At 58.8% G+C, this 56,457-nt stretch carries 51 protein-coding genes, 4 tRNA genes and 1 pseudogene (1 of these 56 only partly in view); 15 read left to right on the top strand and 41 right to left on the bottom strand.

The window, feature by feature from the left end:
- The 15 genes from atpB to AACS24_RS13495 form a co-directional block, all read right to left on the bottom strand.
- A protein-coding gene (gene atpB / locus AACS24_RS13565) for a F0F1 ATP synthase subunit A (protein WP_108571001.1) crosses the window boundary here: on the bottom strand, positions 1 to 513 show its 5' portion. 267 nt of this gene lie to the left of the window's left edge; the window shows 513 of its 780 coding nt (coding positions 1-513); the start codon lies at positions 511 to 513; its stop codon lies off the left edge, out of view.
- A gap of 8 nt (positions 514 to 521) precedes the next feature.
- A complete protein-coding gene (locus AACS24_RS13560; RefSeq protein ID WP_033115243.1) occupies positions 522 to 932 on the bottom strand; it encodes an ATP synthase subunit I in 411 nt (136 codons plus the stop codon).
- A gap of 190 nt (positions 933 to 1,122) precedes the next feature.
- Complete coding sequence (locus AACS24_RS13555; RefSeq protein WP_042031087.1) at positions 1,123 to 2,031, bottom strand: ParB/RepB/Spo0J family partition protein; 909 nt, start codon at positions 2,029 to 2,031, stop codon at positions 1,123 to 1,125.
- On the bottom strand, positions 2,028 to 2,831 hold the full coding sequence (locus AACS24_RS13550; RefSeq protein WP_033115245.1) for a ParA family protein: 804 nt from the start codon (positions 2,829 to 2,831) through the stop codon (positions 2,028 to 2,030). Before AACS24_RS13550 ends, AACS24_RS13555 begins: the two co-directional genes overlap by 4 nt.
- Before the next feature lie 26 nt (positions 2,832 to 2,857).
- Positions 2,858 to 3,484, bottom strand: a complete 627-nt coding sequence (gene rsmG, locus AACS24_RS13545) for a 16S rRNA (guanine(527)-N(7))-methyltransferase RsmG (RefSeq protein WP_108571025.1) — start codon at positions 3,482 to 3,484, stop codon at positions 2,858 to 2,860.
- Between the two features lie 21 nt (positions 3,485 to 3,505).
- A complete protein-coding gene (gene mnmG / locus AACS24_RS13540) occupies positions 3,506 to 5,395 on the bottom strand; it encodes a tRNA uridine-5-carboxymethylaminomethyl(34) synthesis enzyme MnmG (RefSeq protein ID WP_071914509.1) in 1,890 nt (629 codons plus the stop codon).
- 508 nt (positions 5,396 to 5,903) lie between these two features.
- Positions 5,904 to 6,353 (bottom strand): FMN-binding protein MioC, encoded by a 450-nt coding sequence (mioC, locus tag AACS24_RS13535; protein WP_108571000.1) that lies wholly within the window; start codon positions 6,351 to 6,353, stop codon positions 5,904 to 5,906.
- Between the two features lie 415 nt (positions 6,354 to 6,768).
- A complete protein-coding gene (gene mnmE, locus AACS24_RS13530) occupies positions 6,769 to 8,130 on the bottom strand; it encodes a tRNA uridine-5-carboxymethylaminomethyl(34) synthesis GTPase MnmE (RefSeq protein ID WP_071914522.1) in 1,362 nt (453 codons plus the stop codon).
- A gap of 110 nt (positions 8,131 to 8,240) precedes the next feature.
- Positions 8,241 to 9,887: a membrane protein insertase YidC gene (gene yidC, locus AACS24_RS13525; protein ID WP_108570999.1), complete on the bottom strand. Its 1,647-nt coding sequence runs from the start codon at positions 9,885 to 9,887 to the stop codon at positions 8,241 to 8,243.
- 5 nt (positions 9,888 to 9,892) lie between these two features.
- Entirely contained in the window at positions 9,893 to 10,141 is a 249-nt protein-coding gene (gene yidD, locus AACS24_RS13520; protein ID WP_010672280.1) for a membrane protein insertion efficiency factor YidD, read from the bottom strand.
- The gene (gene rnpA, locus AACS24_RS13515) at positions 10,108 to 10,467 is read right to left on the bottom strand and encodes a ribonuclease P protein component (RefSeq protein WP_005342318.1); all 360 of its coding nucleotides are present in this window, start codon (positions 10,465 to 10,467) and stop codon (positions 10,108 to 10,110) included. Before rnpA ends, yidD begins: the two co-directional genes overlap by 34 nt.
- The gene (gene rpmH, locus AACS24_RS13510; protein ID WP_005307156.1) at positions 10,467 to 10,601 is read right to left on the bottom strand and encodes a 50S ribosomal protein L34; all 135 of its coding nucleotides are present in this window, start codon (positions 10,599 to 10,601) and stop codon (positions 10,467 to 10,469) included. The genes rnpA and rpmH overlap by 1 nt, the downstream gene beginning before the upstream one ends.
- Before the next feature lie 270 nt (positions 10,602 to 10,871).
- Entirely contained in the window at positions 10,872 to 11,606 is a 735-nt protein-coding gene (locus AACS24_RS13505) for an amino acid ABC transporter ATP-binding protein (protein ID WP_042031090.1), read from the bottom strand.
- Positions 11,607 to 11,618: 12 nt separating this feature from the next.
- Positions 11,619 to 12,287 (bottom strand): amino acid ABC transporter permease, encoded by a 669-nt coding sequence (locus AACS24_RS13500; RefSeq protein WP_108570998.1) that lies wholly within the window; start codon positions 12,285 to 12,287, stop codon positions 11,619 to 11,621.
- Positions 12,288 to 13,046, bottom strand: a complete 759-nt coding sequence (locus AACS24_RS13495) for an amino acid ABC transporter substrate-binding protein (protein ID WP_033115252.1) — start codon at positions 13,044 to 13,046, stop codon at positions 12,288 to 12,290. It abuts the gene before it with no gap.
- Between the two features lie 311 nt (positions 13,047 to 13,357).
- Here AACS24_RS13495 and dnaA point away from each other — a divergent pair, with 311 nt between their 5' ends.
- Genes dnaA through gyrB form a run of 4 tightly spaced genes read left to right on the top strand, consistent with a single transcriptional unit; the run spans position 13,358 to position 19,367 of the window.
- The gene (gene dnaA, locus AACS24_RS13490) at positions 13,358 to 14,734 is read left to right on the top strand and encodes a chromosomal replication initiator protein DnaA (protein WP_040098215.1); all 1,377 of its coding nucleotides are present in this window, start codon (positions 13,358 to 13,360) and stop codon (positions 14,732 to 14,734) included.
- 15 nt (positions 14,735 to 14,749) lie between these two features.
- Positions 14,750 to 15,853, top strand: a complete 1,104-nt coding sequence (gene dnaN, locus AACS24_RS13485; RefSeq protein WP_108570997.1) for a DNA polymerase III subunit beta — start codon at positions 14,750 to 14,752, stop codon at positions 15,851 to 15,853.
- Positions 15,854 to 15,855: 2 nt separating this feature from the next.
- Positions 15,856 to 16,959 (top strand): DNA replication/repair protein RecF, encoded by a 1,104-nt coding sequence (recF, locus tag AACS24_RS13480; RefSeq protein WP_108570996.1) that lies wholly within the window; start codon positions 15,856 to 15,858, stop codon positions 16,957 to 16,959.
- Positions 16,956 to 19,367: a DNA topoisomerase (ATP-hydrolyzing) subunit B gene (gene gyrB, locus AACS24_RS13475; protein ID WP_108570995.1), complete on the top strand. Its 2,412-nt coding sequence runs from the start codon at positions 16,956 to 16,958 to the stop codon at positions 19,365 to 19,367. Before recF ends, gyrB begins: the two co-directional genes overlap by 4 nt.
- A 68-nt stretch (positions 19,368 to 19,435) precedes the next feature.
- Here the strand turns inward: gyrB and AACS24_RS13470 are convergent, their stop codons facing one another.
- From AACS24_RS13470 to AACS24_RS13450, 5 genes are all read right to left on the bottom strand, one after another.
- Positions 19,436 to 20,200 (bottom strand): GNAT family N-acetyltransferase, encoded by a 765-nt coding sequence (locus tag AACS24_RS13470; RefSeq protein ID WP_108570994.1) that lies wholly within the window; start codon positions 20,198 to 20,200, stop codon positions 19,436 to 19,438.
- A gap of 80 nt (positions 20,201 to 20,280) precedes the next feature.
- On the bottom strand, positions 20,281 to 20,658 hold the full coding sequence (locus AACS24_RS13465) for a VOC family protein (protein WP_108570993.1): 378 nt from the start codon (positions 20,656 to 20,658) through the stop codon (positions 20,281 to 20,283).
- A 66-nt stretch (positions 20,659 to 20,724) separates the two neighbouring features.
- A complete protein-coding gene (locus AACS24_RS13460) occupies positions 20,725 to 21,429 on the bottom strand; it encodes a helix-turn-helix transcriptional regulator (protein WP_108570992.1) in 705 nt (234 codons plus the stop codon).
- A 65-nt stretch (positions 21,430 to 21,494) separates the two neighbouring features.
- Complete coding sequence (locus AACS24_RS13455) at positions 21,495 to 22,454, bottom strand: helix-turn-helix domain-containing protein (RefSeq protein WP_108570991.1); 960 nt, start codon at positions 22,452 to 22,454, stop codon at positions 21,495 to 21,497.
- 95 nt (positions 22,455 to 22,549) lie between these two features.
- On the bottom strand, positions 22,550 to 23,320 hold the full coding sequence (locus AACS24_RS13450) for an MBL fold metallo-hydrolase (RefSeq protein ID WP_108570990.1): 771 nt from the start codon (positions 23,318 to 23,320) through the stop codon (positions 22,550 to 22,552).
- 269 nt (positions 23,321 to 23,589) lie between these two features.
- Between AACS24_RS13450 and AACS24_RS13445 the strand changes: the two genes are divergently transcribed.
- Together AACS24_RS13445 and AACS24_RS13440 are read left to right on the top strand one after the other, a co-directional pair.
- The gene (locus tag AACS24_RS13445) at positions 23,590 to 24,003 is read left to right on the top strand and encodes an Hsp20 family protein (protein WP_041210487.1); all 414 of its coding nucleotides are present in this window, start codon (positions 23,590 to 23,592) and stop codon (positions 24,001 to 24,003) included.
- Between the two features lie 92 nt (positions 24,004 to 24,095).
- Positions 24,096 to 24,536 (top strand): Hsp20 family protein, encoded by a 441-nt coding sequence (locus tag AACS24_RS13440; protein ID WP_108570989.1) that lies wholly within the window; start codon positions 24,096 to 24,098, stop codon positions 24,534 to 24,536.
- 72 nt (positions 24,537 to 24,608) lie between these two features.
- Here AACS24_RS13440 and AACS24_RS13435 read toward each other — a convergent pair whose 3' ends face one another.
- Together AACS24_RS13435 and AACS24_RS13430 are read right to left on the bottom strand one after the other, a co-directional pair.
- A complete protein-coding gene (locus AACS24_RS13435; protein ID WP_108570988.1) occupies positions 24,609 to 25,859 on the bottom strand; it encodes a valine--pyruvate transaminase in 1,251 nt (416 codons plus the stop codon).
- A gap of 206 nt (positions 25,860 to 26,065) precedes the next feature.
- Positions 26,066 to 26,848 (bottom strand): AraC family transcriptional regulator, encoded by a 783-nt coding sequence (locus AACS24_RS13430; protein ID WP_033115263.1) that lies wholly within the window; start codon positions 26,846 to 26,848, stop codon positions 26,066 to 26,068.
- A 92-nt stretch (positions 26,849 to 26,940) separates the two neighbouring features.
- Here AACS24_RS13430 and AACS24_RS13425 point away from each other — a divergent pair, with 92 nt between their 5' ends.
- Positions 26,941 to 28,068 (top strand): multidrug effflux MFS transporter, encoded by a 1,128-nt coding sequence (locus AACS24_RS13425; protein WP_108570987.1) that lies wholly within the window; start codon positions 26,941 to 26,943, stop codon positions 28,066 to 28,068.
- A gap of 4 nt (positions 28,069 to 28,072) precedes the next feature.
- On the opposite strand, the gene AACS24_RS13420 is transcribed toward AACS24_RS13425, so the two are convergent.
- The 10 genes from AACS24_RS13420 to AACS24_RS13375 all read right to left on the bottom strand — a co-directional run bounded on the left by AACS24_RS13420 (position 28,073) and on the right by AACS24_RS13375 (position 44,459).
- Positions 28,073 to 28,756 carry a response regulator gene (locus tag AACS24_RS13420; RefSeq protein WP_033115265.1) on the bottom strand — a complete coding sequence of 228 codons (684 nt, stop codon included), beginning with the start codon at positions 28,754 to 28,756 and terminating at the stop codon, positions 28,073 to 28,075.
- A complete protein-coding gene (locus AACS24_RS13415; RefSeq protein ID WP_033115266.1) occupies positions 28,756 to 31,344 on the bottom strand; it encodes a sensor histidine kinase in 2,589 nt (862 codons plus the stop codon). The genes AACS24_RS13420 and AACS24_RS13415 overlap by 1 nt, the downstream gene beginning before the upstream one ends.
- 69 nt (positions 31,345 to 31,413) lie before the next feature.
- Positions 31,414 to 31,941, bottom strand: a complete 528-nt coding sequence (locus AACS24_RS13410) for a potassium-transporting ATPase subunit C (protein ID WP_108570986.1) — start codon at positions 31,939 to 31,941, stop codon at positions 31,414 to 31,416.
- A 60-nt stretch (positions 31,942 to 32,001) separates the two neighbouring features.
- Complete coding sequence (kdpB, locus tag AACS24_RS13405) at positions 32,002 to 34,059, bottom strand: potassium-transporting ATPase subunit KdpB (RefSeq protein ID WP_108570985.1); 2,058 nt, start codon at positions 34,057 to 34,059, stop codon at positions 32,002 to 32,004.
- A complete protein-coding gene (gene kdpA, locus AACS24_RS13400; RefSeq protein WP_108570984.1) occupies positions 34,060 to 35,736 on the bottom strand; it encodes a potassium-transporting ATPase subunit KdpA in 1,677 nt (558 codons plus the stop codon).
- Positions 35,737 to 36,123: 387 nt separating this feature from the next.
- Entirely contained in the window at positions 36,124 to 37,473 is a 1,350-nt protein-coding gene (gorA, locus tag AACS24_RS13395) for a glutathione-disulfide reductase (RefSeq protein WP_108570983.1), read from the bottom strand.
- Between the two features lie 76 nt (positions 37,474 to 37,549).
- The gene (locus tag AACS24_RS13390) at positions 37,550 to 39,517 is read right to left on the bottom strand and encodes an ATP-binding protein (RefSeq protein WP_108570982.1); all 1,968 of its coding nucleotides are present in this window, start codon (positions 39,515 to 39,517) and stop codon (positions 37,550 to 37,552) included.
- 119 nt (positions 39,518 to 39,636) lie between these two features.
- Positions 39,637 to 42,717, bottom strand: a complete 3,081-nt coding sequence (locus AACS24_RS13385; RefSeq protein WP_108570981.1) for a multidrug efflux RND transporter permease subunit — start codon at positions 42,715 to 42,717, stop codon at positions 39,637 to 39,639.
- Between the two features lie 15 nt (positions 42,718 to 42,732).
- On the bottom strand, positions 42,733 to 43,866 hold the full coding sequence (locus tag AACS24_RS13380) for an efflux RND transporter periplasmic adaptor subunit (RefSeq protein WP_108570980.1): 1,134 nt from the start codon (positions 43,864 to 43,866) through the stop codon (positions 42,733 to 42,735).
- Positions 43,863 to 44,459 (bottom strand): TetR/AcrR family transcriptional regulator, encoded by a 597-nt coding sequence (locus AACS24_RS13375; RefSeq protein ID WP_033115274.1) that lies wholly within the window; start codon positions 44,457 to 44,459, stop codon positions 43,863 to 43,865. Before AACS24_RS13375 ends, AACS24_RS13380 begins: the two co-directional genes overlap by 4 nt.
- 252 nt (positions 44,460 to 44,711) lie before the next feature.
- On the opposite strand from AACS24_RS13375, the gene AACS24_RS13370 reads away from it, so the two are divergent.
- The 6 genes from AACS24_RS13370 to AACS24_RS13345 all read left to right on the top strand — a co-directional run bounded on the left by AACS24_RS13370 (position 44,712) and on the right by AACS24_RS13345 (position 46,364).
- A tRNA-Arg gene (locus tag AACS24_RS13370) sits at positions 44,712 to 44,788 on the top strand.
- Positions 44,789 to 44,839: 51 nt separating this feature from the next.
- A tRNA-His gene (locus AACS24_RS13365) sits at positions 44,840 to 44,915 on the top strand.
- A gap of 20 nt (positions 44,916 to 44,935) precedes the next feature.
- Positions 44,936 to 45,021, top strand: a tRNA-Leu gene (locus tag AACS24_RS13360).
- Between the two features lie 63 nt (positions 45,022 to 45,084).
- A tRNA-Pro gene (locus AACS24_RS13355) sits at positions 45,085 to 45,161 on the top strand.
- A 181-nt stretch (positions 45,162 to 45,342) separates the two neighbouring features.
- A complete protein-coding gene (locus AACS24_RS13350; protein WP_181364177.1) occupies positions 45,343 to 45,825 on the top strand; it encodes a ricin-type beta-trefoil lectin domain protein in 483 nt (160 codons plus the stop codon).
- A complete protein-coding gene (locus tag AACS24_RS13345; RefSeq protein WP_258222933.1) occupies positions 45,822 to 46,364 on the top strand; it encodes an RICIN domain-containing protein in 543 nt (180 codons plus the stop codon). Before AACS24_RS13350 ends, AACS24_RS13345 begins: the two co-directional genes overlap by 4 nt.
- A 33-nt stretch (positions 46,365 to 46,397) precedes the next feature.
- Here the strand turns inward: AACS24_RS13345 and AACS24_RS13340 are convergent, their stop codons facing one another.
- From AACS24_RS13340 to AACS24_RS13305, 8 genes are all read right to left on the bottom strand, one after another.
- Positions 46,398 to 47,210, bottom strand: coding sequence for a Cof-type HAD-IIB family hydrolase (locus tag AACS24_RS13340; protein ID WP_108570979.1), 813 nt, complete (start codon positions 47,208 to 47,210; stop codon positions 46,398 to 46,400).
- Positions 47,211 to 47,299: 89 nt separating this feature from the next.
- A complete protein-coding gene (locus AACS24_RS13335) occupies positions 47,300 to 48,340 on the bottom strand; it encodes an alpha/beta fold hydrolase (RefSeq protein WP_108570978.1) in 1,041 nt (346 codons plus the stop codon).
- A complete protein-coding gene (locus AACS24_RS13330; RefSeq protein WP_108570977.1) occupies positions 48,340 to 48,999 on the bottom strand; it encodes a CatB-related O-acetyltransferase in 660 nt (219 codons plus the stop codon). Before AACS24_RS13330 ends, AACS24_RS13335 begins: the two co-directional genes overlap by 1 nt.
- A complete protein-coding gene (gene trmH / locus AACS24_RS13325; RefSeq protein WP_108570976.1) occupies positions 48,999 to 49,730 on the bottom strand; it encodes a tRNA (guanosine(18)-2'-O)-methyltransferase TrmH in 732 nt (243 codons plus the stop codon). Before trmH ends, AACS24_RS13330 begins: the two co-directional genes overlap by 1 nt.
- Before the next feature lie 45 nt (positions 49,731 to 49,775).
- Positions 49,776 to 51,893 (bottom strand): bifunctional GTP diphosphokinase/guanosine-3',5'-bis pyrophosphate 3'-pyrophosphohydrolase, encoded by a 2,118-nt coding sequence (gene spoT / locus AACS24_RS13320; RefSeq protein ID WP_108570975.1) that lies wholly within the window; start codon positions 51,891 to 51,893, stop codon positions 49,776 to 49,778.
- A 136-nt stretch (positions 51,894 to 52,029) separates the two neighbouring features.
- On the bottom strand, positions 52,030 to 52,305 hold the full coding sequence (gene rpoZ, locus AACS24_RS13315; protein ID WP_026456240.1) for a DNA-directed RNA polymerase subunit omega: 276 nt from the start codon (positions 52,303 to 52,305) through the stop codon (positions 52,030 to 52,032).
- An 80-nt stretch (positions 52,306 to 52,385) separates the two neighbouring features.
- Positions 52,386 to 53,012 carry a guanylate kinase gene (gene gmk / locus AACS24_RS13310; RefSeq protein ID WP_104016763.1) on the bottom strand — a complete coding sequence of 209 codons (627 nt, stop codon included), beginning with the start codon at positions 53,010 to 53,012 and terminating at the stop codon, positions 52,386 to 52,388.
- A gap of 299 nt (positions 53,013 to 53,311) precedes the next feature.
- A complete protein-coding gene (locus AACS24_RS13305; protein ID WP_108571022.1) occupies positions 53,312 to 54,367 on the bottom strand; it encodes a glycosyltransferase family 9 protein in 1,056 nt (351 codons plus the stop codon).
- Positions 54,368 to 54,567: 200 nt separating this feature from the next.
- Between AACS24_RS13305 and AACS24_RS13300 the strand changes: the two genes are divergently transcribed.
- Together AACS24_RS13300 and AACS24_RS13295 are read left to right on the top strand one after the other, a co-directional pair.
- On the top strand, positions 54,568 to 55,281 hold the full coding sequence (locus tag AACS24_RS13300) for a 3-deoxy-D-manno-octulosonic acid kinase (protein ID WP_033115306.1): 714 nt from the start codon (positions 54,568 to 54,570) through the stop codon (positions 55,279 to 55,281).
- Between the two features lie 70 nt (positions 55,282 to 55,351).
- On the top strand, positions 55,352 to 56,215 hold the full coding sequence (locus AACS24_RS13295) for a GGDEF domain-containing protein (RefSeq protein WP_181364175.1): 864 nt from the start codon (positions 55,352 to 55,354) through the stop codon (positions 56,213 to 56,215).
- A gap of 7 nt (positions 56,216 to 56,222) precedes the next feature.
- Here AACS24_RS13295 and AACS24_RS13290 read toward each other — a convergent pair.
- A pseudogene (locus AACS24_RS13290) lies at positions 56,223 to 56,457 on the bottom strand (EamA family transporter); the annotation flags it as partial.

Genomic DNA, 56,457 nt, shown 5'->3' with positions numbered 1-56,457 from the left:
GAAAGGCTGAAGAGTCAGCTCCTTCACAAACCCGCCGATACCCTTGACCTTGATGCTGTAGTACAGGATCAAGAAGAACACGCCCAAAGCCATGGACATGGTGATGTTAACGTCAGCGGAGGGAACCACACGCAGATAGGGAATACCCATCAATTGTGCAGCGTGAGGGATAAAGTCAACGGGGATCAGATCCATGAAGTTCATCAGGAAGATCCACACAAACACCGTCAGCCCCAAAGGTGCGATGACCTTGTTGCGACCGTGAAAGATGTCTTTGACGTTACCATTCACAAACTCGACCAGCATCTCCACAAAGCACTGCAGCTTACCCGGCACCCCGCTGGTAGCGTTGACGGCTACTTTGCGGAACAACAGGATAAACAGGGCGCCTAGCACGACGGAAAATACCATTGAGTCGATATTGACCGTCCAGAACCCGGACCCGACTTGCAGGTGGGTCAGGTGGTGGGAGATATATCCCTGAGGAGTCAGGACTTCTCCGGTTGCAGACATGAGTTTTCCTAATAGTGGTTGTTAAGCGTGAATGAGACTATCCACTGTACAACGAGGGCGAGGATATAAGTGGCGAAAAACGAGACGGTAACGACCTCGACTCCCGCACCAAACATCAGGGCGAATAGACCTGTTGTAGTAATGAGCTTAATCCCTGCCCCACCATAAAAGTCCCGCAGAACCAGACCCACACTCTCGGCCGTTACCTTGCGGCGCAGTACCCAGAGAGTGAACAAGGCTTGAGGAACCCAGTACATCCCCCCTCCGTAAAGGGCGGAATAACCGGCGCTGGCACCAGTCAGGTAATACCAGACGGCACTCATCGCCAGGATCAGGACCAGCTGACAAACGAGCATAACCAAGGCCAGTGTCAAACCTTCCAAGGCTATTTTCTGCTTCACCAACCTACCCCTGAACATTACAGAACTGTAAAAAATCGGGATCCGAAGACCCCATGTTAACAGCTCTAAAAGCCGGTCAAATTATACCCTTGAGGGCCACTATTGCAATATGACAAAAATCCTTAATTTTTGCGGCTTTCAGCGCAAAATCAGGGTTATGCCCATATCAAAAGGAATGGATGTTTTATTACTACAAAAAGCGTAAAAATCACGATTCCGACACGCCAAAATAGCCCAATATGCGGTCCAAATCGGACAAGTTCTCGTAACTAATTACTAACTTTCCGCTATCCCGCTTGCCAGGCTGAAGTTGTACCTGATTGCCAATTTTTTCAGCCAGCTGGCGCTCCAGGTAACCGAACTGGGGATCGCGAACCGGCTCGACCCTGGCTTTTGCCGGCTCCAGCGCCTTTTGCACCAGTTTTTCGGTATCACGCACAGTCAGCCCTTTCTGGGCAACCAACTTGGCCAGTTCGGACTGGGCCTGGCCACTCAGGGCCAGCAGGGCACGGGCGTGGCCCATGTCGAGATCGCCATGCTCGACGAAACGCTTCACGTCATCGTTGAGCTGGTTGAGACGCAACAGGTTGGTCACCGTGGTGCGGGACTTGCCCACCGCCTCGGCCACCTGCTGGTGGGTGAGTTCAAATTCGGTCAGCAGTCGCTGCAGGGCGACCGCCTCTTCGATGGCATTGAGATCTTCACGCTGGATGTTCTCAATCAGCGCGATGGCCACCGCCGCTTCGTCAGGTACATCCTTGACGATGCAGGGTACCACCTCGAGCCGGGCCAGCTGGGACGCGCGCCAGCGCCGCTCACCAGCGATGATTTCAAAAGAGTGTTCGGCGACCGGGCGCACCACGATGGGCTGGATCACCCCCTGGGCGCGGATGGAGTTGGCCAGTTCTTCCAGCGCATCCTGCGACATGTCCTTGCGCGGCTGGTATTTGCCCGAGTGCAGCCACTCAACCGGCAGCTTGCGCAGCTCACCCTGATTGGTCGGGGCCATAGCCTGCTCGGTACGTTGATCGCTCATCACCTGTTTCTGGCGGGCAGCCGTGCTGGTACTGAGCAGAGCATCCAGCCCCTTGCCCAGTCCACGTTTTTTCGGAGTCATACGCTCTCTCGGTCTGCGATGGTCGCCTGACGTTCCTGCTCCTGGCGACGCAGGATCTCGCCAGCCAGAGCCAGGTAGGCCTTGGCGCCCACCGATGATTTGTCATAGTGCATGGCCGGCGCACCGAAACTCGGCGCCTCCGCCAGTCTGACGTTGCGGGGAATGATGGTGCGGTAGACCTTGTCGCCGAAGTGCTGTTTTAGCTGATCGGACACATCATTGGCCAGCCGGTTGCGATGATCGTACATGGTACGCAGCACCCCTTCGATCTTGAGATCGGGATTGACCACAGCGGCCAGCTTGCTGATGGTGTCGACCAGGGCGGTGAGCCCCTCCAGCGCATAGTATTCACACTGCATGGGCACCAGCACGGAGTCGGCGGCGGCCATGGCATTCACGGTCAGCATGTTGAGGGAAGGGGGACAGTCGATGAAGACGTAGTCGTACTTGTCCCGCACCGAGGCCAGCGCATTGCGCAGGCGGATCTCGCGGGCGAAAAACTCCATCAGGCGGATTTCGGCCGCGGTCACGTCGGCGTTGGCGGCGATCAGGTGATAGCCACCGGAAGTTTCGGGGATGATCACCTCGCTGATGGGGGCATCTTCGATCAGCAGCTCATAGGCGGTGCGCTCGACTTCGTACTTGTCGACGCCGCTGCCCATGGTGGCATTGCCCTGCGGATCCAGATCGATCACCAGCACCTTGCGCCGGGTGGCGGCCATGGAGGCGGCCAGGTTCACACAGGTGGTGGTTTTACCCACTCCACCCTTCTGGTTGGCTATGGCAATGACTTTTCCCACACTATCCCCTAAATGAAACTGCGACCCTATTCGGGCTGGATATGTTTGAATTCCAGCAGATGACGTTCGCCTTCCAGCTCTGGCACCCGCAACTCATGACAGGCTACCAGACGGATATTGGCAGGCAACTGGGCCAGCTCCTCTGCGGGATATTGTCCCTTGAGTGCGAGGAAGCTGCCCTGTTCTGACGGCAGGTGGTGACACCAGCTCAGCATGTCCTCCAGCGAAGCGAACGCTCTGCTGAGTACACCATCAAACCCGACTTCGGGTTGATACTCTTCCACCCGGGATTTGACCGGCGTCACATTGGTCAACCCCAGCTCCAGAATGACCTGGCGGATGAAGTTGATCCGTTTGCCCAGACTGTCCAGCAGAACGAACTGCTTGTCCGGGTTGATGATGGCCAGCGGCAGTCCAGGCAAGCCGGGACCGGTCCCCACATCGATGAAACGCTCCCCGTGCAAGTGGGGGCTTACCACCAGACTGTCGAGGATATGCTTGACCAGCATGGCGTCCGGATCACGAACCGAGGTGAGATTGTAAGCCTTGTTCCACTTGTGCAGCAACTCGACCAGCTGCACCAGTTGGCTCTTTTGGGTATCGGTGATAACAATTCCGGCCTGCATGAGCAGGCCGTTCAATCTTTCCAGCATATTTTCCAACGGTAAGAATCCTCAGGCGGTTTTACGCAGCAGGCCGTGTTTTTTCAGGTGCACCAACAGAATGGAGATGGCCGCCGGGGTGATGCCGGAGATGCGGGAAGCCTGGCCAATGGTCTGCGGCTTGGCATCGTTGAGCTTGGCTTTCACCTCGTTGGAGAGGCCATTCACATCGCGATAGTCGAGATCCAGCGGCAACAGGGTGTTCTCGTTGCGCAGCTGCTTCTCCACTTCGTCCTGCTGACGATCGATGTAACCGGCGTACTTGATCTGGATTTCCACCTGCTCGGCAGCGGCAGGATCCGCCACGGCGGGGCCGATCCCTTCGATGGTCATCAGGGCATCGTAGGTCACTTCCGGACGACGCAGCAGCTCTTCCAGGCTCTGTTCGCGCGTCAGCGGGGTGTTGACCAGGGCGTTGACCGCCTCCAGCGACGGATGCTGCGGGTGGATCCAGGTCGAGCGCATACGCTGACGCTCCAGCTCTACCTGCTCCATCTTGGCGTTGAACTTGCTCCAGCGCTCGTCATCCACCAGACCCAGCTCGCGACCGATGGTGGTCAGGCGGATATCGGCGTTGTCTTCACGCAGCAGCAGACGATATTCGGCACGGCTGGTGAACATGCGATAGGGTTCACGGGTACCCAGGGTGGAGAGGTCGTCCATCATCACGCCCATGTAGGCCTGATCCCGGCGAGGGTTCCAGGGATCCTTGTCCTGCGCACGCAGGGCTGCGTTCAGACCGGCCATCAGGCCTTGTGCTGCCGCCTCTTCGTAACCGGTCGTCCCGTTGATCTGGCCAGCGAAGAACAGGTTTGGAATGCACTTGCTCTCCATGTTGGCCTTGAGATCCCGCGGATCGAAGAAATCGTACTCGATGGCATAACCCGGGCGGGTGATGTGGGCATTCTCGAAGCCACGCACGGAGCGAACGATCTGCACCTGCACGTCAAACGGCAAGCTGGTGGAGATCCCGTTCGGGTAAAGCTCATGGGTGGTCAGGCCTTCCGGCTCGACGAAGATCTGGTGCGCAGTCTTGTCGGCAAAGCGGGTGATCTTGTCCTCGATCGACGGGCAGTAGCGCGGGCCAATCCCTTCGATCACCCCGGCGTACATGGGGCTGCGATCCAGGTTATTGCGGATCACATCGTGGGTGCGCTCGTTGGTATGGGTAACGTAGCAAGGCACCTGACGGGGATGCTGGCTGGCATCACCGATGAAAGAGAATACCGGACGCGGGTCGTCACCGTGCTGCTCCTGCATTACGGAGAAATCGACGCTGCGGGCATCGATGCGGGGCGGAGTGCCGGTCTTGAGGCGATCGATGCGCAGCGGCAGTTCGCGCAGGCGCTGGGCGAGGGCGATCGAGGGAGGATCCCCGGCACGGCCGCCCTTGTAGTTCTCCATCCCGATATGGATCAAACCATTCAGGAAGGTGCCTACGGTCAATACCACAGTCTTGCCGCTAATGCGGATCCCGCTCTGGGTCACCACACCGGCAACACGATCCCCATCCATGATGAGATCGTCACAGGCCTGCTGGAAGATCTTCAGGTTGGGGTAGTTCTCCAGCATCTGGCGCACGACAGCCTTGTAAAGCAGGCGATCTGCCTGAGCGCGGGTAGCGCGTACTGCCGGCCCTTTGGATGAGTTGAGAGTGCGGAACTGGATCCCGCCAAGATCGATGGCACGAGCCATGATCCCGCCGAGAGCGTCAACTTCCTTGACCAGGTGTCCCTTGCCGATCCCGCCGATCGCCGGGTTGCAGGACATATGCCCCAGCGTATCGATATTGTGGGTCAGCAACAGGGTATTCATGCCCATACGGGCTGCCGCTGTTGCTGCTTCGGTTCCGGCATGACCGCCACCGACGACGATCACATCAAATTGTTCATGGTATTGCATTGGGATCACCTTGATCTGCACGCCTGAAGATCTGTATTTGCCTGGGCTAAAAGGCGGAACATTCTATCTGTTTCACGCCCTGAGGGGAACGTCTACTTAACGTTCAGTATGAAGAGAGGATCCACTAAATAGATCTTAAGGATCTTTAGATCGATCTTTTACTGGATCTTTTATTAGGATCAGCAAGATCTGTTGATAAGCACTTTTTGATCATAAAGATCATTCAGTTAAAGGCGATCCCAGCTTGTGGAAAAGCTTGGATCCTGGCTCCTTGAACCATGGGACAACCCTGACTTTTATGCACAGCGCAAACCTGCACAAGATCTCATTCATAGGATAACTATAGGTTTTACAGAGGTTAAACCTGTAGTTATGCACATTTATATGGATTGCTGTGGGTAACCGTGTAGAACAACTTGGCAAGATCCAGCTGTTAATAACCTGGTGGATAGCCGATCTGGGGATAAGTCGGGAGATCGCACTTTTATTGCGGATCTCCCGTGAGTGATCAGGCGATCATGGTCATCCAGTTATGGATCCAGGCTTCTGCTGCATCTTCCGGTATCTCGTAACGGGTTACATCGATATCGAGCCGTTCGCCGATCCGGCTGGCACCGCACTCGGCCAGCAGCCGATCCAACGTCTTGCCGCCCTGACAGAAGGTGTCATAACTGCTGTCACCAAGAGCGATCACTCCATATTTCAGTGAGTTAAGATCCGGATGCTGCTCGGCAAGATCCTTGGCGAAGGGCTGCAGGTTGTCCGGTATATCTCCTGCACCATGGGTGGAAGTGACCACCAGCAGGATGGATCCGGGCTCATCCAGTACCTCGGTCAGCGAGGCAGGGTTGTGGATCCGGGTCTGGTGACCCGCCTGTTCCAGTAGATTGGCCACATGATCGGCGACATATTCGGCGGCCCCCAGCATGGAACCGACGACGATATTGAGTTTTGCCATGGAATGGATCCTGATTCAGAGAAAAGAGGCGAAGCCGGATTCTAACTCCAAAGGATGTGGATAAATATGGATAAAGCTTGGGGATAATGGATCCACTCAGAGATAGCAGTGGATCTTGTCTCTGTGAGGCCAGCTGGGTGGTGCTGTTGAGCGGATGAAATAAAAGAGGCTTGTCAGGATACTTGGGGGCCATTCCCGATGGCATTTTAAGGCGGCTGTGCTCTTTCTACTTCCTTTTCATCAAGTGCTTGAGCATGTGAAATGGTGGGGATTTTCCTTTATTGCACGATATAAAGCAGCAGTAAGGAGGTGCTTACTTCATGTGGTGTCTGCGCCGCCTCTAGGTTGGTGGATGAAAAACGCGCAATAAAAAGCCCGGGATGAACCCGGGCTTTTTATTGTCTGCCGAATTGACTTACTTCCCGATGCAGAAGCTGGAGAAGATGCGACCCAGCAGATCGTCGGAGCTGAATTCGCCGGTGATCTCGGAGAGCGACTCCTGCGCGAGGCGCAGCTCTTCGGCGACCAGTTCGCCAGCCACAAACACTTCCAGCTGCTCTTTGGCCACCAGCAGGCGCTCGGCGGCGCGCTCCAGTGCATCCAGATGGCGGCGGCGGGCCATAAAGCCCCCTTCGGTGTTGCCCTGGAAGCCCATGCAGGCCTTCAGGTGCTCGCGCAGGGCGGGCAGCCCCAGCTCGGTCTTGGCGGAGATGCGGTAGACGGCGTGGCCCTGCTCCTGGCTCGGTGCCAGATCTTCGCCAGTCAGGTCGGCCTTGTTGCGAATCACGGTGAGGCCGATGTTTTTTGGCAACCGATCAACAAATTCCGGCCAGATCTCCCGCGGGTCGACCGCGTCTGTGGTGGTGCCATCCACCATAAACAGCACCCGATCTGCCTGTTCAATCTCGGCCCAGGCGCGTTCGATACCGATCTGCTCCACCTTGTCCTGGGTGTCGCGCAGGCCGGCGGTGTCGATGATGTGCAGCGGCATGCCATCGAGATGGATATGCTCGCGCAACACGTCGCGGGTGGTACCGGCAATCTCGGTGACGATGGCTGACTCACGGCCTGCCAGAGCGTTGAGTAGGCTCGATTTGCCGGCGTTGGGACGACCGGCGATCACCACCTTCATCCCTTCCCGCAGCAGTGCGCCCTGCTTGGCTTCACCACGCACGTCGTCCAGCTCGGACATGATGGCGTAGAGGTCGCCCGCCACCTTGCCATCAGATAAGAAGTCGATCTCCTCGTCCGGGAAGTCGATGGCCGCTTCCACATAGATGCGCAGCCGGGTCAGGTTTTCCACCAGCTGCTGGATCTTGCTGGAGAACTGCCCCTGCAGGGAGTGCATGGCGCTGCGGGCAGCCTGTTCGCTGGAGGCTTCGATAAGGTCGGCAATCGCCTCGGCCTGGGCCAGATCCAGCTTGTCGTTGATGAAGGCGCGCTCGCTGAACTCGCCGGGGCGGGCAGGGCGGATCCCTTCAATTTGCAGAATGCGGCGGATCAGCATGTCCATGATGACGGGGCCGCCATGGCCCTGCAGCTCCAGCACATCTTCGCCCGTGAAGCTGTTGGGGGCCTTGAACAGCAGGGCGATGCCCTGATCCAGTACTTCGCCTTGCTCATCCCTGAACGGCAGATATTCGGCGTAGCGTACCCGCGGGCACTTGCCGAGCACTATCTCGGCAACCTGTTCGGCGGCGGGGCCGGATACCCGGACTATGCCGACGCCACCACGGCCGGGGGCGGTGGCCTGGGCCACGATCGTATCTGTAGTCATCTTGCTTGGCTCGTTTGTTCGCTGATAGGAAAACGTAGTGGGAGACATTGTAATAAAAAAGGCGGCCCGAAGGCCGCCTCTTTTGTCATCACGGGAAGATTAGCTGCGCATCAGTTACGAGTGTGCAGGCCTTTCTTCTCCAGCTGACGATAGATGATGGTCTGCTGGGTGATGGAGATAACGTTGCTCACCAGCCAGTAGAGAGTCAGACCAGCCGGGAACCAGAGGAACATGAAAGTGAAGATGATCGGCATGAACTGCATCACTTTCTGCTGCATCGGGTCGGTAATGGTGGTCGGGCTCATCTTCTGCAGATACCACATGGAAGCACCCATGAGGATTGGCAGCACGAAGAAGGGGTCCTTCACTGACAGGTCGGTGATCCACAGGGCGAACGGCGCGTGGCGCAGCTCAACAGACTCCATCAGTGCCCAGTAGAGGGCAATGAAGATGGGCATCTGAACCAGGATCGGCAGACAGCCACCGAGCGGATTGACCTTCTCCTTCTTGTACAGCTCCATCATGCCCTGAGACATCTTCTGGCGATCGTCGCCGAAGCGCTCGCGCAGGGCCGCAATCTTGGGTTGCAGCATGCGCATCTTGGCCATGGAGGTGTACTGGGCCTTGGTCAGCGGGAACATGATGCCGCGCACCAGCAGGGTCAGCATGATGATGGCCACACCCCAGTTCTGGACGAAGCCGTGGAACACGGTCAGCAGCCAGTGCAGCGGTTGGGCGATGAACCACAGCCAGCCGTAATCGACGGTCAGGTCGAGGTGGTTTGCCACCTTGGCCATCTGGTCTTGCAGCTTGGGACCAACCCACAGTTTGCTGGTCACTTCGGCCTGTTGACCGGCAGCCACGTCAACCAGCGGCGCCTTGTAACCGATGATGGCCTGGCCTTTGCCCGGGATCACTCGGCTGTAGAAGCTGTTGGTATCGTTTGCGTTCGGAGCCCAAGCAGAGACGAAGTAGTGTTGCAGCATGGCGACCCAACCACCCTTGGTGGTCTTGCTCAGGTCGGCATCCTTCATCTCGTCGAAGGTGTACTTCTTGTAGCGGGTATCTTCAGTGGAGAAGGCACCGCCGCGGTAAGCACTGGCTACCATGGCATGGCCTTGCTGGTCTTTAGGAGTTGCTACAGTCTGCTTCAGCTGACCGTAGAACTGCACCTGTACCGGCTCGGCGGATTTGTTGTCGATCTTGTAGTCGACGCCAACGGCATAGTCACCACGCTTGAGGATGAACTCCTTGGTGAAGACAACGCCCTTGCTGTCGGTCCAGGTCATCGGTACGACGACTTGATCCTGACCATCGGCCAGCTGGTAGCTGGTCTGGGCGGCTTCATAGGTGGGACGACCCTGGGCCTGGCTGTCAGGACCATCGCGACCAACCAGACCGCTCTGGGCAACATAGAGATGCTCAGGCTGGCTGGTCAGCAGTACGAACGGTTGATCCTTGCCTTCTTCCAGCTTGTGGGCCAGCAGTTCAGCAGAGACGATGTCGCCACCCTGGGTATCCAGAGTCAGCTTGAGCACGTCAGAGGAGACGGTGATCAGCTTGCGTGCGGCAGTCGCATTGGCTTGCTCGGAAACCTGAGGAATATCACCGGATTGACCGGCTTCAGGTACGAAATGTTCGGTTTGGGCCACGGTAGTCGGGGCCGGCTTGGGAGCCTTGTCGGACTCCCACTGTTGCCAGAGCAAAAAGCTCACGAACAGCAAACCGATCAGGAGTAGATTGCGTTGTGATTCCATAGTCTTCAGTTTCTTCGCTTTGGTTGCGGAACCGGGTCATAACCACCCTCGGATAAGGGATGGCATTTTAATAGACGTTTGCTGGCTAACCAAACGCCTTTTATGAAACCGTGAAGTCGGATTGCTTCTATCGCAAATTGGGAACAAGTCGGGGTAAAACGGCAGCGCGGCCCCAGCAGGGGACTAATGATTAGCTGATACAGACGTATCAGTTTGATAGCTACCCATTGCAACGGCGTGACAGAGTGCGCCATAGCTTTTCCAGTAACTTGAACAGTTCCTCGTTATCCATCTCTTTCACACCGGCCTTGGCGATCACCACGATGTCGATAGCGGGCAGCTGATGTTGTTTGAGGCGGAAACTTTCCCGAACCACCCGTTTGACACGGTTACGCCAGACGGCACGCTTGAGTGCTTTTTTGGGCACAGCGAGACCAAGACGAGGGTGTTCGAGCGAATTGGGAGAGGCGAGAAGAGTAATCTGCGGAGAGGCGGCCCGGACAGGCTCGGCGAAAACGCGTTTGAAGTGTTCGGGAGTTAACAGACGTAACTCCCGAGAGAAGGTGTGCTGGGTAGGCATTAGACTACCAGGCGGGCACGACCCTTGGCACGACGAGCGGCCAGAACTTTACGACCGTTGGCAGTTGCCATGCGGGCGCGGAAACCGTGAGAGCGCTTGCGCTTCAGGTTGGACGGTTGAAAAGTACGTTTCATGATTCGATTCCGTATTACTGTACAGTTTTGATTGTCACACTTAGCCGACGCGCCAGCTATAGCGTGTGACGACTAGCAAAAGAGGCCGAATTCTAAACAGAGTTCGGCTTTTAGTCAATCCGCCGTTCCCTCTCATCCTGCGGTGGTCTTGAAAAGGCCACTGCCGAGCGTGAGGATCCAGAGGATCGAGGGCTCCGGATTATACTGGCAACCCGGTGTTAAACAAGGGATCCCTCAATAAAAAAGGCGGCCAGGCCGCCAAAGAGAGAGCTATTTAAGGACTTTCCGCAAGAACTCCCGGGTACGGGGATCCTTGGGATCGACCAATATCTGATCCGGCGGGCCCTGCTCCACGATCCGGCCACCTTCCATGAAGATCACCCTATCGGCCACATCCCGTGCGAATTCAATCTCGTGGGTTACCACCACCATGGTCTGGTGCTGGCTAGCCAGCTTTTTCATCAGCCCGAGCACTTCATCGACCCACTCCGGATCGAGCGCCGAGGTGGGCTCGTCAAACAGGATTACCTTGGAGTGGGCCGCCATGGCGCGGCCGATGCCGACCCGTTGCTGCTGGCCGCCCGACAGTGAGGCCGGATAGGCGTCCCGCTTGTCGGCAAGACCAATGTCCTCCAGGATGCCGAGGGCGGTAGCACGAGCTTCCGCCTTCGGCTGTTTCCAGACGGTGATCAACCCTTCAGCGATGTTGTCCAGCGCCGTCTTGTTGGCAAACAGGGCGTAGTTCTGGAATACGAAGGAGGCGCGCTTGCGCAGCTCGATGGCCTGCTGCTCGCTGGCATTTGCCAGATTGAGCTGCAGATCGTCGATGGCAAGCGAACCCGCATCCGGGGTCTCCAGCAGGTTCAGGCAGCGCAGCAGGGTCGATTTGCCGGTGCCGGAGGGGCCGATAATGACCACTATCTCCCCCTTCTTTACCTCGAGATCGATGCCGTTGAGCACCTGATTGCCGTGATATGCCTTGGAGAGGCCGGTTAGCTTGATCATGAGAGCCCTCCTTTAATAGGCACGGTTGAGACGAATTTCCAGCAGGTGCTGCAAGCGGGTGAAGAAGATGACCACCACCCAATAGATGAGCGCCACCGCCATGAAGCTCTCGAAGAACTTGAAGGAGGAAGAGGCTTCCATCTGTGCCTTGCCCATGATCTCGGCCACACCCAGGGTAAAGGCCAGCGAGGTGCTTTTGATCATGTCGATGAAGTAGTTCATCAGCGACGGGGTGGCGATGCGTGCCGCCTGCGGCAAGATGATCCGTTGCATTGCCTGCAGCCGGCTCATGCCGATGCTGAGCGCTGCTTCCATCTGGCTTTTGTGAATACCCAGGATCGACGCCCTGATCGACTCGGCCATGTAGGCGGCAAAGTGGAGGGTCAAACCTATGATGGCAGCGGTAAAGGCATCCATCCCGGAAAATATGTGGAACAGTTGCGGTAGCCCGTAATAGAGCAGAAACAGCTGGACGAGCAGCGGTGTACCCCGAAAGAACGAGATATAGAGCATCGCCAGCCAGTGGATCACGGGGATGCGAAAGACCCGTACTATCGCCAGGGCCAGCGACAGTACGAGTGCCAACGCGAATCCCCACAGGGCCATCTCCATCGTGGTGCCCAGATATTTGAGCAGGATGGGAAACAGCCCCAAGGTGTACTCGATATCGAAGTGCATCATTTATTTGTCGGTGATGTCGGACGCGAACCATTTCTCGGAGATTTGACGCAGGGAGCCATCCTTGCGCATGGCGGTCAGCGCTTCATCGACCTTCTTCAGCAGCGCCTGCTTCTCCGGGGTCTTCAGGAAGGGCAGGGCGTTCTCGATCGTCTCGAACGGTGCGCCAGCCTGTTGCAGCGGCAGCTTGGACTCCTTGATCAGCTGGGCGGTGGAGACGCGGTCCATCACGAAGGCGTCGATGCGGCCCAGCGCGACATCCTGCTCGAAGGCGGAGTCATAGGTGCGGATATCGATCTTGTGGTTCGGATCATTCTTGCGCAGCAGCTCTTCAAAGTTGGAGCCCAGGTTGACCGCGACCTTTTTGCCTTCCAGATCCTTGATGCCGTGGATGGTGTTGTTGCCCTGACGGACCACGATCTGGGCGCCGTCATAGACGTAGGGCTGGGAGAAGTCGTACTTCGCCTTGCGCTCGTCAGTGATGGTGATCTGGTTGGATATGGTATCGACACGGCCGGTTTCCAGCATGCCGAACAGCCCGGAGAAGCTGGCGGTCACGAACTCGACTTTGTAGCCGGTACGCTCGCCGATCTGGTTCCACATATCCACTTCAAAGCCCTGCAGCTTGTCTTGCTTGACGAAAGTGAACGGGAAGTACTTGCCGGACATGCCGACCTTGATGGTTTCCTGGGCGATGGCCTGACCAGACAGGGTGGCCAACAGGATGGCTGCGCCGGAAATAAGCTTGATGGAAGTTTTCATGGGGTTTCTCTCTCTAAATGTCTTGTATTTGTAGTTGTAATAACTGCTTTGGCGCTGATGTTATTGGAATAAAATTTAAAAAATAAATGACATTTGGTTATATGAAATAACGGGAGTGCAGCATGAGATCCGCCAGTTGCAGCAGTGGATCAAGCTGTGGGTAACTTTGGGGATGAAAGATGATCCGGAGGCGCTGGATCCTTGAAAGTCAAGGATCTTATTTGCTGGATCCGTGGGGGCACGGCTGGAGATCCGGCGGCTAAAAACGTAGAATAGCCGGTCTTTAGTTAATCAATCGACAGGAGTTTAGAGTGACTGCTTCGCTATGGCAGCAGTGCCTTAACCGGCTGCAAGATGAGTTGCCCTCGGCAGAATTCAGCATGTGGATCCGGCCGCTTCAAGCGGAGTTGAGTGACAATACTCTGACCCTGTATGCACCGAATCGCTTCGTTCTGGACTGGGTACGAGACAAGTATCTCATCCGGGTGAACGGCATCATTAACGAACTTTGCGGGGTCGATGGCCCCGCCCTGCGTTTTGATATTGGCAATCGTCCCCACCCCGTCACCGTCGCTGCAAGCAGAGCGCCGGCGCAGGGTGCTGCGCCTGTGAATAACTTGCAGAAGAGCTGGGAAAGCAAGGCTGAAACCAAGCCCGAGCCGAATCACAAGAGCAACACCAACGTGAACTATACCTTCGAGAATTTCGTCGAGGGTAAGTCCAACCAGTTGGCTCGTGCGGCGGCCCGTCAGGTGGCGGACAATCCGGGTGGTGCTTACAACCCGCTGTTCCTCTACGGCGGTACGGGTTTGGGTAAAACCCACCTGCTGCACGCCGTTGGCAATGCCATCAAGGAGAGCAAAAAAGATGCGAAAGTCATCTATATGCACTCCGAGCGGTTCGTGCAGGACATGGTGAAAGCGCTGCAAAACAACGCCATTGAAGAGTTCAAGCGTTACTATCGCAGCGTCGATGCCCTGCTCATCGATGACATCCAGTTCTTCGCCAACAAGGAGCGCTCCCAGGAGGAGTTCTTCCATACCTTCAACGCCTTGCTCGAAGGCAACCAGCAGATCATCCTCACCTCGGATCGCTATCCGAAAGAGATCAACGGTGTCGAGGATCGCCTCAAGTCCCGCTTCGGCTGGGGCCTGACCGTGGCGATCGAGCCTCCTGAGCTGGAGACTCGCGTCGCCATCCTGATGCGCAAGGCGGACGAGAACCAGATCCACCTGCCGGACGAAGTGGCCTTCTTCATCGCCAAACGGCTGCGTTCCAACGTCCGTGAACTGGAAGGGGCCCTCAACCGGGTGATCGCCAACGCCAACTTCACCGGTCGCGCCATCAACATCGACTTCGTACGCGAAGCGCTGCGCGATCTGCTGGCGTTGCAGGAGAAGCTGGTCACCATCGACAATATCCAGAAGACGGTGGCGGAGTACTACAAGATCAAGCTTGCGGATCTGCTCTCCAAGCGCCGTTCCCGCTCCGTGGCCCGCCCGCGCCAGCTGGCGATGGCACTGGCCAAGGAGCTGACCAATCACAGTTTGCCGGAGATAGGTGATGCCTTTGGTGGCCGTGACCATACCACCGTTCTTCATGCCTGCCGCAAGATCGAGCAGCTGAAGGAGGAGAGTCACGACATCAAGGAGGACTACTCCAACCTGATCCGTACCCTTTCTTCCTGATAACGGAGAGCACAGATGCAGCTCGAAATTAGCCGTGAGGCCCTGTTACGTCCTCTGCAACTGGTGTCCGGTGCCCTGGGTGGCCGACCGACCCTGCCGATCCTCGGCAATGTGCTGCTTGATGTCAGCAACGGTCTGCTGTCGCTGACCGGTACCGATCTCGAAGTAGAGATGATCGGTCAGGTCTATCTGAATGGCTCCAGCGAAGATGGTCGCACCACTGTGCCGGCGCGCAAGCTGCTGGACATCTGCCGTGGTCTGCCTGAAGGCGCTGAAATCCGCCTCAACACCGAAGGAGATCGCCTGATCATCCGTTCTGGCCGTTCCCGTTTCAATCTGTCGACCCTGCCGGCGACTGAGTATCCGAACATCGAGGATTGGGAGTCCGTGCTCGAGTTCGATATCAGCCAGCTGGAGCTGAAGAAGCTGATCGATGCGACCCAGTTCTCCATGGCCAGCCAGGACGTGCGTTACTACCTGAACGGCATGCTGTTCGAGAGTGAAGGTCACGGTCTGCGTACCGTGGCGACCGACGGTCACCGTCTGGCCACCTGCCGCCGTGAGGTTGTAGGGGAATCGCTGCCCGATCATCAGGTTATCCTGCCGCGTAAAGGGGTGCTGGAGCTGGTGCGTCTGCTGGAAGCGGAAGACAAGCCGGTACGACTGCAGATCGGTCGCAGCAACCTGCGTGCCGCCCTCGACGGCTTCATCTTCACCTCCAAGCTGGTGGATGGCCGTTTCCCGGACTGGCGCCGCGTCATTCCGCGTAACAGCGACAAGGCTCTGATCGCCGGTCGCGAGGATCTGCGTCAGGCGTTTGCCCGCGCGGCGATCCTCTCCAACGAAAAATTCCGTGGGGTGCGTCTCAATCTGCAGGAAAACCTGCTGCGCATTACCGCCAACAACCCGGAACAGGAAGAAGCGGAAGAGCTGCTTGACGTACAATACGCTGCTGGCGAGATGGAGATCGGATTCAACGTCTCTTATGTGCTGGACGTGCTGAATACGTTAAAATGTGAGCAAATCCGGGTTAGCCTGAGCGATTCCGTCAGCAGCGCCATTATTGAGGATTTTGAAAATCAGGATGCTCAGTACGTGGTAATGCCGATGCGGATCTAGTCGTGTCTCTGGTCAAACTCCAGCTCAGCGACTTTCGCAATATCCAGCAAGCCAGTCTCGCGTTGTCACCCGGCCTCAATATTCTGGTCGGGTGCAATGGCAGCGGCAAGACCAGCGTGCTGGAAGCCATTCACTACCTTGGTCTGGGGCGCTCCTTTCGCACTCATCTGACCGGGCGGGTTATCCGCCAGGGGGAGAGGGCGTTTACCCTGTTTGCCCAGTGCGAACTGGAGGGGCGTCAGGTGCCTATCGGTCTTGCCAAGGACAAGAGTGGCGAGACCCAGCTCAAGATTGCCGGGGCGCAGGCGCAGCGATTGGCCGATCTGGCCGAACTGCTGCCGGTGCAACTCATCCATCCGGATGGCTTCAATCTGCTGACCGGGGGGCCGCAGGCTCGTCGGGCCTGGCTTGATTGGGGGGTGTTTCATCAGGAACCCACCTTCTTCGCCCTGTGGGGACGGGTGCGGCGGCTGCTGAAACAGCGCAATGCGCTGCTGCGCCAGAGCACCCAATATCGCCAGCTGGCGTTCTGGGATCAGGAGCTGGTGCGGCTGGGTGGTGAACTGGCAGGCTTTCGCGCCAGTTATTGTCAGGCCATTACACCCCTGATCAAGGAGATGACGGCGGATTTTCTGCCGGAATTCGATATCAGTCTTGGTTTTTACCGGGGCTGGGAGAAAGATACTCCCCTCAACGAATTGCTGGAGGCGGGGTTTGAGCGGGATCGGGCGCTGGGCTACACCGGTGTCGGTCCGCAGAAAGCCGATGTGCGCCTCAAGGCGAACGGGGTGCCTGCTCAGGATATTTTGTCCCGGGGTCAGCTCAAGCTACTGGTTTGTGCCATGCGCTTGGCCCAAGGGCTCTATTTGAATCAACATAGCAGCCGTGGCTGTATTTTTTTAATTGACGATTTTGCCTCCGAACTGGATGTCGAGAAGCGTCGCCTCTTGGCCGCAAGGCTGAAGCAGTGCGCGTCCCAGGTGTTTATCACCGCCATCGATACCGGTCAGCTCGCAGACATGATGGATGCGAATGACTGCAAGTTGTTCCACGTGGAACAAGGCAAGATCTCCGAAACGTTAGAGAAGGCAGAGAGTAAGCTATGAGTGAAAATACTTACGACTCCTCGAATATCAAGGTGCTGAAGGGCCTGGATGCGGTCCGCAAGCGCCCGGGGATGTATATCGGCGATACGGATGATGGCTCGGGTCTGCACCACATGGTGTTCGAAGTCGTCGATAACTCCATTGACGAGGCGCTCGCTGGCTACTGCTCCGATATTCAGGTCAAGATCCATTCCGATGGCTCCGTCTCCGTGCGCGATAACGGCCGTGGTATTCCGGTCGATATTCACCCGGAAGAGGGCCGCTCCGCTGCCGAAGTCATCATGACCGTGCTGCACGCTGGCGGTAAGTTCGATGACAACTCCTACAAGGTTTCCGGTGGTCTGCACGGCGTTGGCGTCTCCGTTGTTAACGCGCTCTCTGACAAGCTGCTGCTGACCATTCGTCGTAACGGCCACGTCTACGAACAGACCTATCATCTGGGTGAGCCGCAGGCTCCGCTCAAGCAGATCGGTGACAGCACTGGCACCGGTACCGAAGTACGCTTCTGGCCGAGCCCGACCATCTTCAGCGACACCCTGTTCCACTACGAGATCCTGGCCAAGCGTCTGCGCGAACTCTCCTTCCTCAACTCCGGCGTTTCCATCCGTCTGATGGATGAGCGTGATGGCCGCGAGGCGCACTTCTGCTACGAAGGTGGTATCAAGGCGTTCGTTGAGTACCTGAACCAGAACAAAACCCCGATCCACCCGAAGGTGTTCCACTTCACCACCGAACAGGATGGCATCGGTGTGGAAGTAGCGATGCAGTGGAATGACGCCTATCAGGAAGGGGTCTACTGCTTCACCAACAACATTCCGCAGCGCGATGGTGGTACTCACCTCGTTGGTTTCCGTACCGCGCTGACCCGTACCCTCAACTCCTACATGGAGAAAGAGGACTACAGCAAGAAGGCCAAATCTGCCGCCAGCGGTGATGACGTGCGTGAAGGTCTGATTGCCGTTATCTCCGTCAAGGTGCCGGATCCCAAGTTCTCCTCCCAGACCAAGGACAAGCTGGTCTCTTCCGAAGTGAAGACTGCTGTCGAGCAGGCGATGGGTGAGAAGCTGGCCGACTTCCTGCTGGAAAACCCGGGCGATGCCAAGATCGTGGTCAACAAGATCATCGATGCGGCCCGTGCCCGTGAAGCAGCCCGCAAGGCCCGCGAACTGACCCGCCGCAAAGGCGCGCTGGATATCGCCGGTCTGCCCGGCAAGCTGGCTGACTGTCAGGAAAAAGACCCGGCGCTCTCCGAACTCTACATAGTGGAAGGGGACTCTGCTGGCGGTTCCGCCAAGCAGGGTCGCAACCGTAAAAACCAGGCCATCCTGCCGCTCAAGGGCAAAATCCTGAACGTGGAGAAGGCCCGTTTCGACAAGATGATCTCCTCGCAAGAGGTGGGCACCCTGATCACCGCACTGGGTTGCGGTATCGGTCGCGACGAGTACAACCCGGACAAGCTGCGTTATCACAACATCATCATCATGACCGATGCGGACGTCGATGGTGCGCACATCCGAACCCTGCTGCTGACATTCTTCTATCGTCAGATGCCGGAAATCATCGAGCGTGGCTACGTCTACATCGCCCAGCCGCCGCTCTACAAGGTGAAGAAGGGTAAGCAGGAGCAGTATCTGAAAGACGAAGATGCGCTGCTGCAGTACCAGACCGCCATGGCGCTGGATGGTGCGACCCTGCACGTCAACGAGTCTGCCCCGGCCATCGGTGGTGAGGCGCTGGAGCGTCTGGTCAACCAGCACCGCTCCGTGACTCACCTGATTACCCGCATGTCTCGTCGTGCTCCGGAAGCGGTACTGACCCAGCTGATCTATCAGCCGGAGCTGAACGAAGCGCTGCTGAACAGCGAGAGCGATCTGCTGGCCTGGTGCCAGAGCATGGAAGCCGTGCTCAACGAAAGCAACCAGGGCATCCAGTACCAGATGCAGGTTCGCCGCGATGAAGAGCGCCGCCTGTTCGTGCCGCACGCCGTGGTACGTCAGCACGGTGTCGACCGCGAATACCCGATCAGCTACGACTTCCTGCAATCCTCCGAGTACCGTCAGCTGGTCTCGCTGGGCAAGGAGATCGCCAACCTGATCGAGGACGGTGGTTACATCAAGCGTGGCGAGAAGGTGAAGCCGGTCTCCAGCTTCGTCGAAGCGGTCGAGTGGCTGATGGGCGAAGGCAAACGCGGTATCTACATCCAGCGCTATAAAGGCTTGGGCGAGATGAACCCGGACCAGCTGTGGGAAACCACCATGGATCCGGAAGCCCGCCGCATGCTGCGCGTCACTATCGACGACGCCGTCGGTGCCGACCAGCTCTTTTCTACCCTGATGGGTGACGCAGTAGAGCCGCGTCGCGACTTTATCGAGACCAACGCCCTGCGCGTAGCCAACCTCGACGTCTAATCAGACTCGCTGATTGCAATAAAAAGCCGCTCACAAGAGCGGCTTTTTTACATCTGTAGTCTGCTTTATCAGAGTATTTTGCTCATGATGACCAGGTTGTGGGGTAGCACGGTGCCATCGCTAGCCGTGCGATGACGCAACGCTGGCACTATGTGATGGATGACCCTGAACCCCAGCTTGGCATAGAAGGGCTCGGCGGTCTGGGTGCCGAGATTGACCTCATAGACCTTTTGCTGCTTCAGGTAATCCAGCACCCTGTTGGCCAGCTGGCTACCGGTGCCCGCTGGCTGTCCCGGTTGCACCACCACAGTGCCGATATAGGCGTATCGCCGATTGTCTGTGGAATAGATAGACCCTGACATACCTCCCTGCAGCTCGCCATTCTCATCATGCAGCATCAAGACAAAGGTCGGCCGGATTTTGGGATCCTGCTCGTTGACGGCTTCGATGTAGAGGGTTTTGCCTGTTGGCTGAGAACCGCAATGCAATCTGAAGATTGCAGTGTGATCCGGGCCTGCGGGCATATGAACAGCTTCGTGCTGATAACCGCTTTGGGTGAGAGGGGAATAGAGCTCCTGATACGTGGTTAGTATCACCACTTCATTGATGAGGTGGCCCTGCTGCCGCTGTTCATCGATCAGCTGATCCAGATAATCGAGCGGAGTACCGAGAAAGCTGGCTTCCGGGTAGTGGACGATGACGTTGGGGTTGAAGCCAAACTCCTGCTCACGCAGTTGCAGCAGGGCGAAAAGCGCCAGCTGCTTCTCGCTCAGTTCATCGGCTGTGCAGTTCTCTGGTTGATACAGTTTGAGTGGATTATGTCGAGTGGTCATTGTTTATCCATAAAATGATGCGCGCAGATGATAACACAGCCGATGGGATGGGCACGTTCCACGTGGAACATTGAGCCTGATTACCTCAGCTCAGGTGCCGGGCAGTAAAGGCGCAGGCGATGGCCGTCCGGATCAAGCGCCATGCAGGTGTAGCCAAACTCCATCTTGGTTGGAGCCTGGATCAGGGGGAGCCCGCGCGCCAGCCACTCGGCAGATAGGCGATCGACGGCATCATCATCGGGGAGGGCGAAGGCCAGCTCCATCGCTCCGGCCGTTTGGGTCACGGCAGGTTCGACCGTGGCGCTGGACCAGAGCGCCAGTCTGGCACCTGACTCGAATACGAACATGGCAAAGGTAGGTGACTCCTCCACCGGTTCACGCCCGAACAGCTCGCGGTAGAAGAGCGCGCTGCGGGTCGGGTTGGCAACGTAGAGGATGGTGAACTGGGGGACTAACATGGTGATGCTCCTCGCTGGTTAGATGGCGCATCGGCGCCGACCCCCTCAGCATGGCGTCACCTGCTGTCAGTTTCTGTCAGCAATGAATTTCGGCTGCGGGATCTGCTGGGTGGCGCGCCACTCCTTCAGCAGGCTCTCTCTGCTTTTGGGATAGCGGCAATCTTCAGGCTGCATCCGGGTGATGCGATCGACCCGAAAGTGGCGAAAGCCCTGACGCAGTTCGCACCAGGCCACCAGTACCCGCACCTGTTCGAAGTAGCCGAGGGCAAAGGGCCAGACGGTGCGCTTAGAGGTCTCATCCTTGAGATCGCGGTAGTCCAGGGTCACCTTGCGTTGCTGGCGGATGGCGCTGCGCAGCGGGGCTTCATCAGTGAGGCTGTCGCTGCGGGAGGTGCCGATCAGCAGGGCATTGCTCTGGAGCTGCTGGCGATAGTCGGCGGGCAGCACGGCTTCTATCTTGGCCAACGCACTGCTGGCCGATGCACTCAAGGCTCCATCACCGTGGGCAACCACCCAACGCGACCCTAGCACCAGCGCATCCAGCTCTTCTTCACTGAACATCAATGGTGGCAGCATGAAGCCGGGACGCAGCACATAGCCGATCCCAGGTTCGCCCTCGATATGGGCACCTTGTCCCTGCAGGGTGGCGATATCCCGATAGAGGGTGCGCAGGCTGATGCCAAGCTGGCCGGCCAGTTCAGTGCCAGTGATGGCGTAGCGGTGGCCGCGCAGCAGCTGGAGCAGGGCCAGCAGACGTTCGGAACGAGACATGGTATGACTCCTCGGGATCTCTGGTTAGCCTGCCATAGCGAGGTGAGCGGGTACAGCGGGCATCATCAGGAGTTATGGCCACGAAAAGAGCGTCGCCACTCGCTAGGGGAGATGGCAAAGCGGGCACGAAAGTGATTGCGCAGGGAGGTGGCACTTTTGAAGCCGACCAGCTCGGCAATGCGATCGATGGAATGGCCGCTTATCTCCAGCAGCTCCTGACTGCGCCTGAGCCGCTCCGCCAACAGCCATTCACCTACCGAGAGGCCGGTAGCCTGATGAAAGCGGCGGGTAAAGGTGCGTCGGCTCATCAGGGTGTGGGCTGCCAGAGAATCCAGGGTATGGGGTTCGTCCAGATGAGCACGCAGGTGATCGAGCAACTGGTTAATCCGGACATCGCGGGTGGAGGCGGGCACCAGCTGCTCGATAAACTGGGCCTGACCCCCTTCCCGGTGAGGCGGGATCACCAGCCGCCGCGCCACCTTGTTGGCGATGGCCGAGCCGTGGTACTGGCGTACCAGATAGAGGCAGCAGTCCAGCCCGGCGGCGGAGCCTGCCGAGGTGACCAGCCCTTCGTCATCCACATAGAGGGCGTTGGTATCGAGCCGCACGCAGGGAAAGCGGCGGCAGAAATCCTGCTCGTACTCCCAGTGGGTCGATGCCTTGCGACCATTGAGCAGCCCGGCGTAGGCGAGCACATAGGTGCCGAGACAGAGTCCGACCAGCCGGGCACCTCTGGCTCTGGCGGCGATCAGGGCATCGAGTAGCGCTGCGGGTGGCCGTGCTGCCGGGTCATGCCAGAAGGGAATAATGATGATCTCCGCCTCGGCCAGCACCTCCAGCCCATGGGGAGCCTGAATGGTGAAGCCTTGCGCCGAGTGTGAATGACGGTTGCCGTCACCGCAGCAGATCTTGAGCTCGAACAGCGGCTGGCCCGGCAGGATGTCGCCGAAAATGAGGCAGGGGACGGCGCAGTGAAAAGGGCTGAAGTGATCGAAGGTCACCACGGCAACGATCGGGGTGGGCATTATGTTGACTCCTCTCTGCGCGCAGACCTCTCATCATAAGCGTTCGGCAGTGAAAGCCGAAGGGCCATGCGATATGTTCGGCATGGCCCAGTCAGTTACAGCGGGAGAGTCTCGCCATCCGCCGGTATCCGCGCCCGATCCATCATGCCCCGTTCTGCCAGATATTCGCGCAGCTCCTGGCGTGACAGCACAGCGTGGTTGACCGCCTCCATATGGCTAGCGATCAGCGTGGCCTGCGGTGCGGCCTGATAAACGGCGGCGACATCCTCCTTGCCCATGATGATGGAACCGAGCCCGGGCACCTGTGCATCGCCGCAATTGAGGATGATGACCTCAGGCTGATGCTGTTGCAGGGCTTGCTCGACCGAGGGATGCCAGATGGTATCACCGGCCAGATAGAGGCTCTGTTCATCGGGATGGGAGAAGACCACGCCGCATACCTCTCCCATGCGCTCGCCCAGTACCGCCATCAACTGGTCGCTGCCGTGCTGGCCACCGGTCTGTTGCAGGCGAATGCCGGCAAACTCGGGCTGGTCGCTCAGCAGGCGCACATCCTCAAAGCCACTGGCACGAATGGTATCGGCATCTTTCTGATGTTGCACCAAGAGCGGCAGATGCTTGGGGAGCAGGGCTCTGGCGGCATCATCCCAGTGGTCGGGATGGTCGTGGGTGACGATAACGGCGTCCACATCGACCAGCTCATCGATCGGTAGCGGCAGCTCGACCAGCGGATTGCGCAGATGGCTGTTGGCGGTGCCCTCAAAGCCGGGGAAGGCCCCCTTGGCCGAGAGCATGGGGTCGATCAGAAATCGGGTACCGGCATAGTCGAGCAGCAAGGTGGCGTTGCGAACCTGGGTAATCTTCATGGGATGGCTCCATGTTGGCTGGTGGATATGCAACCAATTATGGGAGACGGAGCGAGTTGCCATCAGTGGCCCACGGGTCGATTATCATCACTATCGGGCCAACAGGGTGATAAGTGTGGCCATTTAAAAAATTTGAAAAAATCCCCTTGAAAGGAAAAAGTGAGCCCCTATATAGGTAACAAGGCCGGAACGCTCAACAGAGGTTTCGACCAGACGCCCGTCCATAAGGAGGGTAAACAATCCGTTATCGCTCACAAGAGGGTAATACTATGCGTTCTATCGACTTTTCTCCGCTCTATCGTTCTGCCATTGGTTTCGATCGTCTGGCCAATCTCATCGAATCTGCGGCCAGCAATGGCAATGCCGGTTATCCCCCCTACAACATCGAGCAGTTGGGTGACAACGACTACCGCATCAGCATGGCGGTGGCGGGCTTTACCCAGGAAGAGCTGGAGCTGAGCTTCCAGGAAAATCTGCTGACGGTGAAGGGCAACAAGCAGGCCGACACCGAGCGCAACTATCTCTATCAGGGGATTGCCGAACGTGGTTTCGAGCGCCGTTTCCAGCTGGCCGACTATGTGCGGGTGAAAGGGGCTGATCTGAAAAACGGCTTGCTGCACATCGAGCTGGTGCGTGAAGTGCCCGAGGCGATGAAGCCGCGCAAGATTGAGATCAACGGCTGATAACCTGAATTCACTGCGATTTTAAAATTTCCCGGGTGCCGATGACGGGCCTGTGGAGAGTTGAACCTGTTGCTTATTAGAAGGATAGGATTATGCGTAACCTCGATTTTTCTCATCTCTATTCCAATGCCGTCGGCTTCGAGCGGATGGCCCGTGAGCTGGAAGGTCTGTTCGATCAGAAGACCGCCTCTTACCCCCCGTACAACATTGAGAAGCGCGATCAGGATGGCTATCGCATCACGGTCGCCGTGGCTGGCTTCGAGCGCGAAGAGCTGGAGCTGGAGACCGAAAACGGCACCCTCAAGGTGAAGGGGCGCAAAGGGGCGGCAGCCGGTGAACGTCAGTTCCTCCATCAGGGGATTGCCGAGCGTGACTTTGAGCTCGCCTTCAAGCTGAGCCAGCACGTGGAAGTACAGGGTGCCAAGCTGGAGCATGGCTTGCTGACCATCGATCTGGCTCGCGAACTGCCGGAGGCACTCAAGCCCCGCGCCATCCCCATCGGTAAACCCGAGCAGCTGGCGCTGCCCGGCTAAGCAAACCGGATCGCGATAAACAACAAAGGCCTGCAGATGCAGGCCTTTCTGTTTTTGTATCGCCGGATTGGATTAACCAGCGTAGAGGGTGTTGATCTCGTCCGCCAGAATGGCGATGCCGCGACGCACCAGCTCCTCGCTCTGGGAGTAGTTGAGGCGGATACACTCCTGACTGTGGCGCCACTCGGGGTCGTCGATGCCGGGGAAGAAGTAGTGACCCGGCACGATCAGCAGGTTCTTCGCTTTCAGTCGCTCGTAAAGCTCCTGACAGTGGATTGGCAATCCTTCAAACCAGAGCCAGAGGAAGAGGGCGCCTTCCGGCTTGTGGATATGGAAGCGCGGATCGGGGATCGCCTCGCGCAGCAGTTGCACCGCCAGCTCAGCCTTCTGCTGATAGAAGGGCTTCACCACCTGTTCGCTGAGGGCGATGATATCGCCGCTCTCGATCATCGGGATGGTGATGGCGGGGCCCAGACTGCCCGGTGCCAGATTGATGATGCCGCTCAGGTTGGTGATGGCCTGAATTATTTTCTCGTCGGCGATAACGATGCCGCAGCGGGTGCCCGGCAAGCCCAGCTTGGAGAGGCTCATGCAGAGGATGGTGTTGGCGTTCCAGAATGGCTTGGCTTCGCTGAAGATGATACCCGGGAAGGGCACGCCGTAGGCGTTGTCGATCAGCAGCGGAATCCCCCTGTCGCGGGCGATCTGATCGAGGTGTTCGATCTCTTCGTCGGTCAGCACATTGCCGGTGGGGTTGGTCGGGCGGGAGACGCAGATCACCCCGATATCGTCACCCACCTGCAGGCTCTCGAAATCCACGTGGTATTTGAACTGGCCATCGGGCAGTTTCTCGATGGTGGGCTTGTAGGCCACGAAGTAGTCATCTGCCAGCGCCGAGTCGGCATAGCCGATGTATTCGGGGGCGAGCGGGAACAGCACCTTCTTCTTGCGGCCATCGGCAAATTCACCGGCCAACAGGTTGAAGAGGTAGAAGAAGGCATTCTGGCTGCCGTTGGTCAGGGCGATATTGCGGGCCGAGATATCCCAGCCCAGCTCTTTGCTGAGCAGGGCTGCCAGCGCCTTGGTGAACCTGTCTTTGCCTTGCGGGCCATCGTAGTTGGCCATCGCCTTCACCAGTTCGCCGTTGTCGAGCAGGGTTTTGGCCTCGGCCTGAAAGCGCTCCAGCATGGCGGGGATGGGGGCCGGATTGCCGCCACCCAGCATGATGGCGTCCGGATTGGTCAGCCCCTGATTGAGGTCATCCATGAGTTGGGTAATGCCGGCGTGGCGAGTGAACTTCTCGCCGAACAAGGAAAATTCCATTCAGTGACAGATCCAGATTTGAGTTACGGGGATGTAGCACCATAGCTCAGTTTAAAAGCGGGTGTCGATCAAAAAGATGGGACGTTCCACGTGGAACATGGAGTAAAAATTAAGCGCGGAAGCACAGCGGTTTCGAAAGAAACATTAACCGGACAAGCGCACAGGGGAAATGGATTTATTTGAACCAAATCAGCTGGTTGTAGCAACTATTCAGCTACTCCCTGGTGGGGAGTGATATAGCGCGCAGGAGTCTGCCCGGTGTGTTGCCTGAAGAAGCTGATAAAGGCGCTGTCGCTGGAGAACTCCAGTGCCGAGGATATGCGACTGATGGATTGCCCCTCGGCCAACAGTTCCATCCCCCGTAGCAGTCGCCACTGCTGACGCCACGCCTGATAGCTCATGCCGGTCTCCCGCATAAAGATGCGGCCAATGGTCTTGTCACTAGCACCAATCTGTCCGGCTAACTGATTTAGCCGCTCCGGCAGGGCATCTCCCCGTTTCAACTGTTGTAGCCAGCCGCCCAGTCTGGGATCGGTCGGTAGCGGCAGCTGCCATGACTCCCGCGGCGCCTGCCCCAACTCCTCCATAAACAGTGCCACCGTCCGTTGTTGCTGCTCTTGCGGTTTGTCCCACGGCCAGAGCGCCATCCGTTCGATCAGCTCGTGCAGCAGCGGATTGACCGCCAACACCTCCATCGTGCCGGGCAACTCGGGGTGCGGCTGGAAGTAGAGGGAGCGGTAGGCCACCACACCACGCATCAAGATCCGGTGGGCGGTGCCTGCAGGCAGCCAGGCGGCGCGGGTGGGCGGTAGCAGGCAGACCCGACCTTCCAGTTCCATGGTCATGCAGCCGGATTGAGCGAACAGCAGCTGATGGCGCTGATGCTGATGCAGGCCCGAGTCGTGCCAGCCGAGGGCGGAGGCTATGCCGATCACGCTGCCCGTCAGCTGGTCGGGGTCAAAAGGGTGATCGGGAAGAATAAAGGCCATATGTCCGATTTTTGATGTTTATAGTCCTGCTTATTGTAATCAGACAATTGGCATCTCTCTAGAATGGCGACCTCTTGTGAAGGAGGTTTGTCATGAACAACAAGTTGCCACCGCTCTGGCTGGTGGTGGGATTGATGATGTTTCCCCAGATTGTGGAGACCATCTACAGCCCGGTACTGACCCACATCGCCACCCAGTTTCGGGTGAGCGAGGGGCAGGCATCCCAGACCCTGTCGGTCTATTTTCTGGCATTTGCTGTGGGGGTGGTCTGCTGGGGACGGCTCTGCGATTTGATCGGGCGGCGTCCCGCCATGCTGGCGGGTCTGCTCACCTATGGCGCCGGCACCCTGCTGGCGCTGCTGGCCAACCAGTTTGAAACCCTGCTACTGGCCAGGATCATCTCGGCCTTTGGCGCTGCAGTGGGTTCCGTGGTGACACAGACCATGCTACGTGACAGCTATCAGGGTAGCGATCTGGCGCGGGTCTTCTCGGTGATGGGCATTGCGCTCTCACTCAGTCCGGTGCTGGGGCTGCTCAGTGGCGGGCAGCTGGCGAGCTGGTTCGGCTATCTCGGGGTGTTCAGTGGTTTGCTGATACTGGCGGTAGGCTTGCTGCTGGTTGCATGTTGGCAACTGCCGGAAACCCGTCCGGCCACCACCCGGCAAGTCGCACTCTGGCCGCTGGCGTGCCGGATGATGAAGGATGGCGGGCTCTGGCGCAGTGCCATGCTGGTCGCCTTGTTCAACACCATGCTGTTTGGTTACTACAGTCTGGCGCCGTTCCTGTTTGCCGGATTGGGATTGAGCACCGGCGAGTTTGGTTATTCGGGGATCTTGCTGGCACTGGCGACCCTGCTTGGCAGCCTGCTCAACAAGCATCTGCTGGGGAGGGGGTGGCTGCCGTCATCTCTGATCCGACTGGCTAGCGTGCTGGCGTTGATTGCCGGGCTGCTGGTCTGGACGACTCAGGCCAGCCTCTGGTTCCTGCTGCCCATGATGGGAATCGTGGTGGCCTATGGGGTGGCGATCCCCAATGTGCTGAGTCAGGCACTGTTGGCCTATCGCGAGGTGGCAGGCAGTGCTGGCGCCCTATTCGGGCTTGGCTACTACCTGCTGCTCAGTCTGGGATTGGCGGTGGCGGCCGGATTGCAGGATCTTGGCCTGTTGCTGAGTGGCTGTGGTCTGCTGGTACTGCTTGGCTGTGGGCGCCGTTCCACGTGAAACGTCAGTTGCCGATAAAGCGGTAGCCGATACCTGATTCGGTCTCGATAAGCGTCGGTTGCTGGGGGTTATCCCCCAGCTTTTTACGCAGGCTGGCGATAACGATGCGCAGGTAGTGGGTGTCCTCTTTGTGGCTCGGCCCCCAGATGTCGTTGAGCAGCTGGGTCTGCATCACCAGCTTGCCGGGGTGGCATACCAGCGCTTGCAGCAGGGCGAACTCCTTGCGGGAGAGGGGGATCTCCTCCTCCTTCATGGTCACCTTGTGGCTGCTGATATCGAGCGTCAGGCCACACTGGGGGAAGTGGCGCCGCTCGCCACTGCTGACGCCAGCCCGCTGGCGCAAGAGTACGCGAATGCGGGCCATCATCTCGCCGATGCCAAACGGCTTGCTCATGTAGTCGTTGGCACCGGCATCCAGCAGCCGCACCTTCTCCTGCTCCGAATCACGGGCCGACAGCACCAGCACCGGGTTGGGGTGGTGTTCGCGAATGGCCTGCAATACCTGGATACCATCGCCATCCGGCAGGCCGAGATCGAGGATCACCAGATCGGGGTTGAGGTGGCGGTATTGCTCCAGCCCCTCGGTGACGCTGACCGCTTCGCTCACCTGATGCCCCTCGGCAATCAGGCTGATCCGCAGAAAGCGACGGATCGCCGCTTCATCATCTATGACCAGAATGTGCGCCATCAAACCTCCGGTGAATTGAGTGCGAGCGGCAGGGAGATACGCATGCAGGTGCCGTTGCCATTGGGGCCGGAGAAGGCCCAAATCTTGCCGCCGTGGGCCTCTATCATAGCGCGGGAAATGGCCAGGCCAAGCCCGGTGCCACGGCTGCCGCAATCGCCCACCGGCTGGGTGTAGAAGAGGTTGAAGATCTTCTCCCGATCCGACTCGGCGATACCGACCCCGATATCGATGATATCGATGATGAGGTCGGGTTCGGCCACCATCACCTTGAACTCGATGGGGGTGCCTGCCGGCGAGTAGCGGGAGGCGTTATCGAGGATGTTGACCAGCACCTGCTCGATCAGGGCGCCATGGACATAGAGCTGGGGCACATGCTGATCGATGTGTACCAGCAGCTTGTGCTGGCGCCAGGAGGAGTCGAGCCGCTTGCGGGCGCTCTCCACCAGATCGGTCAGGTCGACCCAGTCCCGCTTCAACTGGAAGTCGGGGGAGCCGATACGGGTCATATCCAGCAGATTCTGCACATAGCTGTGCAGGCGGCGTGCCTCGTCCTGTACCGAGTGGAGCAGTTCGTTGCGATCATCCGGCGGGATCCGGTCACCATATTCCAGCAGAGTGCTGCCGGCACCCATGATGGTGGCCAGCGGTGTCTTCAAGTCGTGGGAGACCGAGGAGAGCAGGGCGGCCCGCATCCGGTCTGTTTCCGCCTGCAGCTGGCTGTCGGCCAGCCGCTCGTTGAGGTCGATCCGCGCCAGCGCGGCGCGAATGTCGGTGAGCAGTGCCTGCAGCTGATGTTCGGCAGAGGAGGAGAGCGGATTGGCCAGCGTTATACCGATCACCAGGTCATCGCTGAGGTGGTGATACTGCGCCTCGGCGGCATTGAGAGTGGCGGTGTGGGCCCCGGCGCTCTGCTTCTGGGCCAGACACCAGTCGATGGCCGCCTTGTCGGTCTGGCCGGGTCTGTGCTTCTCGTTGCCGAGGCGGTCGTGAAAATCCTTGTCGATCACCACGGTCGGCTGGCCAAGCGCCAGCGAGATCGCTTGCGCCCCTTGTCTGAGCACCTCCTCCGGGCTGTTGGCGGTCGCCAGCCCCTGACTGAGGGAGAGCAGGGCATTGCCCAGCTGCTGGGTCTCGCGCAGGCCTATCAGCTGCTGGCGCTGGCGGGAGGCGAGGCGCCCCGCCGTCATGCCGACGATAAGCAGCACGAACAGGGTGAGCAGGTCGCTGTGGTTTGCGACGCTCAGGGAGAAGTAGGGGGCGGTGAAGAGCAGATTGTGGGCGATAAAGCCCAGCACCGCCGCCAGCGTAGCGGGCACCAGACTGGTGGTAAGGGCAGTCGCCAGCACCCCCAGTACGAAGATGAGTGGCAAAGCTGCGGGAGGCAGCCAGTAGGAGAGTCCCCATGCGATGGCCGAGGTGATGCCCATGATGGCCACCGCCAGCAGGCTGTGGTGAATATCTTTCGGCGTCGGGGAGCGCATCCCCACTCTGTGTTTCTGTTTCTCGGTATCGACCAGGGTGATCTCCAGCCCCTGTGCCTGCTTGAGCAGGTGCTGCACCAGCGAGCGACGCCACGGTGCCTTGTGCGGTTTGCCGAGCAGCAGCTGCGATACCTGCTGCTGCTCGGCAGTCTCCAGCAGGGTATTGGCGACCGCCGGACTGGAGAGGGTCAGCACCTTGGCGCCTAGCTGGGAGGCGAGTGCCAGCGCCTGCTCCACGTCGGCCGAGCTGTGGCCATTGCTGTCCACGTGCACCACCAGCCAGGGCAGCTGGCGACGCTGGGCAAAGCGGTGGCCATAGCGCACCAGCGCAGCCCCGTGCTGGTTGCCGAGGCAGACCATCAGCTTGCCCCGCAGCGGCAATGTGGTCTTGCCCGCCGCCTGCCATTGCAGTTGCAGATCGCCCTCCACATGGCTGGCTGCGGTCTGCATCGCCAGTTCCCGCAATGCAGTGAGGTTGTTGAGGGAGAAGAAGGATTGCAGGGCGGCCTTGGCCTGATGGGGTACATAAACCTTCCCCTCGCGCAGGCGGCCGAGCAGCTCCTTGGGGGGGAGGTCGATAAGGATAATGCTGTCTGCATCGAGCAGAACCTGATCGGGCAGGGTCTCTTTGACCCTGACCCCGGTCAGCTGCCACACCAGATCGTTGAGGCTCTCAAGATGCTGGACGTTGAGGGTGCTATAGACGTCGATACCGGCGTTGAGCAGCTCCTCCACATCCTGCCAGCGCTTCTCGTGGCGGCTGCCGGGGGCGTTGCTGTGGGCCAGTTCGTCCACCACGGCGATGGCTGGCTTGCGCGCCAGCAGGCCGTCGAGGTCCATCTCCTCCAGCCGCTGCTGACGGTGCATGTGGATCTTGCGCGGCTGGATGGCGAGTTTGTCGAGCAGGGCCAGTGTCTCCTGCCGGCCGTGGGTCTCCACCACGCCAATCAGGATGTCGACCCCCTCCTTGGCCTGTTCCCGCACCGCCTGCAACATGGCGTAGGTCTTGCCCACGCCGGGGGCGGCCCCGAGAAAGACTTTCAGCTTGCCCTTGTGCTCTTGCTCCAGACTTGCCAGCAGGGCGTCAGCCCTTACCTCATCACGCATGCTTATCCCTATCGAGCCAACTGCCCGCGTCGAAAATGGAGGTCAACGCCAGATCGGCAAGGAGCGCCCTCAGGCGCCCTTTTGATGATCCAGTTGCAGGTTCAGCTGGAGAATGTTGACCACCTGCGGGCCAAGGATACCAGCTTGTGTGGCCGACTTGACCTGCTCCGTCAGTTGGGCGGGATCCAGTCCACGTTCTCTGGCTACACGATCCACCTGCGCCAGCACCGCATCGAGTGGCAGGTGGGGATCGAGGCCAGAGGCGGAACGGGTCAGCATGGCAGGAGAGCTGGTTTCAGGCTGTGCCTTGGCGGCCTGTTCGGCGAACTCCGCCCGCAGCGGTGAGCTCATCCCCAGATTGCTGGCACTACCGCCAATGGTGTTGAAATCACTGGCTGAAGGGCGGGGGTGGAAGTAGTCAGCCCGCTCGAATTTCTGTGCCAGCAGGGCGCTACCGATGAGTTGCTGCTTGCTGTCGGTCAGCTGGCTGCCGTTGGCTTGCCAGGGGAAGATCAACTGGGCCAGTCCGGTGACGGCCAGCGGATAACCCACGCCCAACAGCAGGGTCAGGGTCAGCAGGGTTCTGATTGCGATCATGATGGATATGCTCCGAATTCGTTGTGTGGATGCGGGCTGACCCGCATCCCGGTTATGCCGTTACACCAGACCCAGGCCGGTAATGACCAGGTCGATCAGCTTGATGCCGATAAAAGGCACCAGCAGGCCGCCGACACCGTAGATCAGCAGGTTGCGGCGCAGCAGGCTGGCGGCCGATCCCTTCAGGTCGACACCGCGCAGGGCCAGCGGCACCAGCGCTACGATGATCAGGGCGTTGAAGATGATGGCCGACAGGATGGCGCTCTGCGGGCTGCCCAGCTGCATCAGGTTCAGCACCCCCAGTTGCGGGTAGGCGGCGATGAACAGGGCCGGCAGGATGGCAAAGTACTTGGCCACATCGTTGGCGATGGAGAAGGTGGTCAGGGCGCCACGGGTCACCAGCAGCTGTTTGCCGACCAGCACCACGTCCAGCAGCTTGGTGGGGTTGGAGTCGAGATCCACCAGATTGCCCGCCTCCTTGGCGGCCTGGGTACCCTCGTTCATGGCCAGACCCACATCAGCCTGTGCCAGCGCAGGCGCATCGTTGGCACCGTCACCACACATGGCGACCAGACGGCCATCGGCCTGCTCCTGCCGGATATAGGCGAGCTTCTTCTCCGGCGTTGCTTCGGCGATGAAGTCATCCACCCCGGCTTCGGCGGCTATGGCGGCGGCCGTTTTCGGGTTGTCACCGGTGATCATCACGGTACGGATCCCCATATGGCGCAGGATCTGGAAGCGTGCCTTGATGCCGGGCTTGATGATGTCCTTGAGGTAGACCACCCCCAGCAGCTGTTCATGGGTACAGACTAGCAGCGGAGTACCACCCTGGCGGGCGATGTTGTCGACTGACTTGAGCACCAGCTCCGGTACCGCTTTGCGGTCGAGAGAGAGGTAGTTCAGTACCGCATCGACTGCCCCCTTGCGATATTGGTGACCGTTGCGATCCAGCCCGCTCAGACGGGTTTCGGCGCTGAAGGGGATCACCTTGTCATCATCCAGCTGGCTCGGTTTGGTGTGGCTCTTGCCCGCCAGAGTCAGGATAGATTTACCCTCGGGAGTGTTGTCACCCAGCGAGGCCAGCATGGCCGCTTGTGCCAGCAGGGCAGGGTCAATGCCGGGAGCCGGGATCAGTTCGTCAGCCATCCGGTTGCCGAAGGTGATGGTACCTGTCTTGTCCAGCAGCAGGGTGCGCACGTCACCGGCCGCTTCGACGGCCCGGCCCGATTTGGCAATCACGTTCAGTTTCACCAGTCGATCCATACCGGCAATGCCGATGGCGGAGAGCAGGCCGCCGATGGTGGTCGGGATCAGGGTGATAAAGAGAGCGATCAGGTAGAGGCGCGGTACCTGAGTGCCGTTGTAGTCGAGGAACCAGGGCAGGGTGGCGACCACCAGCAGGAAGATCAGGGTCAGCCCAACCAGCAGGGCATCCAGCGCCATCTCGTTGGGAGTTTTCTGGCGCTTGGCCCCTTCCACCAGTGCAATCATGCGATCCAGTGTGCTTTCACCCGGATTGTTGCTGACACGCACCCAGATCTCGTCGGAGACGACCGTCGTGTTGCCGGTCACGCCGCTGCGGTCGGTGCCCGACTCGCGAATGACGGGGGCGGATTCGCCGGTGATGGCGGCCTCGTTGACCGAGGCGATACCGGCGATCACCTCGCCGTCGGCCGGGATCATCTCGCCGCTGCGTACCAACACCAGATCACCCTTCATCAGGCTGGTGGCAGGTACCCACTCGCCCTGTCCATCTTTGGCATCGGTCACCCGACGGGCCTTGAGCTGGCTCATGCCTGCCTTGAGGCTGTCGGCCCGAGCCTTGCCGCGACCTTCGGCCAGTGTTTCGGCGAAGTTGGCAAACCAGAGGGTGAGCCAGAGCCAGGCGGTCAGCTGCCAGGCCAGCGAGGGGGCGACGCCGGAGAACGGCTGCCCCAGCAGTGACTCCACAGTCGCCATGACTGCGGCCAGCCAGAGGGTGAACAGAATGGGGCTGCCAAACAGCGCCTTGGGATTGAAGCGGTAGATGGCTTCAACCATGGCCTGCAGGATCTGCGATTGCTGTTTTTTGCCCTTCACCAGCATGGTGTCGGAACTCATTGAAGTGGACTTGCTCATTTAGAAAGCTCCCAGCATCAGATGTTCTGCCACGGGGCCCAGTGCCAGCACCGGCAGGAAGGAGAGGCCGCCAATCAGCAATACGGTGATGATCAGCAGGGTAATGAAGAGCGGGCCGCGGATCGGGAAATCCCCCTCGCTTATCTCCTGGCGCGGAGCGCGGGCGAGCTGGCCGGCAATGGCCATGATGGGGATGATGTAGCCGAAGCGACCGAGCAGCATGGCCAGACCGATGGCAACGCACTGCCAGTTGTCACCGGCAGCAAAGCCGGCGAAAGCGGAGCCGTTGTTGCCGGCAGCCGAGGCGTAGGCATAGATGAGGCGTGACAGACCGTGCGGGCCATCGTGACCTATGATCGTGGCCGCATCCGGCATCAGCAGAGTGACACCGCCGATCACCAAAACCCCCACCGGCATCACCAGCATGCTGGCGACGACCCATTTCATCTCGGTGATACCGAGGCGTTTGCCCAGATAGGTCGGGGTACGGCCCACCATCAGACCGCACAGGAAGACGGTGAGCAGCACGAACAGCATCATGCCGTAGATGCCGGCACCCACGCCGCCGAAGACCACTTCACCCAGCAGCATGTTGATCATGGCGACCATGCCGGAGAGCGGGGCGAAGCTGTCGTGCATGGCGTTGACCGAGCCGTTGGAGGCGGCGGTAGTCGCCACTTCCCAGATACTGGAGAGCACAGGGCCGAAGCGGCTCTCTTTGCCCTCCCAGTTGCCCGCTTCGCTGGCAAGATGAGTCAGGGCCGGATCCAGTTTCATCTCCTGAGTGATGGAAACGAAGAGTCCCAGTGCCAGCATGATGGTCATGGCAATGACGATAGCGCGGCTGTGGGCCATGTCTTTCACATAGCGACCCAGAGTAAAGACCATGGCGGCGGCCAGGGTCAGCAGGGCGACCATCTCCAGCCAGTTGGAGAGGGCGGTCGGGTTCTCGAACGGGTGGGCGGAGTTGATGCCAAAGAAGCCACCACCGTTGGAGCCGAGCTGCTTGATGGCAATTTGCGAAGCAGCCGGGCCGAGCGGCAGCAGCTGCTCCTGGCCTTCCAGAGTGTGGAACGGCAGATAGGCTGACAGGCTCTGCGGAACCCCCTGCCATACCAGCAGCAGTGCCAGGATCAGCGACATCGGCAGCAGCACGTAGAGGCAAAAACGCACCAGATCCAACCAGAAGTTGCCAAGGTGGGTTGTCTGCTGGCGGGCGATACCGCGGAACATCGCAACCGCTACGGCAGCACCTGTGGCGGCAGAGACGAAGTTCTGGGTGGTCAGTCCCACCATCTGGCTGAAGTAGGAGAGGCTGGCCTCACCAGAATAGGCTTGCCAGTTGGTGTTGGTCATAAAGCTGACCGCAGTGTTGAAGGCGAGCTGCCAATTCAGGCCCGGCAACTGCTGCGGGTTGAGGGGTAGCAGACCCTGCGCCATCAGGATCAGGAACAGCAGGCCGAAGCCGGCGCCATTGAAGGCCAGCAGGCTGAGGGTATAGGACTTCCAGTCCTGTTCCCGTCCGTCCGTGCCGCAGCAGAACAGGGTGGCACGCTCCACGGGGGCCAGCCAGCGGCACTGGCCTTCAAATACCCGGTAGAGATAATTGCCAAGCAGAGGTGCTGGCAGCAGTACCAGCAGCACAAATGCGACGGGGTAGATCATTTCTTGCCACATAGCGGATTCCTCACTCGTGACTGCGCGTGAGTGCGCGCAGCAGATAGACCATCAAGGCGAGGACCAGCAGCAGATATAGCCAATTCATATCGACTCCATTGGTGTAATTGACGCTTAAATGGTAAGAAGAACCGGCGTAAAGGCGCCATAAAGCCCCATTTGACAGGCGTAAAATCGGCGTAAAGAACGACGCTTTTGCGAAGGATCTGGTGGCGAGGCGGGATCAAAAAACCCGGCCTGAGCCGGGTTTGAACGCTGGTGGATGAAGATGACCTGATAGTGACAGGCCAGCTTCCAACGTGCTTATCGCATTGTTACAAACTCTTCCGCACTGGTGGGGTGGGACGGGGACGCCGTGGTCGGTTTGACCTCTATGACCCAGCTCCCTCAGCGCATGGTTACAAACTCTTCTGCGCTGGTCGGATGAATGGCGACGCAGTTGTCGAAGTCCGCCTTGGTGGCACCCATCTTCATGGCGACGCCAAAGCCTTGCAGGATCTCGTCCATGGCAAAGCCGATGCCATGCAGACCGACCACCTTCTCTTCAGGGCCGACGCAGACCAGTTTCATCCGGGTAGGTTGGCGATGCTGGGTCAGCGCCGAGTACATGGCGGTGAACTGGCTACGGTAGACCTTCACCTGACCCTCACCGTATTCGGCGATGGCTTCCGGCTCGGTCAGGCCAATGGTGCCGATGGGCGGGTGGCTGAAGACCACGGTCGGCACCAGATCGTAGTTGAGGTGCTCGTTCGGCTTGTTGTTGAACAGCCGCTCGGAGAGGCGACGACCCGCTGCGACGGCTACCGGCGTGAGCTGGATGCGACCAGTGTTGTCACCTACTGCATAGATGTTGGCGACGGCAGTATTCTGGAACTTGTCGGTCGGGATGAAGCCCTTCTCGTCCAGCTCGATACCGGTGGAGGCCAGATTCAGGTTGTCGGTAGCCGGTACGCGACCGATGGCCCAGATCAGGCAGTCAACGGTGAGGTGGCGACCATCTTCCAGCTGCAGGGTCAGGCTGTTGTCAGCGTTCTTGAGCACGGCTTTGGGAATGGCGTGGGTGTGCAGCTTGGGCCCTTCCTGCGCCATGATTTCGACCAGTGTCTCGTGGATCATGGGGTCGAAGTTGCGAAGCGGCGCGTGCTTGCGCACCACCAGATGGGTTTCTGAGCCCAGCGCCTGCATCACCCCGGCGATCTCGACGGCGATATAGCCGGCACCCACTACGGCAACCCGTTTGGGCTGGCTTTGCAGGTCAAAGAAACCGTCGGAGTCGATACCCAGCTCGGCACCCGGGATGGCCGGAATTTCCGGACGGCCACCGGTAGCGATCAGGATGTGATCTGCGGTGTATTGCTCGCCATTGACCTCGATCGTGTTGCTATTGACGAAGCGGGCGAATCCCTTGATGACGGTGATCTGGTTCTTGCCCAGCACATTCTGATAGGAGGTGTGGATACGGCCGATGTAGGCCTGGCGGGACTCGACCAGCTTGGCCCAGTCGAAGTGGTTGAGAGTGGTGTCGAAGCCGTAATCGGCGCCATATTTCAGAGCATCGGCAATCTGGCCGGCATACCACATGGCTTTCTTCGGGACGCAGCCTACGTTGACGCAGGTTCCACCCAACTCTTTGGCTTCAATCAGGGCAACTTTCTTACCGTACATGGCAGCCCGGTTGGCAGATGCGATACCGCCGCTGCCGCCGCCGATGGCGATATAGTCAAAATGCTGTGCCATTGCGAGGTTCTCCGCTCATTAAGAATGCAATCACAGCATGATGGGGATAAAGCGGCTGGCTCACAAGAGCCAGCGCTCAGTTATGTTGGATCGGCAGGCGAATATGGAACTCGGCGCCGTTGCCCGGTTCGCTGGCACAGTGGATGCGGCCGCGCAGCAGTTGCACCACCAGGTTGTAGATGATGTGGGTACCGAGGCCGCTACCGCCCTGACCCCGCTTGGAGGTGACAAACGGATCGAAGATGCGCGGCAATATCTCCGGCGGAATGCCGCGACCGTTGTCGCTGTAGTCGATCAGCAGCTCTTCTCCCTGCTGCTCCACCTTGATGGTGATCTTCTTGGGTTTGTCCCAGTTGTCGAAACCATGGTTGATGGAGTTGAGGATCAGGTTTGAATAGATCTGGGTAAAGCTGCCGGGGAAGGAAAAGATAGACAGCTTGGGATCGCACTGGATATCGACCTCGCACTGGGCCTTTTTCAGCTTGTGGCCGAGGGAGACGACTACCTGATGGAGGTTGTCGGCGAGGCTGAAGTTGTAGCGGGCTTCCGATGACTGATCGACAGCCACCTGCTTGAAGCTGGCAATCAGTTCGGAGGCGCGGCGCAGGTTGCCTTGCAGCAGCTGCATGGACTCGTCGAGGTTGACTGTGAACTCGTTGAGATAGGAGCGTGACAGCTGTTTTGACTCAATGTGCGATTTGAAGTCGGCAACCCGCTCCTGCAGATAGGAGGAGGCGGTCACGCTGATACCGATCGGTGTGTTGATCTCGTGGGCCACACCGGCCACCAGTGAACCGAGCGAAGCCATTTTTTCCGACTCGACCAGAGTCTGCTGAGCCTGCTTCAGATCGTCGTAAGCCTTGCCCAGCTGGGTGTTGGCTTCGCTCAGGCTGCGCGTGCGCTCGGCAACTTTGCCCTCCAGCTGCTCGTTGAGCTGGATAATCTCCCGCTCGACCTTCTTCAGTTGGGTGATGTCGTAGCCAAACCCGATCTGGTATTTAAGGTTGGGCCCTTCGTAGAAGGGGACAAAGGTCCACTGCAGCACCAGTTCATGGGCTTGCTGGTCATGCATGATGACCACCTTGTCGGCGAGTGAACCTTCTGCCGAGAGAATATTGCTCAGCTCCTGACGCTGGGCGTTGCTGACAAAGAGATCGAGCCAGTTGTGTTGCAGCAGCTCCTGCTGGTGGTAGCCGGTCAGCAGAATGGCTGCCGGGTTGATGCTGGCGATGGTGAGATCCGGCTCCATGCAGCAGATGACCATGTTGGCCGAATTGATCAGGGTGGCAGAAAAGTCGCGCTCCTGTTGCAACTGCTCCACGGCCTGATGGCGAGCAAGCAGCTCATCGCGCAGCCGGGTGCGCATCTGGTTGAGAGTCGAAACCAGGGTATCCAGCTCATCGGGCTTTTTGCGGGGCAGGGGGCGACCTTCCAGCTCCAGCTCCATGTCGAGCCGATCCAGATTGAACTTCTGGGCATAGCTGGCGATGCGGTTTATGTGCCGCACCACCAGGTAGTAAATGATGATCAGGATACAGAATGAAACGACCAGTGTTTTGATGGTCTGGCTGACCATGATCAGCACCGATTTCTCGATGAGGCGCTGGTAGATCTGCTCCAGCGAGGCGGCTACGAATAGCTTGCCTACCACTTCGCCCTGATAGGTGAGATTGAATTCGCGGGAGATGTCGTAGCTTTCCCGCTCCACCCCCTGGGTCAGCAGCGGGACTTCGGAGTTGCCAAGCATCTCCTTGACCATCACGAACTGCATGTTGGGCAGGTTCATTATGCCTTCGATCTGCACCTTCACCTGCTCTTCATCCAGGTTCCACAAGCTGGCAGCGATAGGCTGCAGAAAAGAGGCCTCGATTTGGCCAATGCTGTCTTCGATGACGGCAACGTCCTTACGGTAATCCCAGGCAAGTTGCAGTGCAGTGATGATCATCGCCAGTACGGTACTGCAGACCAGAATGTAGGAGAGCAGACGGTATGAGAGTCCGTTACTGCCGACGGCCCTGGCGGTCTTGAAGAAATGTCCTGACATGGCGTCCTTGCGGTCTGGATGTGATGTTTTTTAGTTTAACTGCTTCATGGACTTATGTCGTCTTTCCTGCAAAGCATAAAAAAGGCCCCGTAACGGGGCCTTTTGCTTGAGATGAACGCTTAGTTTCCGCTGTTTGCCTTGGGCGGAATGGTCTCATCAAAGACCGGCAGCGGTTTGTGCTCGGAGGCGAGGAAGGTGTAGATCACCGGCAGTACGAAGAGGGTGAACAGGGTACCGATGGCCAGACCGGCCACGATGACGATACCGATACTGAACCGCTGGGCGGCACCTGCACCTGCTGCATAGAGCAGCGGGATCAGACCGGCAATCATGGCGGCCGTGGTCATCAGGATTGGACGCAGACGTACCTTGGCGGCCTGCATCACGGCTTCCATCCGGTTCATGCCGTGCAACAGCTGCTCCTCCTTGGCCACCTCGCAGATCAGAATACCGTGCTTGGTAATCAGACCCACCAGGGTGATGAGGCCCACCTGGGAGTAGATGTTCATGGTCGCCAGACCCCATGCCAGCGCGATCAGGGCGCCACTGATGGCCAGCGGAACCGATACCATGATTACCAGTGGGTCGCGTACCGATTCGAACTGGATGGCCAGCACCAGGAAGATGATGGCCAGTGCCAGTGCGAAGGTGGCGTAGAGCGCGTTGCCTTCGGTAACGAACTGGCGAGCTTCACCCATAAAGTCGTAGCGATAGCCTTGCGGCAGCTTCTCGTCGGCTGTGGTCTTGAACCAGTTGATGGCATCACCCATAGCAACCCCGGGCGCCGGAACCGCACCTATGGTGGCGGAGTTCAGCTGGTTGAAGTGGGGCAGGGCGCGCGGCTCACCGACCACTTCAATGCTGATCAGGCTGCCCAGCGGGATCGACTTGCCGTCAGCGGCGCGGACGTAGTACCCCTTCATGGATTCCGGGTTGAGGCGATATTTGCGCTCGACCTGCGGGATCACTTCATAAGAGCGGCCATCCAGGTCGATACGGTTGACGTAACCGTCCGCCATCATGGTACCCATGGTGATACCTATGTCCTGCATTGTGATGCCGTAGGCACCCGCCTTGTCTTTGTCGATCTTGATCTTCATGGTGGCAGAGTCGTAGTTCAGATCGAGATCCGAGTAGACGAACTGACCATTGCTCTCGGCTGCGCTGAGCATCTCGCCAGCTACCAGGAACAGGCTTTCGAAGCTGTTCGGAGTAGTGATGACGAACTGGATCGGCAGACCGCTGGAAGCACCCGGCAGTTCCGGGAACTGGAAGGTGGTGATGGCCATGCCCGGGATGTCTTTCACCAGTTTGGCGACGCGATCCAGCACCTCTTTCTGGCTCGCTTCACGCTGGCTCCAGGGCACCATGGAGGCGATACCGAACGCCTGGTTGGAGTTGAACACACCGGAGAAGACCTGGGAGTAGGCGATTTCCGGCTGCTCATCCAGGATCTTGTTCACATCGGCCATGGTGTTTTCGATGTAGTCCAGGTTGGCGTTGGAGGGGGCTGTCCCCAGTACCGCCATTACCCCTTTATCTTCCGACGGTGCCAGTTCGCTCGGAATGAACTTGAACAGCAGCGGCAGGCTGGCGAAGACGATGATGGCAAAGAGCACTACCACGATGCGTTTTTGCATCACGGCGTGCAGCATGCGGTCATAGCGATCGGTCATCCGCTCCAGCAGGTGGTGGACTGTGCTCTCGAACTTGCTTGGCGTTTCGTTGGCTCTGAGCATCTTGGAGCACATCATCGGCGACAGGGTCAGGGCGATGATGCCCGAGACGAACACGGCGCCCGCCAGGGTCAGGGCAAACTCCTTGAACAGCGAGCCGGTGATACCGCCCATCAGGGCGATAGGCGCGTATACCGCCGCCAGCGTGACCGTCATGGCGATAACCGGCACGGCGATTTCGCGAGTACCGATAATGGCTGCCCGGAAGGGCTCTTCACCCTCCTTGATGTGACGGTCCACGTTCTCCAGAACCACGATGGCGTCATCCACCACCAGACCGATGGCCAGTACCATCGCCAGCAGAGTCATCAGGTTTATCGAGAAGCCGAACATGTCCATCATCATCACCACACCGATAAGACTGAGCGGGATGGTGATGATTGGGATGATGACCGCGCGGAAGGAGCCCAGGAACAGGGTAATCACCACCAGTACGATGGCGGCCGCTTCCAGAATGGTCTTGATAACCTCGCTGATCGATTCGTTGATGGCGATGGTTGAGTCATACAGCACGTTCACCTGCATGGTGCTCGGCATGTTGCGCTTCAGACTCGGCAGCAGCTCCAGTACATCGTGGGCGATGTTGATGGGGTTGGCAGTCGGTGCGGCATTGACGGCCATAACCACGGCTTCGCGGCCGTTGGCGCTGGCGCGGTAGACGTCGTGGCTCTTCTCCATCGTGACCTTGGCGATGTCGGAGAGACGGATCACCTTGCTGTCACGGCTGGCTACCACCAGACGCTTCAGCTCTTCGATATCACCGACCTGCGTTTCAGCATTGCCGTTGAAGAGGGTGAAGTAACCGGTCGCCTGACCCGTGGCCGACTGATAGTTGTTGCTGTTGAGCACTGTCATCACGTCGCTGGCGGTCAGATTGAACGCCGCCATCTTGGCCGGATCCAGCCATACCCGCAGCGCAAACTTCACACCACCGTAGAGGTCAACCTTGGAGACCCCGCCGACGGTAAAGAGCTGCGGTTTGATAACCCGCTCCAGATAGTCGGTGATCTGGCTGGAGTTGAGCTCCGGGCTGGTGAAACCGAGGTAGAGCACCGCTGTGGTTGAACCGGTGGAGGAGGTGACCGAGGGGTCTTCCGCCTCTTTGGGCAACTGGGAGCGCACCGAGTTGACCTTGGCCAGGATGTCAGACAGCGCGGCATTCGGGTCGGTGTTGAGCTTCATGTACGCGGTGACGGTGGAGCTGCCCAGCTGGCTGGAGGAGGTCATGAAGTCGATGTTGTCGGCTTGCGCGACCGCCTGTTCGAGCGGCTGGGTGATGAATCCCTGGATCAGGTCGGCACTGGCACCGTAATAGCTGGTGCTGACCGTGATCACCGTATTGGTCACCTCGGGGTATTCCCGTACCTGCATCTTGAAGACTGCCTGAAAGCCCAGCAGGGCGATCAGGAAGCTGAGCGAGATTGCCAGCACGGGTCGTTTTATGAATATGTCAGTAAATCGCATCGCAGATCTCCGCGCTTACAGCATCGGGGTTTGTGCCGGAACGGCCAGAGCATCGTTCTCGACCACATGCACCTTGGTGTCATTGCTCAGACGAACCTGGCCTGACAGTACGATCTCGTCGCCAGCCTGGATACCGGAGAGCACGTGCACGTCATTGCCACGGCGCTCACCCGCCTTGACGACTACCTGCTTGGCGCGTTTGACCATCACCTTCTTGCCCTCTTTGTCGGTCTCTTCGCTCTCTTTGAGCACGTAGACGTTTTGACCATAGAGAGTGAAGGAGATGGCAGACTGCGGCACCACGATCTGGTTCTGTACGGTAGGCAGGATGATGCTGGCGCGGGCAAACATGCCGGAGCGGAGCTGGCCATCGTTGTTCGGGATATCTGCCTGCACCTGGATCAGGCCGCTCTGGTAGTTGACGGCAGGCTCGATGGCTGTGATATGGCCATCAAACTGGGTCTGGGGATAGGCATCCACATTGATTTTGATGATCTGGCCCAGCTTGATTTTGGAGATATCGGTCTGGGGTACGGTGAAACGCAGACGCATCACGCTGGTGTCTTCCAGACGCACGATATCGGTACCCGGTTGCAGGTACTGACCAAGGAAGACATTGCGCAGACCGACCACGCCGCTGAAGGGGGCGCGGACTTCACGACGGGCAATGGTCGCCTTCAGACTCTCGATATCCGCTTCCAGCGAACGATAGGCTGCTTCCGCCTCATCCAGCTGCTCTTTGGAGATGGAGCTGGTCTTGTAGAGGTTCTGGAAGCGGTCAAATTTGGCTTTTGCCGCCGGCAGCTTGGCCTGGGAGGCGCGCAGATTGGCCTTCTCCACGCTGGAGTCGAGGCTCAGCAGCAGCTGGTCAGCCTTGACCGGCTTGCCTGATTCGAAGGTGATGGCATCAATGGTACCGGCCAGCTCGGTCGAGAGGGTAACCCCCTGATTCGGCTCGATGAAGCCGATCGCCTCGATGGTCGGGATCCAGTCCTGCGCCTTGGTCACCATGGCCGTTACCGGGAAGTCTGGTTCCGGCCGGTTGGCCATGTATTTGGCAATCATTTTCTGTTTAAACAAATTGAAGCCGATGACGCTGCCAAACAAGGCGATCGCTATCAGCAACATAATGGCCATCCACTTTTTCATGAACAGGCTCCTGAGGTGGAAGTATTGGGAGATAAAATTGCATTCCAGCTGGCACGAATAACAGTTTCCAACTGTTGTTCGGTCAGCGTGATCTTGTGAACCCCGCACTGCAGGGCCAGGTGTACCACACTGTCCAGGCTCAATACCTGGAGTGCTCGTATCGGTAAATCAATAAACAATTCTTGCTCAACACCTCGCTCAAAAAATCTGTCCAGTGGCTCCCATGCCGACAGCAGAACAGGATTGGTGGCCAGCTCGGCCCCGAGGGGCGAGCTCTCATACTGTAATTTGCATTTCAGAGCGTTGGGTTCGTTCACAAAAATGGCATGAATATTGAGCCATAATTGTCGAAATTGTTGAAATGAAACTTCATTGAAATTCACTTCTCTTATGACCAGCGGCACGCACTGCAATATCGTGTGCTGATGCAACTGTCGAATCAGATCATCCTTGTCATTAAAGTAGCGATAGATGGTGCCGGCAGCGACGCCGGCTTTCTTGGCGACTTCGGCGATCGACAGGCCATGAAAACCCCGTTCACCCAGCACCTCGTGGGCTGCATTGAAGATGATCTCTTTCTTGTCGTGACTCATCAGAATGAACTCGTGAATGAACGTTCATTCATTCTAGGTGGGGAAGAGATCAAGTCAAGGCAGCAACATGGTTAATACGGAAAATAGCGCCGGAAGCGATCATCCTGGCGAACCAGCGGGTGTGTTGTTGGGGGAAAAATGAGCCAAAAACGCTCTGTTTGTTTGAAAAAACAACGCTTGGCGCAAAGGGACAAAAAAAGTGTAGACAAGCATGCCCCCCATCATTAATATTGCGCCCCGTTCGACAGCGTAGCGCCCGTAGCTCAGCTGGATAGAGCGCTGCCCTCCGGAGGCAGAGGTCACAGGTTCGAATCCTGTCGGGCGCACCATCCAAAGTGCGCCGGTTAAACGGGCGTTGTTGTAGAACGAAAACAGCTGTGGTGGCTGTAGCTCAGTTGGTAGAGTCCCGGATTGTGATTCCGGTTGTCGTGGGTTCGAGCCCCATCAGCCACCCCATTTTACAGCTTGTCAGGTACGCGAAGGTGGCGGAATTGGTAGACGCGCTAGCTTCAGGTGTTAGTGCCCCCCGGGTGTGAGGGTTCGAGTCCCTCTCTTCGCACCATACTTGCTGTATAACGAGGATGACCATCAGGTCGTCTTTGTTTTTTGTAAGACAAAATATTTTCGGTGATTAGCGCAGCCCGGTAGCGCATCTGGTTTGGGACCAGAGGGTCAAAGGTTCGAATCCTTTATCACCGACCACATTCTGAAAAACCTCGCTTAGGCGAGGTTTTTTGCTTTCTGCCGCTCCCATCCTCGTTTTTCTGCGTTGCTGTAACGTCTGTTTACACTCTATCCGGACAGTCTTGACCTCTCTTCAGTTATCCTGCCAGCTGGAGTCCTTGGTGACCGGATGTCACAGACCTCTTTCAGGCTTGTTTTTATGCATAACAGAATTTCGATTTTCTCCCGCTACCCCGCACTTATAGCGGCCATGGTACTGGGCGGGTGTACCCTTAAACCGCCATCGACGGATGAGATGCTGAGCACTATCGTGGTTGCCCATCCGAAGAATGAGTCTGCCCCCTCGCTTTTGCTAACCAACAACGGCTTTTGTGTCGGCATTGCCCGCCAGCAGGCGGTGACACAGGTTTGCACTGATAAAGATGCGCAACCATTGGAGTGGGATCTGGGCGAGTTGAAGTTGCAGCAGACCTGCCTGCAGGCCAGAAACAGCAATGAGTTGATGCTGGCGCCCTGCGATGGCCATGCGCAGTGGGTGTGGCAGGAGGACAAACTATTTAACAGCAAGGTCTCCCGTTGTCTGGACGTCGCTGGTCGACGTCACTCCCCGAATACGCCTCTGCGCCTGGCCGACTGTTACGGTGGGGCCAACCAGAGCTTTCTGGTCGGGGGGATTGAATGATACGCCCGTCACCTCTGATTGCGGCGTGCCTCTCGCTCGCTCTGGGAGGGTGCCAGAATCTCGACTCTTCTGATCTGCTGTTGGGCACTGTGGTGATTGGCGCCATCGGTGCTGCTGCGTATTACGGCCACAAGCAGGAAAAGAAAGAAGCTCGCGCCCGGGAAGAGCATGGTGGGCAAATCGTGGCAGCCAATGGCAAATGTCTCGATATTGCCGGTGGTGTGCGTAATGGCAACCGCTTGCAGCTATGGGATTGTCACGGCGGGGATAACCAGCGTTTTCGTTTTGATGGCAACGCCATAAGGGTTGGCGACAAGTGTCTGGATGTTGCCGGTGGCGGCCGCGATGCCGGTGCCAAGGTGATTGCCTGGGATTGCCATGGCGGCGACAACCAGCAGTGGCGCTGGGAGAGAGAGCGGCTCATCAGCCGCAGCAGCAAGCTCTGTCTGGATGTCGCTCAGGGGGGAAGCGCCAATGGCACTCCCCTGATCCTCTGGCAGTGCCACGGCGGTGACAACCAGCGCTTTCGGCGGAAGTAATAAAAACGGGAACCCGATGGTTCCCGTTTTTATTTAGCTGGCGACCGGTTCAAGTTCGAAACAGCGCTCCAGATAGACGGCAACGCCATCTTCATCGGAGGTGAGTGTTTGCTCATGCTCCGGTAGCGCCATTTTCAGGCGGTCGTGGGCGTTACCCATGACGATGCCGCGACCCACCATGCTCAGCATTTCGAAGTCGTTCATGCCGTCACCGAAGGCGATGGCCTGGGACATCTCCAGCCCGTGTTGCTCCAGTACGGCGCGCACTGCATTGCCCTTGTGGACGCAAGCGTGCATCACTTCGAGGCAATCCGGCAGGGAGAAGGTGACGTTGAGCTGGTCGCCGTAGCGCTGGTTGAGGTGTGCCTCGATCTTCAGCAGCTTCTCGTGGTCGCCGATGTAGAAGACCTTGTTGATCTGCTCCATCGACTCCTGTTTCAGGTCATCGACCAGACGATAGGTGAAGCCGGACTCGTCGTGGAATTGCAGCAACCAGGGCAGTTCCTCCTCGACCACCCAGTCATCGCCCTGATAGACGTTGAGATGGATGGATGGGTCACGTTCGAGCGCAACCAGCTCGGCGGCGATGTCGGTCGGCAGCGGCTGGTTGAACACCAGTTTACCCTGTTTGTCATGCACCACGGCGCCGTTGGAGGTGATGAGGTAGATATCCAGACCGAGTGCATCGCGGAAGCTGCGTACATCGACGTGGTGACGGCCGGTGGCGACCACGAATTTCACGCCCTGCTCAACCAGACGGCGGACGGTCTCCCGGGTGCGGGAGGAGATCTGGTGCTGCTTGTTGAGCAGAGTTCCATCGAGATCGGATACAACTACCTTGAACATCTTTACCTCGGCATCAATTGAAAGCGGGGGCAGTTTACCCCAGCCTGCATGGTCACCCCATTTATTTAGGGTTACAAAAAATAGCCAGCCTAGTAGCGGGCGAAGAAATCGAGCATGGCGGTCAGTGCAGGCTGGCGCTTGTCGTCGGATTCGATAAACAGCTCGTGCCAGGCCCCCTCGATACGCAGCGGTTTGCCCCCTTCGCAGCTGGCTTTGGTGCAAAACGCATCCTGCGCCGCGTTATCCACCACGCTGTCGTTGCCAGCCTGCAGTAGCAGCAGCGGCGTCTTGATGGCGCCCGCATCGGCGATGGCGGCATCGGCACCTGTGATCCCCTGATAAATCCAGTGGGCAGTGGCCCCCCCCAGCTTGATCTGCGGGTGCTGCTCATACATCTGGCGGAAAGCCTGATAGCGGGAGTGGCTGTGAGTCAGCTCGTTATCGGCAAAGCCATGGTCCTGATAGGGGCCCTGACCCGGCCCATAGGGTGGTTCGCCAAACCAGCCGCCGACCGTGCCTATGGTGGTGGCCAGTCCCTTGGCCAGCCATTTGGGCAGGCCGCCCAGATTGATGCCCATCATGGGGGAGGAGAGCACGGCGGCGCGGATATCATCCGGCCAGCGCTCCAGATAGCGGGCAGAGATGGCACCCCCCATGGAGTGAGCCAGCAGGAACAGCTTGGCGGGCTTGTCCGCCATGATTATCTGGTCGTGAAACTGCTTCAGATCGACGACATAATCGTCGAACTGGTCGACATATCCCTTGTCATGGTCGCTCAGCATGCGGCCGGACATCCCCTGACCACGATGGTCGATAAGGTAGAGGCTGTAGCCCTGGCGCCAGAGATCCCACGCCAGCTCCTGATACTTGAGGTAGCTTTCTACCCGGCCGTTGACGATCAGGATGGCGCGATCAACCTTCTCCTGCCGCAACGCGGCATAGCGGATGGCGACGCCATCCTTGCCCTTGAACTCTCCCTCTATGGCATGCTGGCGCCAGAAGTCGGGCAGAGTTTGCTGGTAGAGGGTGGGCACATCGGCTTCGCTAGTCAGCGCATAGGGATTGGTCACGGCAAGGGCTCCGGCAGAAAACAGGGTCAGGGCCAACAGGGGAATCGAGAGGGATTTCATCAGGCACACTCCGTTTGCCAGTATTGATAGAGCATTGCGATGTCGCCGGAGCAGAGCAGCGACATGGCGCTTTGTAGGGTGGGTAGAGGCCAGTCCCACCACTGCATCTCTTGCAGCATGGCGATCTGCTCATCGCTGAAACGGCGGCGGATCGGTTGGGCCGGGTTGCCGCCGACTATGGTGTAAGGGGCCACATCCTTGGTCACCACGGCGCGGGTGGCGATGACGGCGCCATCACCGATGGTGATGCCGGGCATGATCATCGCTTCCGAGCCGATCCAGACATCGTTGCCGATCCGGGTATCTCCCTTGCGCAGAAAGCCGCTACGGGCCCCTTCGCCGAAGGTATCAGGGTTGAACGGGAAGGTGGAGACCCAATCCAGCCGGTGGCCCTGATTGCCTGCCAGCATGAAGGTGGCGCCCGAGCCGATAGAGCAGAACTTGCCGATGAGCAGCCGATCCACCTCGCCCCAGAGGCCGCTCTCCCAGGTTTCGCGGGTCGAGCCATCGCCGAGCAGGTAGCGTACGCAGTGATCTTCAAACGGCTTGCCGTGGTAATAGCCGGAGTAGTAGCTGTAGTCGCCGGCCTCTATGTTCGGGTTGGTCAGGTGATCCCGGATAATGCGGGACTCCAGCCAGCTGCCAAAAGGGTTCTCCATCACTCCTCCTGCGGATCGTCCTGCTCGCTCTGCTGTGCCCAACCTTTGCGGGTCAGCTGCATCTGCTGCCACCACGCCTCGTCCGCCAGAATTTCACCGCTAGGGCCGAGCTGGGGGTAGGGCATCTCCTTCTCCTTGCAGAGCTGGGCATAGATGGGATATCCCCCCTCGAACAGAATGCTGTTCTGTTCCTCCGCACTCAGTGGGCAACCGCGCTGATAGCAACCGGCCAGCTCGCGCTGGCGCTGCGCTTCGTAGAGGATGGCGGCTGCGGCCACCGAGACGTTGAGGGACTGCACCATGCCCACCATGGGGATGACGATATGGTGATCGGCCAGGGCCAGCGCCTCTTCACCGATGCCATGCTTTTCCTGACCCACCAGAATGGCGGTCGGTTTGGTGTAGTCGATGGCGCGAAAATCGACCGAGCTGTCGGAGAGATGGGTCGCCAGGATCTGCATGCCGGAGGCTTTCAGCTCGGCAACAGCGCTGCCGATGTCCGGGTGCAGTTTTACATCCACCCAGTTCTGGCTGCCGCGGGCGGTGCCCTTGCGCTTGTGGATCCAGGTCTTGGGCCAGACGGCGTGTACCCGGTGGATGCCGATGGCATCGGCGGTACGCACGATGGCAGCCAGATTGTGAGGTTTGTGTACCTCTTCCATACAGACGGTCAAATCGAGCTGACGCTGGGCCAGCATATCGGTGATGCGCTTGAAGCGTTCGGGGGTCATGGTTGTCTCTTAAAAAGCAGCAGGCGGCTTGCGCCGCCTGTGTGATCAGTTCTTTTGCCGGCTCACCTTGAGCACGTTGGGCATCACGCGGATCTTGCGCATGATGTTGGCCAGATGGATGCGGCTCTTGGTGGTGATGAGCAGGCTCACCTGATAGACCCGGCCATCCTTCTCTTCGGTGCTGATGGCGTGAATGTTGGCGCCGGTGGCGGCAATCACGTTGGCCAGCTCGGCCAGTGCACCCTGATGGTTGATGATCTCGATGCTGATGCCGGTGCGGAACTCCTGTTCCTGCTCTTTGTCCACTTCCCACTGCACCGGCAGGTACTTGTCCGGCTCCTTGCTGTAGCCCTTGATATTGCGGCAGGACTCCTGGTGGATCACCAGTCCCTTGCCCGGGCTGATGTGGGCGATGATGGCATCCCCCGGGATCGGGCGGCAGCAGTTGGCGAAGGTGACCAGCATGCCGTCGGCACCCTTGATCGGCATCTTCTTGCTGCTGGTTTTGGGCTGTTCTTCCGGCGGCAGTTCATCCCCCAGCATGCGGCGCGCCACCATGACACTCATGGCGTTGCCGAGGCCCACATCGGCCAGCAGCCCCTGCAGGTTCTCGTGCTTGGTATCGGCCAGCACCTGTTTGATGCGCGGCTCGGGAATGTCTTCGATATTCTTGGCGCCCAGCGCATGGTTGAGCAGGCGGCGACCCAGCACCACCGACTCTTCGGTGCGCAGGTTCTTGAGGAACTGGCGGATCTTGGAGCGCGCCTTGGTGGTCACCACGAAGTTGAGCCATGCCGCGTTGGGACGGGCGCCCGGCGCCGTGATGATCTCCACCGTCTGACCCGAGTGCAGCGGGCTGCTGAGCGGGTAGGGGTGACGGTCGACCCGCGAACCGACGCAGGCGTGGCCGATGTCGGTGTGCACCGTATAGGCAAAGTCCACCGGCGTGGCGCCAGCAGGCAGCTCCATGATGCGCCCTTCGGGGGTAAAGACGTAGATTTCGTCGGGGAAGAGGTCAGTTTTGACCCCTTCGATAAATTCAAAGGAGCTGCCAGCGCTTTGCTGCAATTCCAGCAGGCTCTGCATCCAGCGCTGGGCGCGGATCTGGGCGGTGGTGCCCGAGCTGTCGCCATCCTGCTTGTAGGCCCAGTGGGCGGCAACCCCCTTGTCGGCCATCTGATCCATGAACTCGGTGCGGATTTGCACCTCCACCGGCACCCCGTGCGGCCCCACCAGCGAGGTGTGCAGCGACTGGTAGCCGTTGGTCTTGGGGATGGCGATGTAATCCTTGAAGCGGCCGGGGCGCGGCTTGTAGAGGCTGTGCATCTGCCCCAGCACCCGGTAACAGGTATCTATGTCCTTCACTTTGACCCGAAAGGCGTAGATATCCATTACCTCATGAAATTGCAGCTCTTTTTTCTCCATCTTGTTGTAGATGGAGAACAGGTTCTTCTCGCGGCCACTGACCTGATGCTCAATCCCCGCTTCACGCAGGCGCCCGCTGATTTCGCTCTGGATGGAGTCGATAATCTCGCGGCGATTGCCACGGGCGCGGCGCACCGATTCGCGCAGCACGCGGGATCGCATCGGATAGAGCGCCTCGAAGCCCAGCTCTTCCAGCTCGTTCTTCATGGTGTGAATACCGAGGCGGTTGGCAATGGGGGCGAAGATTTCGAGGGTTTCACGGGCAATGCGGCGGCGCTTGTCCGGTCGCAGCGAGCCCAGCGTGCGCATATTGTGGGTGCGGTCGGCCAGCTTGATCAGAATGACCCGGATATCCTGGGTCATCGCCATCACCATCTTGCGGAAGTTCTCAGCCTGAGCCTCCTTGCGATCGCGAAACTTCAGCTTGTCGAGCTTGGAGACCCCGGCTACCAGCTCGGCGACCGCATCGCCAAACTGTTCGGCCAGATCGGCCTTGGTGATCGGGGTATCCTCGATGACGTCGTGCAGCACGGCGGCCATCAGGGTTTCATGATCGAGGCGCATATCGCCCAGAATTCGGGCAACGGCGACGGGGTGGGTAATATAGGGCTCGCCACTGGAACGCATCTGTCCCTGGTGAGCATCACGGGCCACCACATAGGCTTGCCTGAGCTTCTCGACCTGCTCGGGCGGCAGGTAGGAACTGGCTATTTCTTTAAGATTTTCAAATAAATACAAGACAGTCCCCGCAGCGGTGAAACGGCAATTCGTGGAGTTGAGCGTGTAGACCTGAGTTTGCGAGGTTTTCGAGCGGTTGTAAATGGGGATGAACAGTCGGCACCCGGGCGGGTGCCGACTATGGGGAAAGAGTGACTTAACCGCGGCCTTCGGCGATGGCAGCAACGGCAGCCAGCTCGGCGGCTTCCTGTTCTTGCTGCTCGTAGCGGTCCTGGGTGTCCATAACCTGGTTGTTCACCAGACCCAGTTCGATCTCACGCAGGGCGATCACGGTCGGTTTGTCGTTCTCTTCTTCAACCAGCGGATCTTTGCCTTGAACCGCGATTTGACGGGCGCGGCGTGCGGCGACCAGCACCAGGTCAAAACGGTTACCAACCTGTTTTACAGCATCTTCTACAGTAACGCGTGCCATGCAGGACTCCAGTTATGTGGGCTTTCTGTGTTTAGAAAAGCGGTGTTTAAAAATGACGCAAAAGTTTACTCGTTTTTGGCTTATTCTGCCAGTAACTGTTGCAGCAAGTTTTGTTGTGCCTGCTGTTGATGACGCATCTCCAGCCGTTGGCACTCAATAATGGCTCTGAGCTGGAACAGTGCCTGCTCGAACTCTTCGTTGATAATCACATAGTCATATTCGTCGTAGTGCACCATTTCGGCAATGGCTTTTGCCATCCGGCCGGCGATCACTTCTGCGCTGTCCTGACCGCGGCCAATCAGGCGGCGTTCCAGCTCTTCACGGCTGGGAGGCAGGATGAAGATGGACTTGGTCGGCATCAGTTCGCGGATCTGGCGGGCGCCCTGCCAGTCGATGTCGAGGAATACGTCAATTCCCTGCGCCAGACAGGCTTCGATGGCGGCGCGGGAGGTGCCGTAGTAGTTGCCGAATACCTCGGCCCACTCCAGAAAATCACCGCGAGCGATCAGCTCCTTGAACTCTTCCACCTTGACGAAGTGGTAGTGCACACCGTGCTCTTCGCCGGGGCGGGTGGCGCGCGTGGTGTGGGAGACCGACAGCTGCATCTTGCCAGCTTGATTGTGGTTGGTCAGCAAGGCGTTGAGCAGACTGGATTTACCTGCGCCGCTCGGGGAGGAGATGATATAGAGAGTGCCTTGTTGCGCCATGTTATTACCTTTAATCGGAACCCGCATTTTGGTTGTAGCAGAGGCCGCCGTCTTGTGCCCGAAAGGGAGACAGCCAAACGCATGATGCGGATAAATTCTTGGATCAGGGGGATGTAAAGGCGGCGAATTTTAACAGAAGGTGGCGAATAAAAAAACGGCCGGAATCATATTCCGGCCGATCAAAGTGTTCGTAGCTTGTTGCGGGAGCGTAACCCACATCGGTCGTTATTCTGCCAGTCGCTCCGGCATGGGGCCATCAGGTTATCCCTGCCTCACTGCTCGGGATTTCCGAGCTGCTTTCAGTCAGGCAGGTGGCGATCGGCGCAGAGGCGATCGAAGGCGGCGATCACCTGCTCGCTGGTGATTTTGCTCATGGCATCGGGATCCTTGAGACGGGTGCGCCAGCCGAGCTCGGCCAGCGGCTTGCCGGTCTCCTGCTCGATCAGGGTCTGATAGACGCTGACGACATAATCCCGGCAGAGATAGGGGCCGGTGCGGGCCGGATTGTGGTGGGCATAGAGGCCGATCACCGGTGTGCCGACAATGGTGGCCATATGGGTCGGGCCGGTGTCGGGGGCCAGCACCAGACTCGCCTCACCAATCAGCGCCAACAGCTGCTTGAGGTTGGTCTGGCCAACCAGATCGACCGGTTGGCTCTGGCTGAGTTGCCGGATCTCGGCGGCCAGATCCCGCTCCAGTTTGGCTGGCCCGCCACAGAGGTAGACCTGAAAACCCTTGTTGGCGGCGTGATCCGCCAGCGCGGCATAGCCCGCAGCCGTCCAGTTCTTGAATGCCTTGCTGGCGGCGGCGCAGAGCAGCAGGGTAGGTTTGCCGCCAATCTTCTCCTTTGCCCAAGCCTGATGCTCGGCGCTGATGGGCAGCTGCCAATCCGGCGTCAGATCCTTGATGCCGAGCTCTTTGGCAAAGGCGAGGAAACCGTCCAGCACGTGGGGAGAGGCGGGCGAGGGCACCTTGTGGTTGGTGAACAGCCACTGGCCGTCGTTGGCTCGCTCCCGATCAAACCCGAGTTTGACCTTGGCCTTGATGCCGAGGGTGGCGATGCTGGCCCGCATGGCCGCCTGCAGATGCAGCAGGGCATCAAACTGACGTCCCTTGAGGGTCTGCCACAGGTCGCGATAGCCGCGCCACCCCTTGCTCTTGTCGAAGGCGATCACCTCGACACCGGGCAGATCGGCAAACAGGGTTGCTTCGATTTTGCCGGTGATCCAGGTGATGCGGGTTTGCGGCCACTCCCGCTGGATGACGCGCACCAGCGCCAGCGCGTGGCAGCAGTCGCCAATGGCGGAGAGCCGCAGAATGCAGATGGAGGAGGGAGGCGTTTGAAATAGCGGCATGATGTGGCGCACGGCTGGCAAAAAGGGTGGATGGCATTATGCAAACTCCCCTCTGGATTGTAAAATTGCGCGCAATCGTCAGCCGGGCTTCGCCACCCGAATAGCCGCCATGGCTGGCACATGTTGCGGGCATGCCACAGTCGCAGCCTCATCGCCCATAAACAGGGGCGATCAACGACCCACCGAGCGGGATCTCCATGATGCTGATACAGACCGAACACAACCAGGTTTGCTGGTTCGCCGAAGGGGCCTTTCGTGACCCCACTTCCCAGTTATTCGAACCGGCCTGGTGGCAGAACAACCGTCAGGTGGTGGGAACCTCCATTGGCCGCGGCGTGACCTGGTTCGTCAAGGATGAGTCCCGCCATCTGGTGCTGCGCCACTACTATCGCGGCGGCATGGTGGGCAAGGTGGTGCGGGATCGCTTCTGGTTCGAAGGGGTCGAATCGAGCCGCGCCATGGCGGAATACACCCTGCTGGCCAAGTTGTGCGAGCTGGGGTTGCCGGTGCCGCGTCCGTTTGGTGCACGGATGGCCAAACAGGGCCCATTTTATCGCGCCGACATCCTGATCGAGCGTATTCGCGGTGCCAAGGACATGGTCGCCCTGCTCAAGCAGGGGCCGGTTGCCAGCGAGGTGTGGTACAAGATTGGCCAGACGGTACGCCAGCTGCACGATGCCGGGGTCTACCACGCCGATCTCAACAGCCACAACCTGCTGCTCGATCAGGATGAGAAGGTGTGGGTGATCGACTTCGACAAGGGGGCGATCCGCTCCCCCGGCGAGTGGCAGAAGGGCAATCTGGAGCGGCTATTGCGTTCCTTCAACAAGGAGTCCCAACTGCACACCAGCTTCCACTTCGTACCGGACAACTGGCAAACCCTGATGGAGGGTTATCACGGAAAAGCGAGCTGACCCTGTTGCTCGCCGCCATGGCCAATGTTACTTATGAATCAGCTCTTCAGATTCGGTTTCGAGGTGCCCCATGGAAATGCTCAAGACACCTTTGGTGGATGTCACCGCCCGGCTTGATCCGGGTCTGCTGTTCGATGCCATGGCGCTGCTGGAGGCCGGGATCTGGACCTGGTCCCCGCAACAGGGACTGCGCCGCGATCCCTCCTGCCTGCGCCTGCTGGGGCTTGGCGAAAGCTGGCCGGATGATCTCGGCTGGCTGGAGCGGGTGCATCCCGACGACGTTGCCCGGCTGGCAGATGCCCTGAGCGCCTGCCAGAGCGGCCGCAGCAGCGGTCTGCGCCTCGAATATCGCATTCTTCACCACCACGGCCATTACATCCGGCTGGAAGAGAGGATCCGCCGTGACGAGCGGGGCCATCTGCTTGGCGTGGTGCGCCATCTCGATCCCGCCGTCGTGCTGGTGGAAGAGCGGCACGGCACCGATCCGCTGACTGGGCTGGAGAGTCGCAGCCGCTTCGAGCAACTGCTGGAGGAGAGGTTGTTGGCCGAGGGGGGGAGTTTCAGTCTGCTGCAGTTCTCCGTCGATCACATGGCCAAGATCCGCCAGCTCTTTGGCGAGGTTGCCTGTGACGCCATGCTGGCCAAGCTGGCGCGCATCGTGCGCCACGAGCTGCGCCGCGAAGATCCCTTCGCCCGCTGGGATGAGGATGGCTTTATTCTGATGCTCTCCCGCACCGAGCGGATGAAGGGGCTGGAGATCGCCGAACGGCTGCGCCTCGAAATTGCCGATGCCAGCCTGCTGCCACAGCGGCCGGTGACCGTCAGTATCGGACTGGTACAGAGCCAGCCCGGCGAGCAGCTTGACCATCTGCTGGCCCGGCTGGCCACCTGCCATGGTCAGGCCAGACGGGAGCGCAACGCCGTCGTCGGCTAGTTATCACTCAGGATGAAGTGACCTTGCGATGCTGGCACACCTTGAGGGATGCCAGCATCAGCACGCCGCCGATGGCCAGTCTGGTCAAATCGGTATCCTTGCCCCAGATCAGCAGATTGACCAGCAAGCCGGCCGGAATGAGCGCATTGTTCATGATGGCCAGCACCCCGCTGCTGACCAGCGTTGCCCCCTTGTTCCACAGGAAGTAGCCCAGCCCCGAAGCGCCCACCCCCAGCCATAGC

It is taken from the genome of Aeromonas sp. HMWF016 (genome assembly GCF_963878195.1).
Lineage (GTDB): Bacteria > Pseudomonadota > Gammaproteobacteria > Enterobacterales > Aeromonadaceae > Aeromonas > Aeromonas lacus.
The sequence above is the reverse complement of the archived record's forward strand: the minus strand, read 5'-3'. Positions and strand labels throughout refer to the sequence as shown.

Excerpts from the sequence above, each read along its gene's own strand:
- AACS24_RS13295 (WP_181364175.1), top strand. The coding sequence starts at position 55,352 with ATGGAAATGCTCAAGACACCTTTGGTGGATGTCACCGCCCGGCTTGAT.
- AACS24_RS13470 (WP_108570994.1), bottom strand. The coding sequence starts at position 20,200 with ATGACCACTCGACATAATCCACTCAAACTGTATCAACCAGAGAACTGC.
- rpmH (WP_005307156.1), bottom strand. The coding sequence starts at position 10,601 with ATGAAACGTACTTTTCAACCGTCCAACCTGAAGCGCAAGCGCTCTCAC.
- AACS24_RS13415 (WP_033115266.1), bottom strand. The coding sequence starts at position 31,344 with ATGCGTGATGAGGTAAGGGCTGACGCCCTGCTGGCAAGTCTGGAGCAA.
- rsmG (WP_108571025.1), bottom strand. The coding sequence starts at position 3,484 with ATGCTGGAAAGATTGAACGGCCTGCTCATGCAGGCCGGAATTGTTATC.
- AACS24_RS13330 (WP_108570977.1), bottom strand. The coding sequence starts at position 48,999 with ATGGAGAACCCTTTTGGCAGCTGGCTGGAGTCCCGCATTATCCGGGAT.
- mioC (WP_108571000.1), bottom strand. The coding sequence starts at position 6,353 with ATGGCAAAACTCAATATCGTCGTCGGTTCCATGCTGGGGGCCGCCGAA.
- AACS24_RS13390 (WP_108570982.1), bottom strand. The coding sequence starts at position 39,517 with ATGTCAGGACATTTCTTCAAGACCGCCAGGGCCGTCGGCAGTAACGGA.
- gorA (WP_108570983.1), bottom strand. The coding sequence starts at position 37,473 with ATGGCACAGCATTTTGACTATATCGCCATCGGCGGCGGCAGCGGCGGT.
- AACS24_RS13410 (WP_108570986.1), bottom strand. The coding sequence starts at position 31,941 with ATGATCGCAATCAGAACCCTGCTGACCCTGACCCTGCTGTTGGGCGTG.
- AACS24_RS13350 (WP_181364177.1), top strand. The coding sequence starts at position 45,343 with ATGCATAACAGAATTTCGATTTTCTCCCGCTACCCCGCACTTATAGCG.
- kdpB (WP_108570985.1), bottom strand. The coding sequence starts at position 34,059 with ATGAGCAAGTCCACTTCAATGAGTTCCGACACCATGCTGGTGAAGGGC.
- yidD (WP_010672280.1), bottom strand. The coding sequence starts at position 10,141 with ATGGCGCACTCTGTCACGCCGTTGCAATGGGTAGCTATCAAACTGATA.
- gmk (WP_104016763.1), bottom strand. The coding sequence starts at position 53,012 with ATGGCGCAACAAGGCACTCTCTATATCATCTCCTCCCCGAGCGGCGCA.
- AACS24_RS13450 (WP_108570990.1), bottom strand. The coding sequence starts at position 23,320 with ATGAAGATTACCCAGGTTCGCAACGCCACCTTGCTGCTCGACTATGCC.
- rnpA (WP_005342318.1), bottom strand. The coding sequence starts at position 10,467 with ATGCCTACCCAGCACACCTTCTCTCGGGAGTTACGTCTGTTAACTCCC.
- dnaN (WP_108570997.1), top strand. The coding sequence starts at position 14,750 with ATGCAGCTCGAAATTAGCCGTGAGGCCCTGTTACGTCCTCTGCAACTG.
- AACS24_RS13460 (WP_108570992.1), bottom strand. The coding sequence starts at position 21,429 with ATGTCTCGTTCCGAACGTCTGCTGGCCCTGCTCCAGCTGCTGCGCGGC.
- AACS24_RS13500 (WP_108570998.1), bottom strand. The coding sequence starts at position 12,287 with ATGATGCACTTCGATATCGAGTACACCTTGGGGCTGTTTCCCATCCTG.
- AACS24_RS13300 (WP_033115306.1), top strand. The coding sequence starts at position 54,568 with ATGCTGATACAGACCGAACACAACCAGGTTTGCTGGTTCGCCGAAGGG.
- AACS24_RS13440 (WP_108570989.1), top strand. The coding sequence starts at position 24,096 with ATGCGTAACCTCGATTTTTCTCATCTCTATTCCAATGCCGTCGGCTTC.
- kdpA (WP_108570984.1), bottom strand. The coding sequence starts at position 35,736 with ATGTGGCAAGAAATGATCTACCCCGTCGCATTTGTGCTGCTGGTACTG.
- mnmE (WP_071914522.1), bottom strand. The coding sequence starts at position 8,130 with ATGACTACAGATACGATCGTGGCCCAGGCCACCGCCCCCGGCCGTGGT.
- AACS24_RS13305 (WP_108571022.1), bottom strand. The coding sequence starts at position 54,367 with ATGCCGCTATTTCAAACGCCTCCCTCCTCCATCTGCATTCTGCGGCTC.
- rpoZ (WP_026456240.1), bottom strand. The coding sequence starts at position 52,305 with ATGGCACGCGTTACTGTAGAAGATGCTGTAAAACAGGTTGGTAACCGT.
- AACS24_RS13505 (WP_042031090.1), bottom strand. The coding sequence starts at position 11,606 with ATGATCAAGCTAACCGGCCTCTCCAAGGCATATCACGGCAATCAGGTG.
- AACS24_RS13455 (WP_108570991.1), bottom strand. The coding sequence starts at position 22,454 with ATGCCCACCCCGATCGTTGCCGTGGTGACCTTCGATCACTTCAGCCCT.
- trmH (WP_108570976.1), bottom strand. The coding sequence starts at position 49,730 with ATGACCCCCGAACGCTTCAAGCGCATCACCGATATGCTGGCCCAGCGT.
- AACS24_RS13380 (WP_108570980.1), bottom strand. The coding sequence starts at position 43,866 with ATGAAAAAGTGGATGGCCATTATGTTGCTGATAGCGATCGCCTTGTTT.
- AACS24_RS13555 (WP_042031087.1), bottom strand. The coding sequence starts at position 2,031 with ATGACTCCGAAAAAACGTGGACTGGGCAAGGGGCTGGATGCTCTGCTC.
- AACS24_RS13340 (WP_108570979.1), bottom strand. The coding sequence starts at position 47,210 with ATGTTCAAGGTAGTTGTATCCGATCTCGATGGAACTCTGCTCAACAAG.
- AACS24_RS13335 (WP_108570978.1), bottom strand. The coding sequence starts at position 48,340 with ATGAAATCCCTCTCGATTCCCCTGTTGGCCCTGACCCTGTTTTCTGCC.
- AACS24_RS13445 (WP_041210487.1), top strand. The coding sequence starts at position 23,590 with ATGCGTTCTATCGACTTTTCTCCGCTCTATCGTTCTGCCATTGGTTTC.
- AACS24_RS13375 (WP_033115274.1), bottom strand. The coding sequence starts at position 44,459 with ATGAGTCACGACAAGAAAGAGATCATCTTCAATGCAGCCCACGAGGTG.
- AACS24_RS13495 (WP_033115252.1), bottom strand. The coding sequence starts at position 13,046 with ATGAAAACTTCCATCAAGCTTATTTCCGGCGCAGCCATCCTGTTGGCC.
- AACS24_RS13425 (WP_108570987.1), top strand. The coding sequence starts at position 26,941 with ATGAACAACAAGTTGCCACCGCTCTGGCTGGTGGTGGGATTGATGATG.
- AACS24_RS13430 (WP_033115263.1), bottom strand. The coding sequence starts at position 26,848 with ATGGCCTTTATTCTTCCCGATCACCCTTTTGACCCCGACCAGCTGACG.
- gyrB (WP_108570995.1), top strand. The coding sequence starts at position 16,956 with ATGAGTGAAAATACTTACGACTCCTCGAATATCAAGGTGCTGAAGGGC.
- AACS24_RS13385 (WP_108570981.1), bottom strand. The coding sequence starts at position 42,717 with ATGCGATTTACTGACATATTCATAAAACGACCCGTGCTGGCAATCTCG.
- yidC (WP_108570999.1), bottom strand. The coding sequence starts at position 9,887 with ATGGAATCACAACGCAATCTACTCCTGATCGGTTTGCTGTTCGTGAGC.
- AACS24_RS13345 (WP_258222933.1), top strand. The coding sequence starts at position 45,822 with ATGATACGCCCGTCACCTCTGATTGCGGCGTGCCTCTCGCTCGCTCTG.
- AACS24_RS13435 (WP_108570988.1), bottom strand. The coding sequence starts at position 25,859 with ATGGAATTTTCCTTGTTCGGCGAGAAGTTCACTCGCCACGCCGGCATT.
- AACS24_RS13560 (WP_033115243.1), bottom strand. The coding sequence starts at position 932 with ATGTTCAGGGGTAGGTTGGTGAAGCAGAAAATAGCCTTGGAAGGTTTG.
- AACS24_RS13420 (WP_033115265.1), bottom strand. The coding sequence starts at position 28,756 with ATGGCGCACATTCTGGTCATAGATGATGAAGCGGCGATCCGTCGCTTT.
- mnmG (WP_071914509.1), bottom strand. The coding sequence starts at position 5,395 with ATGCAATACCATGAACAATTTGATGTGATCGTCGTCGGTGGCGGTCAT.
- AACS24_RS13465 (WP_108570993.1), bottom strand. The coding sequence starts at position 20,658 with ATGTTAGTCCCCCAGTTCACCATCCTCTACGTTGCCAACCCGACCCGC.